At 41.9% G+C, this 57,453-nt stretch carries 46 protein-coding genes, 2 tRNA genes and 1 pseudogene; 29 read left to right on the top strand and 20 right to left on the bottom strand.

Annotation, left to right across the window (positions count from 1 at the left end):
* Both G563_RS0115590 and G563_RS0115585 read left to right on the top strand, forming a co-directional pair.
* Positions 1–488, top strand: a 488-nt coding sequence (locus G563_RS0115590) for a helix-turn-helix domain-containing protein (protein ID WP_229598514.1), incomplete at its 5' end; no start/stop codon positions are given.
* 2 nt (positions 489–490) lie between these two features.
* Positions 491–1,183 carry an IS630 family transposase gene (locus G563_RS0115585; protein WP_157585366.1) on the top strand — a complete coding sequence of 231 codons (693 nt, stop codon included), beginning with the start codon at positions 491–493 and terminating at the stop codon, positions 1,181–1,183.
* 206 nt (positions 1,184–1,389) lie between these two features.
* On the opposite strand, the gene G563_RS0115580 is transcribed toward G563_RS0115585, so the two are convergent.
* The 7 genes from G563_RS0115580 to G563_RS34875 all read right to left on the bottom strand — a co-directional run bounded on the left by G563_RS0115580 (position 1,390) and on the right by G563_RS34875 (position 7,723).
* Entirely contained in the window at positions 1,390–1,617 is a 228-nt protein-coding gene (locus tag G563_RS0115580; protein ID WP_028666136.1) for a hypothetical protein, read from the bottom strand.
* Between the two features lie 15 nt (positions 1,618–1,632).
* Positions 1,633–2,553, bottom strand: coding sequence for a type IX secretion system protein PorD (porD, locus tag G563_RS0115575; protein WP_037327068.1), 921 nt, complete (start codon positions 2,551–2,553; stop codon positions 1,633–1,635).
* A 25-nt stretch (positions 2,554–2,578) separates the two neighbouring features.
* The gene (coaBC, locus tag G563_RS0115570; protein ID WP_028666134.1) at positions 2,579–3,784 is read right to left on the bottom strand and encodes a bifunctional phosphopantothenoylcysteine decarboxylase/phosphopantothenate--cysteine ligase CoaBC; all 1,206 of its coding nucleotides are present in this window, start codon (positions 3,782–3,784) and stop codon (positions 2,579–2,581) included.
* 85 nt (positions 3,785–3,869) lie between these two features.
* Positions 3,870–4,178, bottom strand: coding sequence for a DNA-directed RNA polymerase subunit omega (locus tag G563_RS0115565; protein WP_028666133.1), 309 nt, complete (start codon positions 4,176–4,178; stop codon positions 3,870–3,872).
* 39 nt (positions 4,179–4,217) lie between these two features.
* The gene (locus G563_RS0115560) at positions 4,218–5,114 is read right to left on the bottom strand and encodes an outer membrane protein assembly factor BamD (protein WP_037327051.1); all 897 of its coding nucleotides are present in this window, start codon (positions 5,112–5,114) and stop codon (positions 4,218–4,220) included.
* Positions 5,115–5,197: 83 nt separating this feature from the next.
* Positions 5,198–5,821, bottom strand: a complete 624-nt coding sequence (locus G563_RS0115555) for a T9SS type A sorting domain-containing protein (RefSeq protein ID WP_028666131.1) — start codon at positions 5,819–5,821, stop codon at positions 5,198–5,200.
* A 159-nt stretch (positions 5,822–5,980) separates the two neighbouring features.
* Positions 5,981–7,723, bottom strand: coding sequence for an OstA-like protein (locus G563_RS34875; RefSeq protein ID WP_169579766.1), 1,743 nt, complete (start codon positions 7,721–7,723; stop codon positions 5,981–5,983).
* 148 nt (positions 7,724–7,871) lie between these two features.
* Between G563_RS34875 and tilS the strand changes: the two genes are divergently transcribed.
* From tilS to G563_RS0115535, 3 genes are all read left to right on the top strand, one after another.
* Positions 7,872–9,197 (top strand): tRNA lysidine(34) synthetase TilS, encoded by a 1,326-nt coding sequence (tilS, locus tag G563_RS0115545; protein ID WP_028666130.1) that lies wholly within the window; start codon positions 7,872–7,874, stop codon positions 9,195–9,197.
* Positions 9,198–9,336: 139 nt separating this feature from the next.
* Entirely contained in the window at positions 9,337–11,673 is a 2,337-nt protein-coding gene (locus tag G563_RS0115540) for an OmpA family protein (RefSeq protein ID WP_028666129.1), read from the top strand.
* Positions 11,674–11,861: 188 nt separating this feature from the next.
* The gene (locus G563_RS0115535; protein ID WP_028666128.1) at positions 11,862–12,356 is read left to right on the top strand and encodes a dihydrofolate reductase; all 495 of its coding nucleotides are present in this window, start codon (positions 11,862–11,864) and stop codon (positions 12,354–12,356) included.
* Between the two features lie 29 nt (positions 12,357–12,385).
* Here the strand turns inward: G563_RS0115535 and G563_RS0115530 are convergent, their stop codons facing one another.
* From G563_RS0115530 to G563_RS0115520, 3 genes are read right to left on the bottom strand one after another with little or no spacing between them, the layout of a single operon-like run.
* Positions 12,386–13,159 carry an SDR family NAD(P)-dependent oxidoreductase gene (locus tag G563_RS0115530; RefSeq protein WP_028666127.1) on the bottom strand — a complete coding sequence of 258 codons (774 nt, stop codon included), beginning with the start codon at positions 13,157–13,159 and terminating at the stop codon, positions 12,386–12,388.
* Entirely contained in the window at positions 13,156–13,629 is a 474-nt protein-coding gene (locus G563_RS0115525) for a nuclear transport factor 2 family protein (RefSeq protein ID WP_028666126.1), read from the bottom strand. The genes G563_RS0115530 and G563_RS0115525 overlap by 4 nt, the downstream gene beginning before the upstream one ends.
* A gap of 53 nt (positions 13,630–13,682) precedes the next feature.
* On the bottom strand, positions 13,683–14,441 hold the full coding sequence (locus G563_RS0115520; RefSeq protein ID WP_028666125.1) for an SDR family NAD(P)-dependent oxidoreductase: 759 nt from the start codon (positions 14,439–14,441) through the stop codon (positions 13,683–13,685).
* Between the two features lie 197 nt (positions 14,442–14,638).
* Here G563_RS0115520 and G563_RS38450 point away from each other — a divergent pair, with 197 nt between their 5' ends.
* Together G563_RS38450 and G563_RS0115510 are read left to right on the top strand one after the other, a co-directional pair.
* Positions 14,639–14,779, top strand: a complete 141-nt coding sequence (locus G563_RS38450; protein WP_169579765.1) for a hypothetical protein — start codon at positions 14,639–14,641, stop codon at positions 14,777–14,779.
* A 42-nt stretch (positions 14,780–14,821) separates the two neighbouring features.
* Positions 14,822–16,519 carry a sodium:solute symporter family protein gene (locus G563_RS0115510; protein ID WP_028666124.1) on the top strand — a complete coding sequence of 566 codons (1,698 nt, stop codon included), beginning with the start codon at positions 14,822–14,824 and terminating at the stop codon, positions 16,517–16,519.
* Between the two features lie 86 nt (positions 16,520–16,605).
* On the opposite strand, the gene G563_RS0115505 is transcribed toward G563_RS0115510, so the two are convergent.
* Together G563_RS0115505 and G563_RS0115500 are read right to left on the bottom strand one after the other, a co-directional pair.
* Entirely contained in the window at positions 16,606–17,337 is a 732-nt protein-coding gene (locus G563_RS0115505) for a zinc ribbon domain-containing protein (RefSeq protein WP_028666123.1), read from the bottom strand.
* Between the two features lie 49 nt (positions 17,338–17,386).
* Positions 17,387–18,487 (bottom strand): Nif3-like dinuclear metal center hexameric protein, encoded by a 1,101-nt coding sequence (locus G563_RS0115500; RefSeq protein ID WP_028666122.1) that lies wholly within the window; start codon positions 18,485–18,487, stop codon positions 17,387–17,389.
* A gap of 326 nt (positions 18,488–18,813) precedes the next feature.
* On the opposite strand from G563_RS0115500, the gene G563_RS0115490 reads away from it, so the two are divergent.
* Positions 18,814–18,887 (top strand) — tRNA-Asp (locus G563_RS0115490).
* A 117-nt stretch (positions 18,888–19,004) separates the two neighbouring features.
* Positions 19,005–19,078 (top strand) — tRNA-Asp (locus tag G563_RS0115485).
* A 238-nt stretch (positions 19,079–19,316) separates the two neighbouring features.
* Here G563_RS0115485 and G563_RS0115480 read toward each other — a convergent pair.
* Positions 19,317–20,192: a hypothetical protein gene (locus tag G563_RS0115480; protein WP_028666121.1), complete on the bottom strand. Its 876-nt coding sequence runs from the start codon at positions 20,190–20,192 to the stop codon at positions 19,317–19,319.
* Positions 20,189–20,608, bottom strand: coding sequence for a hypothetical protein (locus G563_RS0115475; protein WP_037327046.1), 420 nt, complete (start codon positions 20,606–20,608; stop codon positions 20,189–20,191). The genes G563_RS0115480 and G563_RS0115475 overlap by 4 nt, the downstream gene beginning before the upstream one ends.
* Before the next feature lie 263 nt (positions 20,609–20,871).
* Between G563_RS0115475 and G563_RS0115470 the strand changes: the two genes are divergently transcribed.
* The 6 genes from G563_RS0115470 (at position 20,872) to G563_RS0115445 (ending at position 32,011) form a co-directional block, all read left to right on the top strand.
* Positions 20,872–21,069: a helix-turn-helix transcriptional regulator gene (locus G563_RS0115470; protein WP_028666119.1), complete on the top strand. Its 198-nt coding sequence runs from the start codon at positions 20,872–20,874 to the stop codon at positions 21,067–21,069.
* 3 nt (positions 21,070–21,072) lie between these two features.
* Positions 21,073–23,130 (top strand): site-specific DNA-methyltransferase, encoded by a 2,058-nt coding sequence (locus G563_RS0115465; RefSeq protein WP_028666118.1) that lies wholly within the window; start codon positions 21,073–21,075, stop codon positions 23,128–23,130.
* A gap of 65 nt (positions 23,131–23,195) precedes the next feature.
* Positions 23,196–24,152, top strand: coding sequence for a type IV toxin-antitoxin system AbiEi family antitoxin (locus G563_RS0115460; RefSeq protein WP_028666117.1), 957 nt, complete (start codon positions 23,196–23,198; stop codon positions 24,150–24,152).
* Complete coding sequence (locus G563_RS0115455) at positions 24,127–28,125, top strand: restriction endonuclease (protein WP_157585364.1); 3,999 nt, start codon at positions 24,127–24,129, stop codon at positions 28,123–28,125. The genes G563_RS0115460 and G563_RS0115455 overlap by 26 nt, the downstream gene beginning before the upstream one ends.
* A gap of 4 nt (positions 28,126–28,129) precedes the next feature.
* A complete protein-coding gene (locus G563_RS0115450) occupies positions 28,130–31,357 on the top strand; it encodes a helicase-related protein (protein ID WP_028666115.1) in 3,228 nt (1,075 codons plus the stop codon).
* Complete coding sequence (locus G563_RS0115445) at positions 31,358–32,011, top strand: DUF4391 domain-containing protein (RefSeq protein ID WP_028666114.1); 654 nt, start codon at positions 31,358–31,360, stop codon at positions 32,009–32,011.
* A gap of 443 nt (positions 32,012–32,454) precedes the next feature.
* Here G563_RS0115445 and G563_RS0115440 read toward each other — a convergent pair whose 3' ends face one another.
* Positions 32,455–35,007 carry a M14 family metallopeptidase gene (locus G563_RS0115440; protein ID WP_028666113.1) on the bottom strand — a complete coding sequence of 851 codons (2,553 nt, stop codon included), beginning with the start codon at positions 35,005–35,007 and terminating at the stop codon, positions 32,455–32,457.
* A 178-nt stretch (positions 35,008–35,185) separates the two neighbouring features.
* On the opposite strand from G563_RS0115440, the gene G563_RS0115435 reads away from it, so the two are divergent.
* Complete coding sequence (locus G563_RS0115435; RefSeq protein ID WP_028666112.1) at positions 35,186–36,862, top strand: amidohydrolase; 1,677 nt, start codon at positions 35,186–35,188, stop codon at positions 36,860–36,862.
* 156 nt (positions 36,863–37,018) lie between these two features.
* Here G563_RS0115435 and G563_RS0115430 read toward each other — a convergent pair whose 3' ends face one another.
* Together G563_RS0115430 and G563_RS0115425 are read right to left on the bottom strand one after the other, a co-directional pair.
* Entirely contained in the window at positions 37,019–37,828 is an 810-nt protein-coding gene (locus G563_RS0115430; RefSeq protein WP_028666111.1) for a mechanosensitive ion channel family protein, read from the bottom strand.
* Positions 37,829–37,913: 85 nt separating this feature from the next.
* Positions 37,914–38,405 carry a RidA family protein gene (locus G563_RS0115425; protein ID WP_028666110.1) on the bottom strand — a complete coding sequence of 164 codons (492 nt, stop codon included), beginning with the start codon at positions 38,403–38,405 and terminating at the stop codon, positions 37,914–37,916.
* Positions 38,406–38,573: 168 nt separating this feature from the next.
* Between G563_RS0115425 and G563_RS0115420 the strand changes: the two genes are divergently transcribed.
* Complete coding sequence (locus tag G563_RS0115420; RefSeq protein ID WP_028666109.1) at positions 38,574–39,722, top strand: FAD-dependent oxidoreductase; 1,149 nt, start codon at positions 38,574–38,576, stop codon at positions 39,720–39,722.
* A gap of 293 nt (positions 39,723–40,015) precedes the next feature.
* Here G563_RS0115420 and G563_RS0115415 read toward each other — a convergent pair whose 3' ends face one another.
* The 3 genes from G563_RS0115415 to G563_RS37040 form a co-directional block, all read right to left on the bottom strand.
* Positions 40,016–40,861 (bottom strand): CvfB family protein, encoded by an 846-nt coding sequence (locus tag G563_RS0115415; RefSeq protein WP_028666108.1) that lies wholly within the window; start codon positions 40,859–40,861, stop codon positions 40,016–40,018.
* A gap of 46 nt (positions 40,862–40,907) precedes the next feature.
* Complete coding sequence (locus G563_RS0115410; RefSeq protein WP_084650873.1) at positions 40,908–41,588, bottom strand: peptidoglycan DD-metalloendopeptidase family protein; 681 nt, start codon at positions 41,586–41,588, stop codon at positions 40,908–40,910.
* Positions 41,589–41,787: 199 nt separating this feature from the next.
* A complete protein-coding gene (locus G563_RS37040) occupies positions 41,788–43,338 on the bottom strand; it encodes a serine/threonine-protein kinase (RefSeq protein ID WP_157585362.1) in 1,551 nt (516 codons plus the stop codon).
* 324 nt (positions 43,339–43,662) lie between these two features.
* Between G563_RS37040 and G563_RS0115400 the strand changes: the two genes are divergently transcribed.
* The 12 genes and pseudogenes from G563_RS0115400 to G563_RS38665 all read left to right on the top strand — a co-directional run.
* On the top strand, positions 43,663–44,337 hold the full coding sequence (locus G563_RS0115400; protein ID WP_028666105.1) for an FHA domain-containing protein: 675 nt from the start codon (positions 43,663–43,665) through the stop codon (positions 44,335–44,337).
* A 21-nt stretch (positions 44,338–44,358) separates the two neighbouring features.
* Positions 44,359–45,528, top strand: a complete 1,170-nt coding sequence (locus G563_RS0115395; protein ID WP_028666104.1) for a hypothetical protein — start codon at positions 44,359–44,361, stop codon at positions 45,526–45,528.
* 18 nt (positions 45,529–45,546) lie between these two features.
* Complete coding sequence (locus G563_RS0115390; protein ID WP_028666103.1) at positions 45,547–46,221, top strand: hypothetical protein; 675 nt, start codon at positions 45,547–45,549, stop codon at positions 46,219–46,221.
* Between the two features lie 132 nt (positions 46,222–46,353).
* Positions 46,354–47,094, top strand: coding sequence for an FHA domain-containing protein (locus tag G563_RS37035; RefSeq protein WP_051211001.1), 741 nt, complete (start codon positions 46,354–46,356; stop codon positions 47,092–47,094).
* An 18-nt stretch (positions 47,095–47,112) separates the two neighbouring features.
* Positions 47,113–48,030 carry a PP2C family protein-serine/threonine phosphatase gene (locus G563_RS34860; RefSeq protein ID WP_051211000.1) on the top strand — a complete coding sequence of 306 codons (918 nt, stop codon included), beginning with the start codon at positions 47,113–47,115 and terminating at the stop codon, positions 48,028–48,030.
* Between the two features lie 238 nt (positions 48,031–48,268).
* A complete protein-coding gene (locus G563_RS39075) occupies positions 48,269–48,403 on the top strand; it encodes a hypothetical protein (RefSeq protein WP_262506118.1) in 135 nt (44 codons plus the stop codon).
* A 531-nt stretch (positions 48,404–48,934) separates the two neighbouring features.
* Positions 48,935–52,087, top strand: a complete 3,153-nt coding sequence (locus G563_RS0115375) for a T9SS type A sorting domain-containing protein (protein WP_157585360.1) — start codon at positions 48,935–48,937, stop codon at positions 52,085–52,087.
* A 2-nt stretch (positions 52,088–52,089) separates the two neighbouring features.
* Positions 52,090–52,560, top strand: a complete 471-nt coding sequence (locus G563_RS37030; protein WP_157585358.1) for a hypothetical protein — start codon at positions 52,090–52,092, stop codon at positions 52,558–52,560.
* A 28-nt stretch (positions 52,561–52,588) separates the two neighbouring features.
* Positions 52,589–53,914, top strand: coding sequence for a BamG-related protein (locus G563_RS0115365; RefSeq protein WP_028666101.1), 1,326 nt, complete (start codon positions 52,589–52,591; stop codon positions 53,912–53,914).
* Positions 53,915–53,928: 14 nt separating this feature from the next.
* Positions 53,929–56,349: a tetratricopeptide repeat protein gene (locus G563_RS0115360; RefSeq protein WP_028666100.1), complete on the top strand. Its 2,421-nt coding sequence runs from the start codon at positions 53,929–53,931 to the stop codon at positions 56,347–56,349.
* A gap of 31 nt (positions 56,350–56,380) precedes the next feature.
* Positions 56,381–57,013, top strand: coding sequence for a hypothetical protein (locus G563_RS0115355; protein ID WP_028666099.1), 633 nt, complete (start codon positions 56,381–56,383; stop codon positions 57,011–57,013).
* A 165-nt stretch (positions 57,014–57,178) separates the two neighbouring features.
* A pseudogene (locus G563_RS38665) lies at positions 57,179–57,453 on the top strand (hypothetical protein); the annotation flags it as partial.

The following is a 57,453-nucleotide window of genomic DNA, read 5'->3' as shown; positions in this document are numbered from 1 at the left end:
TACAGTGTAATTTAAATAAGTTAAAATTTTGTATATTGCTTCAAAAAAGACAAATGCAGAAGCAACATATCAAACTTAGCGATTCAGATAAGCAACTTTTGGCGGAACTTTTATCAAAAGGTAGCTTAAAAGCAAAACAATATAAACGAGCCATAGCCTTGCAATTATTAGATTCTGGTAAAACGTTTGTCGAAGTCATGCAAATAGTGGATTGCAGTAACCCCACTTTGTTATCATGGCGAGATAAATATAATGCTAACGGATTAAACTTCTTAGAAGACCAACCCCGTAGTGGTCGTCCCATAGAAATAGATGGTTTACAGCGAGCTAAAATAACAGCCTTAGCTTGTAGTGAAAGCCCAGAGGGTCATGCCGAATGGTCTTTACGCCTTTTAGCAGAAAAAGTTGTTGAATTAGGGTATTGTGAGCATATTTCTCATAATCAAGTGGGAGTTATACTAAAAAAAATGAAGTCAAACCCCACCTAAAAATCTATTGGTGTATCGGAAAAATAGATGCTTTATTCCTTGCTAGAATGGAAGACATTTTGGGTTTATACGTATTACCTTATGATCCATTGTACCCTGTGGTCTGCTTTGATGAACGTCCCTGTTTCTTAATTGGTGATACGGTTGCACCCATTCCAACACAAGAGGGTAAGGTAGCCAAACAACATTATGCTTATAAAAAAAATGGTTCCTGTTGCCTCTTGGGGGCTATTGAACCATTAAAAGGTCATAGATTTACCAAAGTTTATCCACAAAGAACTAAGAAAGAGTACGCCGAATTTATGCAGGAATTGGTTAAATTATATCCTCAGGCTATCAAAATCAGGCTGGTTCAAGATAATTTAAACACGCATAATTTCAGTTCCTTTTATGAGACTTTACCCGCTGATGAAGCCTATGAATTAGCCCAAAGGTTTGAAATCCATTATACTCCTAAATCCGCCAGTTGGCTGAATATGATAGAAATCGAATTTTCAGCCTTATCAAAGCAGTGCCTTAATCGTAGAATTCCAACGCAAGATAAACTTGAATCCGAAATTGAGGCTATTGTCAAAGAACGTAATGATAAACAAATTAAAATAAAATGGCAGTTTACTATTAAAAATGCCCGAAGTGCCATGAATTCAAAGTATCAATCTGTCAATCAGAGCAACTTAAAATATAAAATTACTTAAATTACAATGCACTAAATATCCTCAAACGGGGTATTCCTGACAAAAAAAATACCCTTTAAGCATTATTCAAGAAAAAGCGGAGTGTATTCGGAGGTAAGCAATTTAAACAAAAAAGTGACCTTCTCAAATAGGAATCCCATTTTGTAAATCAAAACAAAAACGAGATATGCTAAGTTGAAGAGAATAGGTACGCCTTGAGTTTTTGGTCAATAATGGCTTGACTGGTCATATATAACTGCTTCGATTTGGGTAAAAGCAAGGCTATGAGGATGATTTCGAAAATCTTTAATAAACAACATCTGATTTTCTACTTTTAAGCATCTTCCCAAAAACGTCTGATTGCTTTTCAAGACTATATTAATATCCTTTCCCACTAAAGAAGAAGCTTCTTTTGCCAAATCGGCTTGAAATAATTTGTGAAGGCGTTTACCCATAAAAAAGCAAAAAAATTATTGGAGTAGTTTGCGGTACATTTCGGTTTTGGCAGGGTCAATTTGAGAGAGAACTGTGAACGTTTTTTGTTTTTCGTCTTTACTGGCTTCGTTCATGATTTTGTAAATCTCTTCTCCTTTGGCATCCAAAAACGAATTGATAAGAACCGACGTAGGCATCAATTTGCTGACTTGTTGAATAGAATTAAGTACATTCATGATTTGTTGGCGGGCAGCAATGGGATTTTCGACAAAAGTATCCAATCCAAGTCGGTGGTAGGTATAGATTGCTTCACGGAAAGGCAGAATTTGCTGATTCATGAGGTTGTCTATCAACCAAAAACGGCTCCTGAGGTCACTGCTTGAGCGCCATGTAGAAGATGATGCCGAATTGTTTTGGGCAATATTTACTAACTGAAATGCTCTCTGAACATATGGATTACCACCTAATTTACTGAAAGAATCATAATCCAAGGCCAAAACAATGTAAGAATAAAAAGCGAGCATGTGCGTAAGTTCATCACTGTATGTATTTTCGGTAAAATACATTGGATTGCTTGGAAGATAACTAAAATTAAAGAACCTATCGACATAGTTGAGAACAACGGTCTCGTAGTTGGTTCCGTATACGGGCCGAGTGACGATAAGCTGAGCGGTACCTTCATAATCGCCTTGTTTAGGCGAGCGAATGAGGTTTATGTTGAGTTTAAAGTTGATTCTTTCTTCTGGGCTAAAATTGTCATTGGTCCAGCGGCGGGCATTGATAAAATCACTAATGACGTTTTTTAGTTGATTGAGGTTGGCATTGTCAGTGTTTTGTTGAGAAAACAACTGATTATAATTGAGCGTAACCGTACAGTTCAATTCTTGCGCCAAAGCCGTGGTCACCAATGCCAACAGTAATGAAGCAGTAAGTATATAAGTTTGGATGGACTTCATAAACACACAAGTTTTGACATTTTCACTACAATTTTCCTGCCACAAGTTCTAAAATATCTTGGGCAACTTGGGCTTTTGGTTTAAGGTCAAAATGATGAACACTACCTGATGCTTCAATAACGGTAATTTTGTTGGTATCGTGTGCAAATCCCGCACCTTTGTCATTGAGAGAATTGAGTACAATAAAATCGAGGTTTTTGGATTTAAGTTTTCCAAGTGCATTCTCAAACTCATTATTGGTTTCTAATGCAAAGCCCACCATGATTTGCCCTGTTTTCTTTTGAGAGCCCACGGTAGCCGCAATATCGACAGTTTTGTTGAGTTCGATTGTGAAATGAGCTTCTTTTTTCTTGATTTTGTGATCAGCAGGATGAGTAGGAGTATAATCAGCAACCGCAGCCGACAAAATAATAATCTCAGCTTGGGCAAATCTATTTTGGGTAGCCTCATACATTTGCTGGGCGGATTGTACTTTAATGACCTCCACCGAAGCATCAGGAATAGGCTGAGAAGTAGGACCACTTACCAAGGTAACCTGTGCTCCTGCAAACGCAAATGCTTGGGCGATTGCATAGCCCATTTTGCCCGTCGAATGGTTACTAATATATCTTACGGGGTCGATGGGTTCTTGGGTGGGACCCGCCGTAATGAGTACTTTCTTACCCTTCAGTACTTGTCGACTTGAAAAGTGTTTGGCCAATGCGATGACTATCTCTTCGGGTTCGGCCATTCTGCCTGAGCCTACTAGGCCGCTGGCCAATTCTCCATAGGCAGCATCCAAAATATGATTTCCGTAGCTTTTGAGGCTTTCTAAATTTTTGAGAGTTGAGCCATGTTGGTACATATCCAAATCCATCGCTGGTGCAAAAAAAACGGGACAACGAGCCGAAAGGTAGACCGCAGTGAGCAGATTGTCGCAGATTCCGTTGGCACACTTGCTGAGGGTATTGGCCGAAGCTGGTGCAATCACCATGGCATCTGCCCAAAGCCCAAGCTCGACGTGATTGTTCCATTGACCAGTTGCATCTTTTACAAAAGCAGATAAAGCAGGTTTTTTGGATAAAGTAGCCAAGGTCAATGGCGTAATAAACTCTTTGGCCATGTCTGTCATGACTACCTGCACTTCTGCACCCGCTTTGACAAGCTGACGGATGAGAAGGGCTGATTTATAGGCCGCGATACTACCGCTTACGCCAAGTAAAATCTTTTTGTTTTGAAGGGATGATAACATGTGCCCGTTTCAAATTATTTAATTAAGGGAGTTGTGAAACCAAAAAAGCCGCTGTACGCGGCTTAATTTGGTGGTATCAGTGATACTAAGCTTCTTCTTCGTTGGAGCGCCAAAACAATTTGTCTTCCATGAATTCTTCAATGGCAATTCCAGTTGGTTTGGGCTGACGCTCATAAAACTTAGAAATCTCAATTTGTTCGCGGTTTTCAAATACCTCTTCGAGGTTGTCGATACCCGAAGCAAACTCGGCTAGTTTGTTATTGAGTTCTTCTTTGGTTTTTGAGGCGATTTGGCGTGCACGACGTGAAATAATCGCTACCGATTCGTAAAGGTTACCGGTTTTAGCCGCCAATTTATCCGTATCGCGAGTTATGATGGATGGATTTACTGCCATATCTATTATTTAGTTTATTTCTTAAGTTTTGACCGATTCTTAGTTTTGACTGGAAGATGGAGTTGACAATTTACCCGTGTTAGATTTGGCTTCATTGGCCACTTTTTCGGCTTGCAATACTACTTCTAGTTCTTTTTGGGTATTTTCATAAAACCGCTCCGCTTGACGCAGATATTTGCTTTGGGGATACTTGTCAATAAAAGCGAGATAATATTTGTTTACATCTTGAAAACGCTCCTTTTGTTTGTCAATAAAACTCAAACGAGCGAGGTTGTACTGAGCATCTACTCTCAAAAAAGCTAGTTCTTCGTTGTATTTTGAATCAGGAAAGTCTTTTTGAAAGTTGTTGATTGCCACTACGGCCGAGCGGAAATTGGCAATGTTGGCTTCGCTTGTTTTATAGTATAGCTTCGCTTTGTCATATGCCTTACGCTCCAATTTATCGCGAAGCTCCAAAATCAATTGCGTGGATTCTTCACGAAATGCACTCTCTGGATAGGTATTGATAAAATCTTGGAGTGCACTGATTGCCGTTAAGGTATTTGTTTGATCCAAGTTTGAGTTTGGAGAATCCTTATACAAAGAATACGCGTGCATATACAAGGCTTCTTGGGCGTACTCACTTCGCTGAAAAGTCTCGTAGAAATTTTTGAACAAAAACTGAGCCATGTTATAATTGGCCTGCTTAAAATTACAGTAGGCATTATAAAACTGGGCTAATTCGGCCTGACGAGCATCTTTCCCATTGAGTAGGGGGGTGATTTCTTCAAACAACAAGCCTGCATGGTAGTAGTCGGCTTTTTTATAATACTGAAGAGCTGCCTCGTATTTTTGTTCGAGGGTTCCTTCTTTTTGTAGCTTCGAGAACTTGCTACATGCTCCAAGCGTTACCACGCTCAAAAACACTAGGAAATATCCAAATAGGGAGTTACGCATATCGGGCGCAAAAATACAAATGTTGCTTCATATTTCATAACGAAATTGAAGCATAAATAGTATATAGATGAAGGTTCGTAAAATCAGTGACGAATGAGGAGTTTTTTGGTAGCGACTTTTTTACCGTCCAGAAGTAGCTGATAGAAATATACTCCGTTGGGCATCTCACGGGTTTGGATACGAAGTGAGCGGTCATATTTGTCAAGCTCGTATTCTGCTACATTAGCTCCAAGTACGTTATACAATGAGATTTTGGCACTGCTAGTGTGACCTAAAAACTGATAATCAATTTCTGCATAGTCGTTAGCAGGATTGGGGAAGGCATTAAGTACTTTTAATTTCTCACTTGAAAAAAGTAAATCATCTGATTTTCCAATTTCTTCAATATTAGGGCGAGTATCGGGAGTATTAACAGCCAAAGTTTCGCCATTGGCACGGTTTTTGACAGATGCGTTGGAGGTATTTGAAGCAGCCGGATTCAAAAGCACTGACCGATAATAAGCGTTGATAGCAGAGCTAGGGCGTAAACTGATGCTACGATCAAGTTTATTTGGCACCTTAGAAAGAGTAGCCGCCGCAGGAGTTGATTTCTTACCTATGTGAAGGCGGCTTTTGTTTTGGCTTGCTGATGACTGCGCAAATCCCTCAGTCAGAGTTAGTAAGCTGAAACAGATAAGAAAAATATATATGAGTACAGGTTGTTTCATAGCTGGATGTTTCTGAGAAAATCATATTTCTTCGTTTGTATACTGCAAAAATATAAGCTTATTTTTATAAAATCAAAAATCGTGCCTTAAAATGATGTTAAAAATTATTATGCGGTACACAATATTTACGGAAAATTGACGTAAAAAGTTTCTTTTGGATTAAAGTTTCTTTTTTTTGGGTTTTAGCTTTGTTTTTAAAACCTCTTTTGAGAGTGTTTTGTTTGCAGGAGGTTTATTTTTTTCTGATTCTTTGACAACTGGCAAAGGCATTGGTTTAAAGTTGGCTTTGGTAAATATTTCTTCTTTGGAGGGCTTTTCTTTGATGCGCCAACTAAACCCTTCAAGTTCCTTGTCTATGGGTTTGATGCCTTGGGGAGGAATAAACTTCCCGTCTGGCTGACCCACAAACTGTATACGATGCACTTGATTGTTTTTGAAATTAAGCGTCATTTTGGCGCATTCTACTCGGTTCATCCCCATGGGTTTGTTTTGTTCATTGGCGGCGAAGTATATACTTTGCCCGTTGCCTTCCACAAAAACTCTCTGTAAGCGGGTACTATCATCGAAAGAAGCGGTGATACGGCGGCCTTTTACTTGATTAAAATTAATAAGGGTATCTTGTGCAATCACAAAAGACTTAGCTCGCAAGTACATTGTTCGCAGTTTTTGTTGTACAAGCTGTGCTAAAATAGTATCTGCCTCCAATTGATACTTTCCTGTCCAGATGATAGGCTTCTTAAAAAACGTGATATTGGAGTCAAGGGAATGATAGACGAGCGAGTCACATTTGCTCTGTAAATCTCTTTTGTAAACCAAAACATTCTTATAACCTATGAGCTGCTTGGGCCTGTTGGTGGTGTCGGAGGGTGTTTGTGATTTGTTAGAGGTAGTCAGACCAAGTGCCTGTTGCTTTGAGCCGTTGGAGGCGATTGCTTTTGAGGTGGAATCCTTGGAAAGAGAATCTTTGGGGATTTCAATCGAATACAAAGTATCGGCAGTCATGTAAAGTGTATCTTTTGATACTACAGTGCGCATCAGTGGATGACCCCAGACTTTGGAGAAACCTTTTTTGCCGTTGTATATTCCAAAGTCTCCGTTGAGAATGGTATCATCTTTTTTGGAAACCAGCACCACCTTTCCTTTGGCATAGCCTTTCTTGGAGAGATTATCGAAGGTAATAGAATCGCCCGTAAGAGTATAATCGGGATTGTCGATAGTGGTTCGGGTACGAAACAGAGATTCGCCAGTTTCGGTATTATAAGACCCGTTTTTGGCTACGAGTGTTCCGTCTTTGCTAATAACTTTGGTAGGACTTTTAAAATCCGCAATTTTGGTAATGGAATTATAAACAAGGGTATCAGTAGTAAGCGTATATTTGGGGTTAACGAGCTTTACGTCTTTGTAATAGGTTGATATTTTGGTACGGGTGTCGTAGTAGCCGACTTGACTAGTGAGGGTATTTTCTGCATCTAAGATTTTACCTTTGTTGGGATAATAAGCTATGCCGCTAGCCATATCATATTCGATGCGGGTAGATGTAACGGAGCGTTTACGATCTCTTAAGGTGACCACTTTGCCCATTACTTTTGCTAAGCGAGTATTTCCAAAGTAAAATAGTGTGTCACCCGTTACAGTGACGGTATCTCCCTGCACAATTTTTACATTCCCGTAGGCTTCCAAAGCATTAGAAGACACTTTATGAATAGCCAAGTCGCAGTACATCAATGCTCCTTTGTGCCGAAAAACAACTTTGCTTACTACTCTTCTCACTTCACTGCCGTCGGGGAGTTTGTTGATACTCATACTATCAGCTCCCAACAAAAACACCTTCTCGTCACTCGCCATAGGGAGCGTGCTAGAGGGGCGTTGAGCGCGGGATGATATGGACGTTAGGAGGAGCATCAGAATTGTAAGCGTGTTTATACCTATTACGCAAAAAAGCGTCGAAGGGTTGCAACGAAAATGTTTGTTTTTTTGAAAAATCATCGGAAATTTTTGTTGACCTCTGCGTTGTGTCACCATATTTACGCACAAAATTAGCTAAAAACGGATGCTAGACTCATTCTTAACATACATTAACGAAAAACAACTGTTTACGGTATCAGATCGGCTCTTGATCGCAGTCAGCGGCGGAATAGATTCGGTGGCCTTGGTCAACTTATGTTATGAGGCTGGTTTTCAATTTGGGATAGCTCATTGTAACTTTCAATTGAGAGGAGAAGAGTCGGACTATGACGAACGCTTTGTGCGTGAGCTAGCCTATCACTATAAAGCCGATTTTTTTGTTCGACATTTTGATACAAAAATGTACGCCAAACAAAACGGTGTTTCTACCCAAATGGCCGCACGGGATTTGCGCTATCAATGGTTTGAGGAAGTTTTGATTGAAAATAAATATGACTATTTGCTAACGGCTCATCATCAAGATGATCTACTAGAAACAATTTTACTGAATTTGACTCGTGGTACTGGCTTGGCAGGCTTGCACGGGATTTTGCCCAAGAATGGTAAGCTCGTAAGACCTTTATTGGGGGTGACGCGGGGCGAATTACTAGGTTACATTCAAGAAAAAGGCTTGAAATGGAGAGAAGATAGCTCTAATGCCTCGGTCGATTATGGGCGAAATCGCTTGAGGCATGAAGTGGTTCCTATTTTAAAAGCCATGAATCCTCAAATAACCGCCGCTGCCGCTGAACTAGCAGAGCGAGTCAAAGCTACCGAAGATATACTACATGAAGCGTTGGAAAGGCAAAGGCCATTGGTGATTCAAAATGAGAAAGGTAATGTCTGGGTGGCGATAGAGGAGCTAGAAAAACAAACGGCCTCTTTGGAAAAATTGGCTTTATGGCTCAATGATTATGGGTTTGATTATAAACGTGTAAAAGAAATATGGAAAAATCGAAAAGGACAGGTGGGAAAACAATATTTCTCCACGACTCATGTATTGACTTTTGACCGTCAAAAATGGCTTATTACTCCCCAAACCCATACTATGCATGGAGTACTGACGTATGAGATAGTTGATAATGTGGGAGAAATGGCTTTTGAAGGTAAAATACTAAAGTGGGATCTGTTGTCTGAGGTCGCTTATGGGGTGTCTCAAAGTGTTGTTTTTCTTGACTATTCCAAACTTACGTTTCCTCTTCGGATGAGACCTTGGCAAAAGGGGGATTGGTTTTGTCCATTGGGAATGAATGGTAAACGAAAAAAAATAAGCGATTTTTTGGTAGATATCAAGTGGCCAAGAAGTCTCAAAAACCAAGTTTATGTTTTGGAGTCTGAGGGGCAAATTGCTTGGGTTGTAGGTCTAAGAGCCGATGAACGCTTCAAAGTTGAAGGAATTAGAAAAAAAATATCAAAATTTGAAATTTTATAAAATATTGATATTCAGATATTTGTTGTTTTGTTGCTCGCTTTTTTATTAGCGATTTTATGAGTTTTTTGAGTTTGGCATAGTATTTGGTAGTGACTAAGAAGAGAATCCTATTTTCCTGCTACTGTAACACTTTTGCAACATGAGAACCGTAGGTAAAATCGCGTTGGGACTTGCTCTAACCCTATTGACACTCAACGCCTTCGCCCAAACTGCACGACTTAGGTCAGCCAATCGGGCATTTGATGATTATAGCTACTCTGACGCCGTGAGGGGTTATGAGGAGTTTTTGAGAACCGACAAGAAGAGCGATCCTGTAGAACGCAAAGAAGCACTAGAAAAACTAGCGTACAGTTATCGCCGTCTTCAAGACACTCGCAATGCCGAACGTATTTATAGTGAGCTAGTTGCTAACTATAATGACGCCGACAGCCGAAACTACCTTTACTATGCGCAAGCCTTGGCAAGTAATGGTAAGTACCGAGAGTCCCAAAAAATGTACAGTAAATACGCCGAATTGCAGTCGGCTGATTTACGGGGTCGTAAGTTTACGGTGACTTACATGGACATGAATCGTTTCTATAAAGACTCGGCCATGTATCGTGTAGAGTACTTGCCGATTAACTCACGCCAAGCTGATTTTAGTCCGATGTATTATAAAGGCGGGCTGGTGTTTGTGTCGTCGAGAGCTGAGAGTGGTGTTATCAAAAGGGTGTTTAACTGGAATCAAACTCCTTTTCTTGATTTATATTTTACGCCTGATACTTCAGCATTGAAAGGGGTACGTGAAGTATATCGTACCAACACCGCCTCCCTGAGTGGAGGCTCTGCCAACGGCGGTAGTTCAGGGGCTTTGAGCAATGATGCGATGGCTGGTGCAAGCGAAGATTTACCTTTGCCCAAAACAAAAGCAGAGAAGTTTAGCCGTACCCTCAATACCAAATACCACGAAGGACCTGCCTCTTTCTTTAAAGATTTTTCAAAAGTAGTTTTTACAAGAAACAATTATAATAGTGGTAAAGCCCGCAAGAGCAACGACGGAGTAAACAAGTTGAAGCTTTTTATCGCTGACCAAAAAGGAAAAGATTGGGGAAATGTGAAAGAATTGCCATTCAATAACAATGATTTTTCTTGTGGACACCCAGCTCTTTCGCCCGATGATTCGAAGCTCTATTTTGTATCAGATATGCCTGGTGGCTATGGTGGTACTGACGTGTATGTTGTTGAATATAACAATGGACAATGGGGAACGCCAGTCAACTTGGGCAAAGAAGTAAATACCGAAGGCAATGAGATGTTTCCTTTCATTGATAGCAGTGGAAACCTTTATTTTGCTTCTGACGGACATGAGGGACTTGGTGGACTAGATATTTTCTTTGCCGAACTTAAAGACGGTATTGCTTACAAAGGAGTACAAAATTTGGGCGCACCTATCAATTCAGAAAAAGATGATTTTGGGCTCATTACCGACCACGATAGAGGCACAGGCTACTTTAGCTCAAACCGCGTAAAAGGTGTGTCAGACGATAATATCTACAGTTTCAAACGTACTTGTCGCCCGCTCGAAATTTTGGTCTTGGATGCCAAGACAGGCTCACCCATCGAGGGAGCGGATGTCAGGATTGTTAAAAACGGTTCGAACCAAGATATTCAACAAACCGGAATCGACGGAGCTACTAAGATATGTTTAGAAGCGCAGACCGAATATGACTTTAAAGCCATAAAAGAAGGCTATGCTACAAACAACGTGCTTTTTTCCACGCTTACGCAGTCAAGTAAACCTCAAATGAGTGTATCGATTTACCTAAACAAAAGCGAAGCTACTATCTTGAGAGGGACTGTTAAGCGGGAGGTAAACCAAGCACCTCAAGAAGGCGTAAAAGTAACGCTGAGAGATCAGAAAACTGGCCAAGAAAAAACAGTAGTGACGGGTTCGGATGGTGGTTACGAGTTTGAAGTAGATCCTAACCGTAACTACGACTTACGAGCTGAAGGGCAGGATTTGGCTACCAATGAGCAGACTATTGGTAAAAACAAAAAGAACAAACGTAAAGTGGTAGAAAGCGATTTGAGCATGTATGGCACTGGCGATGTGTTTACGCTGGATAATATCTACTACGATTTGGATAAGTTCTTTATCCGCCCAGAAGCAGCTAGAGAATTAGACAAAGTGGTGGCTTTGATGAAAAAGTATCCACAAATGAAAATCGAGTTGCGTTCATTTACTGATAGCCGCGCTAGCGATACCTATAACCTCCGTCTGTCGGAGCGCCGTGCTAGAGCTGCGTTTGACTATCTCGTAAGAAAAGGAATCACGCCGGCTCGTCTGGAAGCCCGTGGATATGGTGAAAGCGAACTCGTAAATGACTGTATAGACGGAGCCCAATGCGATGAGGCTGACCACCGCCTCAACCGCCGTACTGAGTTCAAGATTTTATCAGTCAGACCCGAAGGTGGACAGGAACTGTCAAGTAACTAATCCTTGTCCATTTGATGAAGAGCAAAAGTAGCTGAATTATAAATAGGGAACAGACAGCGGGGCAACATTTGCCTCGCTGTTTTGTTTTATACCTAAGTAGCGTTTAGTTTTAGGTTGTATGTAGCTGCCTAAAATTACTTTGTCTTTAAAGCCAACATTTTATGGCACATTCAAAACCTCTATATGTCATGCGAATTTCACTGATTGCGGCGATGTCCGAAAATAGAGTTATCGGGAATCAGGGCCGATTGCCTTGGCCTCATTTACCCAATGATTGGGATAATTTTTTTAAGGTCACTCAAGGTTGTAGAATGATAATGGGGCGTAAGAGTTATGATACTCCCGATAGATTGGCCTCTGAGAGTGGGAATTTTGTGATTACACGTCAAACAGACTTTCCGCTGGAGGAAGGCTTCGAACGGGCGGGAAGTTTGCAGGAAGCATTGCAGAAATGCAAAGACGATAAAGAAGTGTTTGTGATAGGAGGGGAGGAGATTTTTAGACAAGCTTTACCACTAGCCGATTGTATTCACCTGACAGTCGTGCATGGAGTGTTTGAGGGAGATGCGCATTTTCCCGAATTCTCTGATAAAGATTTTAGGGTAATTTCTTCGCACGATTTTCCGGTGGATGCGCAGCATGCATATGCTTATTCGTTTTTGGTATATGAGCGTAGGGGTTAGTTCCAAAAAAACAACCCCTACTGCATGGGTTATATGGTAGTTCCGCCGTCTACCGTAAATACAGCTCCTGTGGTATAAGCTGAAGCTTCTGATGCCAAGTACAGTACCAAGGCGGCTACTTCGTCGACGGTGCCCATGCGCGAAATGGGTAATCGCTTCGTAAAATGCGCCAATGTTTTGGGATCTTCCCAGAGCGCTTTGCTGAATTTGGTTTTGATAAGCCCCGGACACACAGCGTTGACCCTAATATCATCTTGTCCCCATTCTTTGGCAAAAACTTTGGTGAGCATATTGAGTGCGGCTTTACTCACACTATATATTCCCAGGCCGGGGTCTGGAGTAAGTGCCGCAATACTACTGATATTGATAATACTCCCCCCACCTCTCAGTTTCATGATAGGGTGTACCATTTTGCATAGCTGAAAAGGTGCTTTGACGTTAATATCCATGATTTTTTCATAGGCGCTATCTGGACAATCTACTGTAGGACCATAGTAAGGATTGGCAGCGGCGTTGTTGACCAATATATCAATACCACCGTAGATGTCGATAGTTTTGTCAAAAAGATGTTTGGTTTGAATTTCGTCGCCCATACGTGCTTCGATTGCAGTCACTTCTCCACCCTCCTGACGGATGTCATTTGCTAGCTGGTCAAGGTCAGCTTGGCGGCGACTACTGATGACGACCTTGGCGCCCACTTGGGCAAAAAAACGAGCACATTGCTCACCTATGCCTTTGCTTGCGCCTGTAATGAGGGCTACTTTGCCCGTTAGGTTAAAAAGTTCTAATGCTTGTGTATTCATGGATTGGTTTGTTGGATAAATTTTTGAAGGCCTTCCGCTGCTTTGGTTTGTATTTTTTCTTCCAAATAACGACTCCATCCCAATAGTTTTCCAGTAAAACCTAATGCTTGAGATGCCCATTCATAAAAACTAAAGTGGTCGTCGTGCCGTGAGATGAGTCCATCTTTAAACAAAAATTCTGCGTGTACGACATTTTTTACCAATCGTCCGGTGGAAGTAAAAGTGTAAGTAGCTACCCAATCGCAGCTGCCTTTTTGAGCATTGGCTTCAACATTGCTAAAAGTCATTTGAAAATCTTGACTACGACTTAGAAGCATTTGCCACATGAGTCCTGCTTCTGCGCCTTTTAACTTAGGAAATACAGGGTCTGAAAACCGAACATCTGGATGGTAGCATTGCTGCATAGTGAGATAATCCTTTTGTTGGAAGGCTGTATAAAAGCGCTCGATAAGTGCTTGATGAGGATGCATGATAGGAGACTTTATCGGTTCGAAAACAAATATCTAAAAGATGAGAATCTGTATTAAGTGGTTGTCAGCCCCCCATCCAAAACCAGCGTATGGCCTGTCATGAAAGAAGCAGCAGGAGATGCTACGTATAAAATGGCATCGGCGATTTCTTCGGGTTGGGCAAAACGCTTCATCGGAATGGCATTTTGCAAGGCGTCGAGGTAATTTGTATCGTCGTTGAGCATAGCTGCTTCTAGCATAGGCGTAAGCGTAAAAGCCGGACATACGGCATTGATACGAATGCCATGCTTGGCGTATTCGAGGGCAGCCGTGCGGGTGATACCTACTACGGCGTGTTTGCTGGCACTATAACCTACATGTCCTGCAAAACCATTGAGCCCTGCCACAGAAGCGATATTGACAATGTTGCCCTTTTTTTTAGCCAAAAAATGAGGAAGTACCGCTTGCATACAATTAAACAATCCTACTACATTGACTTCTAGTACTTGTCTGAAATCATGGAGGGCATAGCGCTCGGTACGTGTACGGGGTCCTAAGATACCAGCACTGTTGACCAGAATGTGAATGTCGCCAAACCGCCTCGTGCAGTCTTCAATCATGCGTTGAACATCTTCTACATCTCTGACGTCGATACGGGCGAAGGCCGCTTCTGTACCCAATTGAGTCAAGGTTTCTACTAGTTCGTCGCCTTCCTTTTCAGAAAGGTCTGCAACAAAAACTTTGGCTCCTTGCTGGGCAAATTTCAACGCAGCGGCTCGACCCAGTCCTGAGCAGCCGCCCGTGATGATGACTACTTGATTTTGGAAAATCATGCAATAAGTAGATAGAGTGAAAGGGTTTATTTTACAAGAGAAATGTTGTTGAATCAGTTTTTTGTACGATTTAGGCGTCTTTTTTGACTTTCTATAAGTACATATTATCATACTTCTGGATTAGAAGTATTTTTACGGCACGCATTTTGGTTATTTTTTTATTGTAAAACAAATTTTGGTTTAAAACCTAACACCCTATGGAGCAAAATTCACCCGAAAATAGCCGAGATGGTCTTCCACCTTTTATTAAAAATTGGCCTCAGATGTATGCTGTAGTAATTGGTACATTGTTTGTACTTATTGTGCTATTTTATCTGATGATGCGTTACTTTTCGTAATCCTCACCTTACTATTATTTTTCATCCCTAACCTTTTTACAAATGAGTTTTATCGATTGGCTTGTACTGATAGGAACCCTCAGTTTTATTGTCATTTATGGCATGTATCGTAGCCGTGGAAAACAAAACATTGAGGATTATCTTATCGCTAATCAATCTCTTCCTTGGTATCATGTGTGTTTTTCGGTAATGGCCACCCAAGCGAGTGCCATTACTTTTTTGTCTGCACCCGGACAAGGTTTTGCTGATGGTATGCGCTTTGTTCAGTTTTATTTTGGGCTTCCTTTAGCAATGGTGGTGCTGAGTATCACCTTTGTTCCGATATTTCATAGACTCAAAGTCTTTACTGCCTACGAATTCCTCGAAACTCGTTTTGACGGTCGGGTAAGGATATTTACAGTAATTCTTTTTTTGCTTTCGCGTGGCTTGTCTACGGGGCTTTCTATTTATGCACCTTCTATCATCCTTGCTACTATATTGGGGTGGGATTTGACTTGGACCAATATCTTAATGGGTACCGTCGTATTGGTATACACAGTTTCGGGTGGGACCAAAGCCATTTCTCATACGCATTTGCAACAGATGATCATCGTAACAGTGGCCATGTTTGTGGCAGGGTATATGGTGGTGCATTTATTGCCGGCTGAAGTAGGCTTTGTAGATGCTCTCAAAATCGCGGGAAAGGCCGGGCGTATCAATACCATCGATTTTCATTTTGACCCCAATAGCCGTTACAATCTTTGGTCGGGTTTGATTGGTGGCTTTTTTCTTCAATTGTCTTACTTTGGCACGGATCAGTCACAAGTCGGACGCTATTTGACAGGGCAGTCTATTGGGCAGAGCCGTTTGGGTTTGATGATGAATGGTCTACTCAAAATCCCGATGCAGTTTTTGATTTTGCTGGTAGGAATATTGGTTTTTGTGTATTATCAATACAATCCCGCCCCCTTGTTTTTTAATCAAGTCGAAATCGATAAACTAAAAAGTAGTCAATATGCGGCTGATTATGAGAGTCTTGAAACAAAGCATCAACGTTTGGTAAGTAATCAACGGGAGGCGGTTGATAATTTGGCTCAGGCCCTTGAAAAAGATCAATCGTCGGAAGTAGAGCGTTGGCAAAATACCATCAATGAAGCCGATAAAGCCAAAAAAGAGCTAAAAAGTGAAGCCGTGGCATTGATTAAAAAAAACAACCCCACGGCAGATACGAGCGATGTCAATTATGTCTTTTTGAGATTTGTACTGGATAGATTGCCTATTGGATTGATTGGACTCTTGATAGCGGTCATCTTTAGTGCATCTATGGGGTCGATTGCGGCGGCTTACAACTCACTTGCCTCTACGACGGTGATTGATATTTACAAGCGATTTTATCGTAAAGAAGGCTCAGAAAATCATTTTTTAAATGCTTCGCGTTTAGCCACGATTGGCTGGGGGATTTTCTGTGTGATAGTAGCTCAATATGCCAGTAAGCTAGGAAGTATGATTGAGGCCGTCAATATTTTAGGGTCGCTTTTTTATGGCGTTATTCTGGGGATATTTTTGGTCGCTTTTTATTTCAAAAAACTGGGAGGAAGGGCTACTTTCTGGGGGGCTGTACTCGCCGAAATCGCCGTGGTATTGTGTTGGTGGTTTGACCTAACGGCCTTTTTGTGGCTCAATGTTATCGGCTGCTTGTTGGTGATAGGTTTTGCCTGGGGATATCAACAAATAATGGGCAAAGAAAACAAAGTGGGTTGAGATCAAAGAATATAAGAAGTAATTTCTATAAACAGAAAATCCCGCGCCTAGGCGCGGGATTTTCTGTTTATAGAAGGCAAACTTAGCTATTTGTATTCAGTATCTACATCGGCCAAGATACGACCACAGTGTTCACACACAATGATTTTTTTCTTTTCCCGGATATCAGCTTGACGTTGAGGAGGAACCACGTTGAAACATCCACCACAAGCACCTCTTTTGACGGTTACGACACCCAAGCCATTGCCAGAGTTTGTACGGATTTTCATGTAAGACTTATAAAGACGGTCTTCTACTTTAGTAGCTTGAAGATCGCGTTTTTCTAACAATTTCTTTTCGTCTTCGTGGCTTTCAGAAGTGATGACGTCGAGCTCTTGTTTTTTAGCTTTAAGGTCTTCGCGGCGCTCTTTCAAAAGAGAATCAGTGGCTGAAATCTCTTCTTTCTTTGCTTTTATTTTAAAATCAGCTTCGCGTATTTTTTTCTCAGCCAATTCAATTTCGAGCGTTTGAAGTTCCATCTCTTTGGTGATGGCATCGTATTCACGGTTGTTGCGAACATTCATTTGTTGCTCCTTATAGCGAGCAATCAACTTCTCCGCATCTTTTTTGGCAGCTTTATGACGGCTTATTTCCTCATCAAGTGCACTGATTTCACTGTTAAACTTCCCGATGCGGGTCTCAAATCCCGCAATGTCATCTTCTAAATCTCTTACTTCTTCGGGCAAGTCCCCCCTAATTTTTTTGATGTCATCCAATTGAGAGTCAATTTCCTGCAATTTAAGCAGTAGGTCTAATTTCTGCGCAACGGTCAGTTCCATTCAGTATGTGCGTATTTACGATTTACAATTTGCGATTTATGAAATCTTATCAGATATGATAAAAAACTGGATTCGTGATTGTTTCTGACAAAATTGTCGCAAAATTAGTGAATTTTTTGGACAAATATCGATATAACAATTCTTTTGTAAAAACTTCGCTTTCATAGTGGCCAATATCACAAATAAGAATACGGCTGTCGGCATCGAAAAATTCGTGATATTTGTAATCAGAAGTAATAAAAACGTCGGCACCTGCTTGGATAGCATCCCGAAGCAAAAAACCTCCCGCGCCCCCGCAGACCGCTACTTTTTGAATGGTGTTTTTAATAAGAGCGGTATGTCGGATGATTTTTAACTGCATTTTTTGTTTGAGATATACTAAGAAATCTTCGCTTGAGAGAGCTTCAGATAAAGTGCCCACAGCTCCCGCACCCACTTCTTGGTTTTGATTTTGAAGTAACGTAAGATAGTGGGCTACTTCTTCATAAGGATGGGCTTGTTTTAGAGTAGCGATTACTTTGCTTTCAAGATAACTAGGAAAAATAACCTCAAGGCGGTGTTCAGTGACGGTTTCGTCTTGCCCCCTGTGACCAATATGAGGATTGGCGAGTTCGTTGGGGCGAAAAGTGCCCGTACCTTCTACCCTAAAACTACAATGGTCGTAGTTGCCGATTTGGCCTACACCCGCCTCATAAAGTGCATCGGCTACTTGCTGGGTAGCATCGATAGGTACAAAACACACTAACTTCATAAGTAGGTTGTTTTTGGGTGCCAAGATGCTGGGGTTTTGAAGGCCGAGGCGCTCCGCAATCATAAAATTGACACCTCCTACTACGTGATCGAGATTGGTATGAGTAGCATAAATAGCTACATCGTTTTTGATAGCTTTAATGACCGTACGTTCGACATAGTTGTTGCCGTTGAATTTTTTAAGGCCTTTAAAGACGATAGGGTGGTGGGCAACGATAAGATTACAGCCTTTGGCTAGAGCTTCTTCCACGACGGCTTCGGTGGCATCGAGTGTCACGAGTACACCCGTGACCTCCTGAGCGGGGTTTCCGACAATGAGGCCGGCATTGTCGTAGCTTTCTTGATAGGGAAGAGGGGCGATAGTTTCGAGAAAGGATGTAATTTCTTTAATTTTCGACATTTTTAATGATTTTGTAACTATTTAATAATCAGAATTATGATGGCGATTTAAGAATTTTTTTAGAAAAAAGCGTAATTTTCTTGCTAGAAAGTATTGCACTGAACGTTTAAAATACTACTTTTGCACCACTTTCAGCGAAACCAAAACGCAAAAAGTAAAAAAGTCCGGTAGTTCACAAAGCGTTTGGCGGTTGTTTTAGAATACATGCCTGTCACGCAAAGTTTGCAAAAGACAAAAAATAATTGGTCCGGTAGTTCACAAAGCGTTTGGCGGTTGTTTAGCATACATGCCTGTCACGTAAAGTTTACAAAAGACGAAAAATAATTGGTCCGGTAGTTCAGTTGGTTAGAATACATGCCTGTCACGCATGGGGTCGCGGGTTCGAGTCCCGTCCGGACCGCTAAAAACTTAAAAATACATGCTTGTCACGCATGGAGTTGCGGCGGTGCGACGTTTCGCTTCGAGTCCCGTCCGGACCGCCAACAAGGTTTTGAGTAACGTTCTTTTATTACATTTTGGTCCGGTAGTTCAGTTGGTTAGAATACATGCCTGTCACGCATGGGGTCGCGGGTTCGAGTCCCGTCCGGACCGCTAGGAAGCTCAGAGAAATCTGGGCTTTTTTTGTTTATATGGTGCTTTTGAGATAAGCTTGTCACGCATGGAGTTGGGGCGGTGCGACGACGCATTTACCGCTTTTGGGCTGATTATTTACACAATTATCTATTCTTTTTCCCTCAAAATCCACGTTACAGGCCTGTAACGTGGGTTTTGAGTTTTATATAGTATACATACAAATATGATAACTGGAGATAGAAATAGATAGGTGCTACTATATTTTAATTTTAAACGTAAGCGTAGTTACCTGCTGATTATCAAAACCTTTTGTAGGGTCGACACCCTTTACAAAATCCAGACCTACCTTTAAATCGCCAATATTGTTATTTTTCTTCTCTGCAAGTTTCAAGTTAAAGGATATTTTAAAAAACTCACTCTGGTTTTTTTCAGCATCGGTAGTCTGGTACAATAAACGACGATTTATATAGTCAGGAATAATCTCAACCCTATCCCATAACGTTAAATTTGCCGTGAGCCTGTAAGCCAAACGCCATACATCTCCGTTTGATGGAATATCTAAGGTATTTCTGTCTTCATATTCTACACCTGCATATATATCATAATAAAAACGTACAGTACTAGAGTCATTTTGAACCATTACTCCCGGCATTAGAAAAAATCTACATAAATTTCTATTAAATTCAGGCGAGAAATACAAACTCCCCTGTGTTCCTTCTGTCTTTTTTACGTTATCTTTTTTGTAATTTACTTTCGCCGAAAGGTAAGGCGTCCAGATACGATGTGCGTGCTTGTTTGAGGTGTCTAAAACATCCCAAAAAAATATTTGGAAATCTAATCCGCTAAATATAACATCCTGTTTATCTTTAAGAAGGGTATTTTTTTGCCATTCAAAAAAAGGTCGAAGCCGTGTATATTTTAAGTCCTTACTAAGAATGTTAACGCCTATTGCAAAACTATGGTTTATACTACTGGTATCATCTTTTGGAAAAACCAAGTTTACATAAGCTGCTTCTTCTTTCGCCAATTGGTTCTGAAAAGTTTGAACTACTGAAAAGCGTTCAAAAAACTTGTTTTGTGCTTCAGCTCCAAAAACAACCCAAAACAATACAAGTGTTATTCCTTTTTTCATGGCTTCAACTTGGTTAAAGTGAGCGCGTGCAATTCGCCGACAGTGTTAATTTTGTCCATATCGGTAGCCGTGATAAATTTCTTACTCCCCTTTTTATTAATAAATTGATTGATATGAATCCTCAGGTGCTCTATCTTATTAGAGGTCATACCGAGAGTGACAAGCCTATTTTCGGGTTTAATACTTCCCTGTGGCCTTCCCGTCAGGATAGAAATAGCGCGGGTAATCAGTGCCCACACCTCTGCGGCGAGTGAATCCTCAGTAAGGGATGCTTTCACTTCCGGGGCTACGCTCGTAAAAAACTTTTCGGTAAGTATATCCATTAATGCCTCCGACTTCTCAGTTGAAGTGTGCAGGTCGCCAATGAGTTGCTCAAGCTCCTGAGCCGTTAGTTCGATTCTGAGTTTATTTTCCATGAGTTGTTGAGTTATTAGTAAACTGATTTTCTTTATCAAATCTAATCACCTGCCTCCCAAGCTTTCAAGCATATTGCCCAAAAGATGCCGTTTTAGTTATCAAGTGGTAAAATAGCCGAAATCAGGCATAAAACTGGGCCGATTCTTTACGGGTCAAAGGGTCTGAAAAATGCCCTGAACAATGAAAAAATACACTTTTCTTATCTCAAAAAACAAGATATAGAAGCCGTTTTTACTATTTTGCGGTTTCATACTTCAATCAAATGAACAGAATTAAGGAAGTACTTGAAGAAAAGGGAATTAAGCAAACGTGGCTGGCGGAGCAGTTGGGCAAAAGCTACAACATGGTCAATGCCTACGTGCAAAACCGACAGCAACCACGGCTGGAAATTCTTTATGCGATTGCAAACCTATTGGACATTGATGTAAAAGACCTCATTATCTCTAACAAAGAAAATTGATACATGGAAGATAGAATGGATATGCGTTCACCCGATTTGGTGAATGAAAATTTTGAGAAATTGGCCGCCCTTTTTCCCCATTGCGTGACCGAAAGTGCCGAAGGAAAAGCCATTGATTTTGACTTATTGAAGCAAGAACTCAACCACGCCGTGGTAGAAGGCACCAAAGAACGCTACCGCCTGGAGTGGCCCGGTAAGCGCGAAGCTATCGTAACGGCCAACTTGCCCACCACCAAAACCCTGCGCCCCGTACGCGAAGACTCCGTAAACTTTGACACCACCGAAAACCTCTACATAGAAGGCGACAACCTCGAAGTGCTCAAACTCTTGCAGGAAAGCTACCTGAACAAAATAAAAATGATCTACATCGACCCGCCTTACAATACAGGCAAAGACTTTGTTTATCAAGACAATTTTACAGGAGATAAAGTAAAAGAACTTTTTGAAAGCGGCCAAAAAGACGAATATAACCAACGCTTAATAGCCAATCCAGAAACCGCTGGCCGTTACCATTCCGATTGGTTATCAATGATGTACACACGATTAAAGTTGGCAAGAAACCTTCTCACCAATGATGGTGTGATATTTATATCAATTGATGATCATGAGATTCATAATTTAAGGAAGATTTGTGATGAAATTTTAGGGGAAGATAATTGGTTAGGTACTATCATTTGGAATAATGCAACAGATAATAATCCAACTCAGATAGCTATTGAGCATGAATATATCTTAGTTTTTGCCAAAAATAAAAATTTGCTTGCTCCTGTTTGGAAAAGTAAAATTTCGGACGTAAAAAATTTGTTAATTAAAATCGGGAAAGAGTTAAATTCTACATACGAAAACCATGATGATTTGCAGCAGGCTTATACTAAGTGGTTTAGAGAACATAAACATGAATTATGGCCGTTAGATAGATATAAATATATTGATAAAGATGGGATTTATACAGGCAGCCAAAGTGTCCACAATCCAGGTAGGGAAGGTTATCGTTATGACATTATTCACCCTGTAACTCAAAAACCATGTCAACAGCCTCTAATGGGTTATAGATTTCCTCCTTCAACTATTGAAGATTTATTAGCTAAAGGTAAAATATTATTTGGTGATGATGAATCTAAAATAATTGAACTAAAGCTCTATGCTTCTGAATATTCAGAAAAATTGAGCAGTATTGTTGAGTTTGATGGGCGAATCGGCTCTTATGATTTAAAAAACGTTTTTACTGGTTCAAAAAGGATTTTTACAAATCCTAAACCAGTAAAATTCTTGTCTCAATTTTTTGATTTTATTTTAAAAGATAAAGATTTACTTCTTGATTTTTTTGCAGGCTCATCCTCTTCTGCCCATGCATTATTACAGTTAAATACTGAAGATAAAGGTAAGAGGAAATTTATTTTGGTTCAAGTTCCTGAAGAAACAGACGAAAAAAGTGAAGCTTACAAATCAGGCTATAAAAATATTTGTGAGATAGGAAAAGAACGTATTCGTAGAGCTGCGAAGCAAATAGTAAATGAAAAAGTGTCACTTCTTACTGCCAAAAAAAACGAATTGGACAAGGCGCTGAATGGGCAATTATCTTTAATGGAAGACCCTAAAATAGAAGAATTAAAAGAAGAAATCGCCGATTTGCAATCAAGCATTGACAACTTAGACACGGGCTTCCGAGTATATCGCCTTGCCGATAGCAACATGCAGGATGTGTACTACAAACCGCAGGAATATTCGCAGCGTACTTTAGATATGTTTGCCGATAACGTAAAGCCCGACCGTACAGCCGATGATTTACTGGCTCAAGTGATGCTGGATTGGGGCCTGCCGCTGAGCCTCAAAATAGAGCAAACGACCGTTTTTGGTAAGCGGGTATTTAAAGTAGCCGAAAATTCTCTCTATGCCTGCTTTGATAGAGGCATTGATGAAGCCTTTGCCAAAGAGATAGCCAAGGATCGTCCGTTGCGTATTGTATTCCGCGATAGTGGCTTTAAAGACGATACCGCCAAAGTGAACGTAAAGCAATTGTTGAAACAGCTCAGTCCTGATACTGAAATGAAAGTGCTCTGATGTTCACAAATTTGGTTTGTTCATTTATTTTGAACATTGTATATTTGTGAACAAACATACCTATCATGGAAGAGACGCTATCTGAAAACATCCCGGAAGCTTTTAAAGCAAACACCGGGTTTGACTGCCAATGGATTGATAAAAGGGGTCAAACGGGTCCATTTTTAGAGTTGACCATCAACGGGAAATCGCTTCGGTTCAGAGCAGACGTAAAGAAAAGAGTACAGCACGTGCCCATTGGACGCGCCGAAGGCTTCTTTCCTTTGATACTGTTGGCTCAACAAATACCCCCTGCCATTCGCCAGGGCTTACGAGAAAACCGTATCGCCTACATCGAAGAAAGCGGGAATGCCTACATCAACCACAACGGGGTGTTTGTCTGGATAGAAGGAATGAAAGCCCTTACCGTCAAAAAAGAGACCGGAAACCGAGCTTTTACCAAAACAGGGCTAAAAGTGCTGTTTCAATTGTGGCAGAATCCTGAGTTGGTCAACGAGCCGCAACGCATCATTGCCGAAAAAACCGGTGTGGCTTTAGGAAACATCCCACAGGTGATAGAGGGGCTGACCAAGCTTAAATTTTTGCTCCCTTATACCAAAGGAAAATACATATGGGACAATCGTAAAGGGCTGCTGGATAAATTTATCGAAAACTATGAGTTAGTCCTAAAACCCAAACTTGCCTTAGGCCGATATACCTGTAAATCAGACTGGAGAACACTGCCACTAAAGGCCACAACCGTATGGGGAGGAGAGCCGGCAGGGGAGCTGTTGACAAACTATCTGCGAGCGGAGAAACTGACGCTTTATACCAAGGAAAGCCGAAATGAATTGATCAGAAACTACCGAATAGTTCCGGATGCCAAAGGTGAAATATACGTGTATGAGGCTTTCTGGGAGGTAGAACAATTCAAAACCGCTCCTCCACTCATTGTCTATGCCGATTTAGTATTGGAAGGCGGCAAGCGAAATACGGAAACCGCGCAAATGATCTATCATGAATTTATCGAACCAAACCTATAAAGAACTGGCCATCCCCTACTTCAGGGAGGTGTTCGATCAGATTGATGAAGTCATGTCGGAACTTCAGGTACCATTCTATTTGATTGGAGCCAATGCCATTGCCCTTCAACTGTTGAAGCAAGGCATCTTACCCGGGCGTTCTACCAAAGACATTGATTTTGCCGTCATGGTCTCCGATATGCCGCAGTATGAGCAAATTGTAGCCGAGCTGGAAAAAAGAAAATTTGAAAAAATATCAGCGCCTTGGACCTTCTATTACGCTGACAAAAACGCTGTGATAGATATTTTGCCTTTTGGAGAAATTGCGCAAAACGATACAGTCCGGTTTGCAAAAATGTACTCGTACTTACATGTTTTGGGATTTACAGAAGTGCTTCAGAATGCCGAACAGGTACATATAGAGGAAAAAGTAATAGGTATTCCGACGTTGCCGGGAATGGTATTGTTGAAGCTGGTGGCTTGGAGCGACCGCCCGGAAGAGCGTGAAAATGATATAGCCGACATCCTGAAAATCATAGACCATTATTATGATTTGAATGAAGAGGAGATACTGGACCATTACCACGACACATTTTTAGAATCGGAGGAGTTTGACCGACTGAAAATTGCCGCTGAAGTTTTGGGAAGAAAAGCCGTATTCTTCATTAGGCAAAATGAAGCACTCTTTGGCAGAATATCCGGTCTTATTGAAACGCAGCTAAGGACGCCGGAGACTTCACCTATCGCTCAAAGGTGGGCACAAATAAAGGGTTGGGAAATAAGTTACAGCGTAGAAGTACTGAGCGCTTTTCAAAAAGGCCTGAAATACACGAATAAAAAATCGTTTGATACACTGACAGGTAAAATGAAGTTACAATTTAAAGAGCAGGACTTTCAGGTTCAGGCGGTAAAAGCCATTGTTGATTGCTTTGCGGGACAGCCCCTCAAAACCAACCGATTTACGTTGGAAAGAGCAAAAGATTTATTGAGAAAAGCTAAAATAGCCGCCGCCGGAGGGGCTCCACAGGCAGAAGTTGTGGTATTGGAAGAAATAGGCTACCGCAACAGCCCCATTCAACTTTCCGACTCACAAATACTCAAAAACATTCAGGCAGTACAGCAGCAAAACGACCTGCACGAAAGTCAACAGATAGAGCGCCCCAAGGGAGTACATTTAGGCTACAACTTCACCATTGAAATGGAAACGGGTACGGGAAAAACCTATACCTACATCCGCACCATGTATGATCTTCACAAACAATACGGCTGGAGTAAGTACATTGTCATAGTGCCGAGTATTGCCATTCGGGAAGGAGTTTTAAAGTCGTTTGAAGTCACCCAAGACCACTTTCAGGAGCTGTACGGGCACAAAATCAGCCCCTTTATTTATAATTCAGGCCGCCCTCAGGACATAGAAAATTTTGCGTCCGACAGTCGCATCAGCGTCATGATTATCAATACGCAGGCCTTCAATGCAAACGGCGCCGATGCCCGAAGAATTTATCAGGAACTGGACCAATTTGGTACCCGCAAACCGATTGATATTATTGCCCAAACCAATCCTATCCTGATCATTGACGAGCCGCAATCTGTGGATGGAGACAAAACCCTCAGAAGTATGCAAGACTTCAATCCGTTGTTTACGCTGCGCTATTCAGCCACCCACAAAGTAGAATACAACAAAGTGTTTCGATTGGATGCCCTGGATGCCTACAACAAACGCCTCGTGAAGAAAATACAGGTAAAGGGCATCAGTCTGAAAGGTTCTACCGGTACCACCGGCTACCTGTATTTGGAGCAAATCAGCCTTAGTACCACCAAACCGCCCTTTGCCGTGGTGGAATTTGAAAAAAGAGCAGGCGAAGGAATCAAAAAAGTGCGGCAGAAATTAAGTGAAGGAGCCAACCTTTATGAACTTTCGGGCAATATTCCCGCGTACAAAAACCAGACAATCACCGAAATAAACGGTTATCTCAACAAAGTAGTCGTTGGTGGCGAGGACATTTACCCCGGCGATATTCATAATGATAAAGATGAAAGTACTTTTCGCAGAGTGCAGATACGGGAATGTATCAAGTCACACCTGCAAAAGGAGAAACAACTCTTTGAAAGTGGTGTTAAAGTGCTTTCCCTTTTCTTCATTGATTCAGTTGAAAAATACCGGGTATATGATGACGCAGGTGAGCAGGCGTTGGGAGAATACGCCAAAATCTTTGAAGAGGAGTACAATCTCGTCCGCAGTGATTTCTTAGACCTTTTTCAGCAGGAATACAACGAGTACCTTCATGCTACCGATCCAAGTCAAGTGCATAGAGGCTATATGCCAAGCAGTTATGAAGAATACCTGAAGCGAGATGAAGCGCACAGGATACACGAAGGGTATTTTTCCATTGATAAAAAGGGCAAATCCATTGACCCAACCTTAAAGAAAGGAAGTGAAGAATCGGATGATATTTCAGCTTACGATCTCATTATGAAGGATAAAGAGCGCCTGATGAGTTTTGAGGAACCCGTACGGTTTATCTTCTCTCACTCTGCTCTGAAAGAAGGCTGGGACAATCCTAACGTATTTCAGATATGCGCCTTGAAAAATGCTGACAGTGGAAGCCAAACCCGAAGAAGACAGGAGGTGGGACGGGGGATGCGCTTGTGTGTCAACGCCAACGGGAATCGCTTAGACTTTGAAGCCGTAGGCGACCAAGTACACGAAATAAACAAACTTACGGTCATTGCTTCAGAAAGTTATGAAGCATTTGCCAGAGGCTTACAGCAGGAGATTGCGGCCACCCTCAAAGACCGCCCGCAAAAAGCGGAAGTAAAGTATTTTGTGGGAAAGGTGGTACGCAATGAAAAAGAAGAAGAATACCGACTTACCGAAGACGATGCCAAAAAGTTGAATAAACTGCTCTATAAGCACGATATAATCGACGACGATGATAAAATTACGCCTGAGGGCAGAGAGTTGATAGAGCAAAATAAAGTCCCCCTACCCGAAAAACTAGAGCACTTTAGAGATTCTGTCGTTAAGTTGCTTAGGTCAGTCTATACGGGAGAAGCATTTAAGGCAGTAGATGAAAGGCAGACCATTGTACTCAACACCAATCAAAACTTCAAAAAGAAAGAATTTCAGGCACTTTGGGAAAAAATCAACCTAAAAAGTATCTATGAAGTACAGTTTGATTCTGAAAAGCTGATACACGACAGCAAAGTCAGAATCAACGCCCAGCTGCATATTGGTGACCGAGCTTATGAGGTTAAAACGGGGGAGTTACAGGATGGTACCAAAGAGCAAATGCAGGAAGGCTCTTTGATTAAAGAATCAGAACGGCAAAGTCTTAAACTTAAAAACGACCTGTACACCAACGCAGTGTACGACATTGTGGGTGAAATAGAAGTTCGTACTCATTTAACCAGAGCCACTATTGTGGCAATCCTGAAAGCAATCAAAGAGGAAAAGTTTCTACTGCTGCGCAAGAACCCCGAAGAATTCATTGCCAAGTGCAGCCGGCTCATCAACGATGTAAAGGCGAGCCTGATTATCAACAACATTGTTTATCATAAAATTGAAGAAAGGCATGACGCCAAAACCGTATTTGCCAACGATAAATCGGTACTTCGGAATGCCGAATTATTGAAAAAGCACATATATGATTACCTCAATTCCGATTCTGCCATTGAATCAGATTTTGCAAAAGCACTGGAAAACAGCACAGAGGTGGTAGTCTACGCCAAACTGCCCAAAAGCTTTTATATTTCTACACCGGTGGCCAATTACAGTCCCGACTGGGCGATTGTTTTTGATAAAGAAAAAGTACGCCACATTTATTTTGTGACCGAAACCAAAGGTACAGACTCTGACATGGAACTGCGAGAAATAGAAAAGCTTAAAATTCATTGTGCTACCGAGCACTTTAAAGAAATAAGTGCCGGAGAAGTTAAATTTGAGAAAATAAGCAGTTATGGAAAGCTGATGGACATTGTACAATTGAAGTAGTCGTATGAAACTGATTGACAACGTAAACAGTCGTTTAGGCGATGACTTAAAGGGAAGCATTAAGAAAGGCAGTAAGCTGAGCATTGCAGCTTCTTCTTTTTCAATTTACGCGTATGAAGCATTAAAAAAAGAACTGGACAAAATAGATGAATTACGGTTCGTATTTAGCTCTCCGGCCTTTATTGAAGAAAACTTCACGAAGCAAAGTCGCTTATTTTACATTCCCCATATCTACAAGGAAACGGAATTGTGTGGCGGAGAATTTGAATTGCGATTAAAAAACCAGCTGAACCAAAGGGCCATTGCACGGGAGTGTTCTAAATGGGTGAAAGAAAAGGTTGTTTTTAAATCCAATAAGCACTACAATCTTCCTATCAACGGCATGATTCATGTCCAAAACCCGAATACGGAAGAATTCGCCTATTCAAATGTGAGCAGTTTTACCACTTCTGATTTGGGAATTACCCACAAAAAAGGCTTCCCGACGCTCATTCAGAAGTCAGATTACCCCGACAGCCAAGCGTATCTGGAGTGGTTTAATCAAATTTGGGAGAATGAGGAAGATTTAAAAGATGTAACCCAAAAAGTGCAGAACTACTTTGAAAGTGCTTATAAAGAAAATAGCCCGGAGTTGATTTACTTCATTACTCTGTACAATATTTTCAACGACTTTCTGCAAGATATGTCCCTGGATACTTTGCCCAATGACCAAATAGGTTTTAAAGACACCATTATTTGGAGTAAACTCTATAACTTCCAAAGAGATGCCGTCATTGGGGCTATCAACAAACTTGAGAAATATAATGGGTGTATTTTGGCCGATAGTGTTGGATTAGGTAAAACCTTTTCGGCCCTCGGGATTATAAAATATTACGAGATGCGTAATAAAGATGTTTTGGTCCTTTGCCCCAAAAAACTGGAAGCCAACTGGAACATGTATCGCCATAATGATAAAAACAATTTTTTATCTGGAGATCGCCTTCGATACGATGTACTTTTCCACACGGACCTCGGTCGGGAAAAAGGGATGAGTAATGGTCGTAACCTTGAATCCGTCAACTGGGGCAATTATGGGCTTGTTGTCATTGATGAATCCCACAACTTCAGGAATAACAATACGGTGATTAGTAAGGAAAACAGGTACCAAAAATTAGTCCGAAAAATCATCCAGGAAGGCATCGAAACAAAAGTACTTATGCTTTCCGCTACCCCCGTTAATAACCGTTTTAATGACCTTAAAAATCAGTTGGCGTTGGCCTATGAAGGAAATGCCGCCAACATTGACCGTAAATTGAATACAGAAAAAGGGATTGAGGTAGTATTCCGAAGGGCACAGGTAGCTTTCAATAGTTGGAGCAAGTACGATACTGCTCAGCGCACCACCGAAAAACTCTTGGATATTCTTGATTTTGATTTTTTTGAGATTCTTGACTCTCTAACCATTGCCCGGTCTAGAAAGCACATCACCACTTATTATGATACAACGGCAATAGGCAAATTCCCTGAAAGAAATAAGCCTGTATCTATTCAAAGCCCTTTAACGGAACATGATGAAGCCACCTACGTGGATATTGCAGAAAAACTCACTTTACTGAATCTTTCCATTTATTCGCCACTTAATTATATTTTACCAAGCAAGATTACATTTTACGCAGATTTATACGACAAAACGGTAAAATCAGGGAAATTAACCCAAATTGACCGGGAAAAAAGCCTCCAAATTCTGATGCGTATCAATTTGATGAAGCGTCTGGAAAGCTCGGTAGATTCATTCAGAATTACCCTGGAAGGGATTATTACGCAAATTGAATATGCTCTAAAAACCATAGAGCGGGGAGCGAAAGGGGAGTATGAAGGAATTCAGGCAAAGTTAAATGATGAAGAGTTTGACTGGGAAGCTGATTGGGGTGACGAAGAAAATGTAATAGGCAGAAAAATAAAGGTCCATGTTTCTGATATGGATACCCGAAAATGGAAGGAAGATTTAAATGAAGACCTTATCATACTTAACCAATTGTGGGACAGTATTGTAGATATTTGGGGTAAGAAAGATTATAAGCTCCAGCAACTCATCGCTCTTTTGGATAACAAAATAGTAGAACCTTTCAATCCAGGAAATAAGAAAGCTATTATTTTTACCGCCTTTGCCGATACGGCAAATTATCTGTATGAAAACATTCAAAGTTATCTAAAAGAGAAGTATGGCATCAATACCGCGTTAATAACCGGTTCAAGAAAAATAAGCAATGCTAAAACCATATCTTCTGACTTAAATGCCTTACTTACCTGTTTTTCACCCTTATCAAAAGATAAAGCCCAGTTGTATCCCCGACTGAATGAATCCATTGATTTATTGATTGCCACTGATTGTATTTCAGAGGGTCAGAACTTACAGGATTGTGATTATCTGATTAATTATGATATTCACTGGAACCCCGTAAGAATCATTCAACGCTTTGGCCGAATAGATAGAATAGGATCGAAAAATGAGAGCATTACCATGGTCAATTTCTGGCCTGATGTTACCCTTGATGCCTACATTAACCTGAAACAGCGTGTAGAAAGCCGAATGCTGATAAGCAATATGGCAAGCACGGGAGATGATAATATTCTCAATACAGATGAAAAAGATTTAGAATACCGTAAAATACAGCTTCAAAAGTTACAGGATGAAGTGATTGACTTGGAAGAGTTAAGAGAAGGAGTAAGTATTACTGATCTTGGGCTAAATGATTTCCGGGTTGACCTTACCAATTACATCAAGACCTATGGAGAATTAAACCATGTACCTGAGGGACTTCATGCGGTAGTAGAATCGACAGAACTTTTACAATCGGGGGTTATCTTTGTGTTGAAAAATGTGAACTCAGGAGTTAATATAAAGAAGCTCAATCGCCTGCATCCTTATTATTTGGTCTACATTAAAAACTCCGGTGAGCTTTATCTTAATCATGTAGAATCAAAAAAAATTCTGGATGCCATGCGTATGTTGTGTAAAGGCAAAAGTGAACCTCTGACAGAACTTTGTGAAGCGTTGAGTGTTCAAACGGATGAATACCATAATATGGAAGCCTATTCTTCGCTTTTAAAACAGAGTATTGGTACCATACTTCGAACAGAAGAAGAAAAAGAAATTTTCAGTTTATTCAAAGCAGGAGGTACCACAGCTCTTAAAGATAAGTTCAAAGGTATTGAAGATTTTAACCTTATTTCATTTCTAATCGTGCGATAAATGGAGATATTCAATCTGCCTCCAACTGCCAAAGTAAATAAAGTAATTCCTAAAAATGCTTTTGATGCTTATACTAACGTAAAGCAGAAGAAGTTATTTACAGACCTCATTTCCCGTATGAGTTGGGTCTATAAGCTTTCGTCTGATACCATTAATTTGGAACCAGGTCAAGTTCAGGAAATTCAGGTTTTTAAGGTAGAGTTAAAAGTAAAGGAAGATATTCAGCCTCTACTTGACATTATAGACAAAGCCATTCCTTACAGCATTGTTTTCGTGGTAGAATTTGAGGACAGTATCTACCTGTCTACTTCAACCAAACACCCTCATCCAGTTAACGAAGATAATTCAGTAATAGATTGGACTTTCAGGACAACATGGTTCGTTCCCTCAGAAAACAAGTATTCTTTTCGATTGAAAAAGAGTCTGGAGGCTGTTTATAAAGATTTTTGCATACAGTTATCTGAACAATCGGAAGTGCAACCTAAAACTTTGCAGGATTTGGTAGAATTTAAACGGCAGATACAGGCCATTGAAAAAGATATAGCAAAGCTTAAAGCAAATATCGCATCCTGTAAACAATTTAATCGAAAAGTGGAGTTGAATTTAAAATTGAAAGCTAAAGAGAAGGAGTTGGATGAGCTGCAAATGTCTTGATTTTTATAACCTTAATTACCTGATTTTATACAAAAATTAGAGTTTATTTAATTCACTAATACATTGTTAAGTAAATAGTTTTGTTTTTTACCCGCAGAAGTGCGCTGAATAATGCAAGCGCAGATTTTCGCCGAAAAAAGGGGGGCATATAGCCAATAAGTAATTATGCAAAATTAAACTGAATTTTTGAAGCGATTTAATTGTTTGATTGTCAGGATTTTATTTTCAAATTAACTCATTTTCAAATTCGCACATTTACTTAATCTGCGTTTTTTGCGACTTTCAATCTGCGCCAATCGGCGGGTAAAATTTAAAGAAACTTAGCTAACACTGTACTAACTTATAATCAGATGTACTTCCCAGCCTCGTCCAGAACCCAAAAAAGCCCAGATTTTTCTGAGCTTTTTTGGTTAGTGACTATCTCCCCTAATTTATGGAAGATATTACTCTTCTTTGGCCCCCAAGGGAGTAGGGGTCGAAATATTTGCCCCAAAGAAAATAGCGTTTAAAAACATCTTTTCGGTACCATACCACACGCCTCTGAAATTAGGATTGTCGGCAAAGAGAATGGTACGGCCGCTGCCTTCGGGTGAGACGAGCACACCCGCCGAGCCACTGATTTTTTTGAGGGTTTGAGGGTGAACATATCCCGTCAGCCAAGGTTTGTCAGAATACTGTACTACGGTGCTGTAGGGATTTTTGGAAGGTTCTAGTAGCGTGTTGCCATTTCGGTAAAGGGTTATTTTTCGGTTTTTGTACCCAAATCCAATCGGATGTGTGATGTCAATGTCAGCTTCAAACATAGTACCTCCCGTATTTTGAGCGCCTTCGTTGGCGGCCGCATCTTCGTAATTGACGCGAATATTTTTGCTCGAATCAGATATATTACGGATACGGAGGGTTTCGTGGGCAATGTCGTTTTTGAGTGCCCATTCAGTGGCCGTTTTGAGGGTAATGAGCGTGCCGCCATTCGCTACCCACTGTTTGATTTTGGGCGCTAAGGAGCGATCATATTGACCCGATACCATCACGATGACGTTGTAGCGACTGAGGTTGAGGCGGGGCAAGGTCGCTATGTCAACTTTCGTGATGGGCATTCCTACGTGGGTATCAAGCCAATACCACACTTCGCCCGCTTCATAGCTTGCTACTCCTTGGCCCGTTACGATGAGGGCTTCGGGTTTGGTTACTTTCTGGAAATTGTTGCTTCCCAAATCAATTCCGCTTTGACTAAAACCGCTAGGAATTCCTACAAAATTAACTTGTGCTTCTTGCCCGATTGTTTTTATTGTTTCAAAAAGCGTAGTAGCGTTGAGGCGTTGCCCTTGTACGGGTATCATCAATGAGCCATGCCCGTAGTTTTTGTCCCCAATTTTGAAAGTACGCATCGCTACTTTGGTGGTGATGTTGTGTTCTAATAATTTATACAGGGCTTTGGTCGCCATAAAATCAGAAAAATCTAACAAATAAGCATATTCAGACTTAACAGGGGCAACCGTGGGAGTTTTTAGGAAATCTTCGGTAAGGCGGGTGTTTTTGGCAGGGAGGGTTTTGAGTTCGGCATGTGTAAGACCAAATGCCAGGGGCATATTCCAAGCGGAGGCGTCATAAAACAAGCTATCGGCAAATTTGGTGGGCTTCTCAAAAATACTCTGCACCATTCGATATTGGGGTTGCGCCGTCGGAACAAACAAGGCTTTACCTTTTTCAAAGGTCTTTCCGTCCGTGTTTAAGTTGTCAGAAAGTTGATAGCTTTCGATTTGATGGTACAATAAAAATTGGGCAAATTTTTTGAGCTTGTTCGCATCCTGATTGTCGCCTACGATGTATCCTTTGATGGGTTGCTTGTTGGCATCACTGACCGCACTAGCAAAAAAATCGCGTTGAAATTTAAGCAGATTTTGACGTTCGTCTACGGCTGCTTGACAGGTAGCTAAAGCACATACCAATTGGTTGCGAATGGTAAAAGCGAAGGTCACAGGGCCATGCTGACTATCTTGAATGTACCCACGCGAACTAGCTTGTTCAAACAATAGCCCCAATCCTCCCTGAATATCGGGATAGCTTGACCCATAGCCAGGATAAAGGTTGTCGAAGGATTCTTTGGTATAATACAGCGACCCAATCGCATTGAGGGCATTTTCGTAGTATTTGGCAAATTTGGTATTGAGGGTTTTGTAAACATAAGCCGGTATCAGTGGGTTTTCGGCATTTTCTTTGGAAGGTTCGAAGAAAAAAGTGGCGTTGGTTCCCATTTCGTGATGATCCGTGACAACATTGGGAAGCCATTGATGATAAAATTTAAGGCGGTTTTGGCTTTCTACGTGTACGGCAAGGTACCAATCGCGGTTGAGGTCAAACCAGTAGTGATTGGTACGTCCACCAGGCCATACTTCATTGTGTTCGCGGTCGTTGGGGTCAGCTACAAGGGGAGTGCCTTTGTTTTGGTTGACCCAGCTCACAAAGCGATCTCGACCGTCGGGATTGAGTACGGGTTCGATGAAGACTACGGCATGGTCGAGCCACTTTTTTACTTCTTCCTCTTCGGAAGCCGCCAGATAGTAAGCCGCCAAAATCATGGCTTCGCCGCCGGAGGTTTCGTTGCCGTGTACATTGGCCCCCAATTGTACCAAGACCGGCATCTTGGAAATGTCGGGCATGGGTGCGGAAGGATTGACGAGTTTGGTTCGCTCTTGCTGTATTTGAGGTAGTTGTGAAATATTGGAAGGTGACGAAAACATCACTACCAGATGAGGACGCTTCTCGTAGGTTTCGCCGATGACACTCACACTGACGCGGTCGGAGAGGCGGTCGAGCTCGTACATATAAGCCACTAGCTTGTCGTAGCGGGTTTGGTGATCGCCGATAGCGTAGCCCAAATACTGCTGAGGAGAAGGAATAGCAGGATTCAATTTTTTGCCGCCAAAAAAGTAGTCATTTTGACTATACACGGTAAATGTGTAAAAAAAGAACGCAAAAAGTAAAGGTTTAAACATATTGTTGAGATTGATGATGAATAGGATATTCCAAAGATAGGGGTTTGTGGATGGCCTTTGTTCTATTGAAAGAAAATTTTGTTACTCCATTATATTATCACCTAAGTTTTAGCCACTATAGTTTGTTTTTTTGTATTTTTGAGTTGTTACGATTTTTTTACACTTGTCAACCTAAACTATGAAAAAAACGCTCTACACCTTACTAGTGTTGGTAGGAATGTGTTCAATCAGCGGAGCTCAGTCCAAAAAATCTCCCAAACTTACACCTGAACAAGCCCGCCTCGAAAAACTCAAACAAGAAGCGGCGGCGGGAGTTGAAAAACGCGCCCAATTGGGACAACAAATCAACGACATGCTCTTTAGCTTTTCTGAACTCGGTTTTCAGGAAGTAGAAAGCTATCGCTATCTGACCGAGTTACTCGAAAAAAACGGCTTTACCGTTGAGCGTGGCATTGCCAATATGCCTACGGCATGGCTGGCAAAGTGGGGAAGCGGCAAACCCGTAATAGCGATTGGCTCGGACGTGGATTGTATTCCTAAGGCATCCCAAAAACCGGGGGTAGCCTACCAAGACCCGATTGTGGTGGGTGCGCCGGGTCATGGGGAGGGGCATAATTCGGGGCAGGCGTTGAATATTATTTCGGCTTTGGCCGTGAAAGAAATCATGGAGCGCGAAAAAATCCCTGGAACCTTGGTCTTATGGCCGGGAGTCGCCGAGGAATTGGTGGGAGCTAAAGCATTTTATGTGCGTGATGGCTACTTCAAAGATGTAGATGCTTGTATCTTTACGCACGTTGGCAACAACCTAGGCGTTTCGTATGGTGATGCTGGCAACAATGGTTTGGTGTCGGTGCGGTTCAATTTTGAAGGAGCCGCTGCCCACGCGGCAGGAGCGCCTTGGCGCGGACGTAGCGCGTTGGATGCGGTTGAATTGATGAATATTGGTTGGAATTTTCGCCGTGAGCACTTAGAAGTTACTCAACGCTCTCACTATGTGATTCCCGACGGTGGCGACCAGCCCAATGTAGTTCCTTCCAAAGCTGCCGTTTGGTATTATTTTCGTGAACGTTCTTATCCCAAAATCAAGAAACTGTTTGATATTGGGGTCAAAATTGCGGAAGGAGCTGCTTTGATGACAGATACCAAGTTTACTTACGAAATCTTGGGCTCGGCTTGGCCGGGGCATTTCAATAAGCCTATTGCTGAAGCCATGTATCAAAACATCAAAAAAGTAGGTTTGCCCACTTGGTCAGAAGAAGATCAAATGCTAGCAATGGCTTCCCAAAAAGAACTACAAGCTCCCAAAATTTCAGGGCTAGCAACAAAAGTGGATACAATCGGCCTCCCTGCTGACTCTCCTACCCGTATGATGGGCGGGCAGGCGATGTCGATAGGTGGTGGCTCTGATGATATTGCCGATATTTCTTGGTCATTGCCGACTATTGTACTTCGCTATCCTTCAAACATTCCCGGATTGCCGGGGCACCACTGGTCCAATGCCATTTCTATGGCGACGCCCATTGCGCACAAAGGAGTCGTGTATGGTGCCAAAGCTGAAGCGATGACTTTGATTGATATGTTGCTCAAACCTGAGATTATCAAGGATGCGTGGGATTATTATAAAAATGAGCAGACCAAAGAAATGCAATACACGCCTTTGATTTCGCCCAAAGAAATGCCCGCTGTATATCTCAATCGTGAGATAATGAACAAATTCAAGCCCGAACTTTCGAAGTATTATTATGACCCTACCAAGTATAAGACTTATTTGGAGCAGCTAGGTATCAAGTATCCCACTTTGAGAGACGACCAAAAAGAAGATTTGAAAAAAATAAAACTAGAGAGTGGGAAGTAAGTGCTAAAGATGCCCAGAGACTTTCTAAGTTTAAGTTTTGAAGTGATTTGGATTCAATAGGCTAAAAACTTAGAAAGTCAAGCCTAGAATTTGAAAATGAATGAGTTTTTTTAAAAGAGAAAAAGCGCCGCAATTACAGTTTGCGGCGCTTTTTTTTTATCCTTGGTGTATCGTGTACCTAAACAAAGGGGGCTCTACTTTATCATTAGCAAATTGCTTACTAATATGCTCATGTACATAATAATACGTTTCCCAGAATGTCTCCGCTTTGGTCCACACTCTCACGTCAAAATGAATGGCGTTTTCGGTGAGTTTGGTGACCAATACATCATGCTTGGTTTTGGTGGCATAAGGGCAAGCGGCGATTACTTTCTCGATACTTGCGCGGATTTTGTCGACACCATTCTGACTTCCTGCCGCAAACACCATGTCTACTCTAATATCGCCTTTGGCCGAAATATTAGTGATAGGGCCTGTTGAAAGAGGGCCATTTGGGAGCGTGATGGTTTTGTTGTCAACCGTAACCAACACCGTATCGAAGATGCGAATAGCTTCTACCGTGCCAGTAAATCCTTGTGCGTTGATGAGGTCGCCTACTCTGAAAGGTTTAAATACCAACAGTAAGACCCCGCCCGCAAAGTTGGCAAGGCTGCCTTGTAAAGCAAGCCCAACGGCCAAGCCTGCCGCTCCCAAAATCGCGACAAAGGACGTAGTTTGAATCCCCAAAATACCAGCACAACTCAACAAAAGCATGATATTGAGCCCTACGGTAATCAATGACTTTACGAAAGGCTGTACGTCTCTATCAACGTGGCTGCTAGTCATGCGGTCGCTAATGACCTTGTTGATACGACTAATAATCATCCGCCCAATCATAAATACCACAATGGCAAGCAAAATCTTGCCGCCATATTGAGTAATAGCAAGTACGATTTGGTCTTTGATAGAAATAAGGTTTTGTTCCATAGGGTAAAATAGTTTAGTTTCATGCTATGACTACTTTCCCTTGGCTTTGGTCACTTCATTTACTATAAAATTTTGAAAATCAGTACTAGTACACCGCCACAAGTTCTATTTCAATAAACTTGTCGGGTTGTACGAGGGCGGCCACTCCAATGGTAGAGCGACAGGGTTTGGTGGGGTTTTCTTTGGTGCCAAAGTACTGTGCATAAGCATCAAACCATCCTTGATAATCGATTTTATTGTTCTGAAACATATCAGGAGCTACATATACGCGCAGGTAAAGCACATCTTTGAAGGTGAGTTTTTGAAGTGCCAAAGCCTGATTCATTTTTTTTAAAATACTCAGAGCTTGGGTTTTGGTATTGCCAAAACGCGCATAACTGCCTACTTGAGCCGTACTATCTGCTACATCTGCGACGATACCACTCGTCCAGTACATTTTTTTGCCCTCTGGCACAATTGCTCCCGACGAAATGGCCGAAGAAGGGTTTCCAAAAAAAGTAACCGCTTGGGCTTCGACTTCTTGAAATGTAAAGCACAGGCAGATACATCCCCAAAACGATAAAAGTAATTTTTGCATAATTTTTAGTTTTTGTGTTGTGAAATGTTGGATTTTGAAATATAATTTTTGAGAATGTAAAATAACTAAAATTATATTTTGTTGTACATTGATTTAAGAGTAGATTTGATAAAATCCTCCGAAGGCCGCACGGAGACAATAATTCAATCAACAATCTAACCTTCTCATATGAATCGTCGTGGATTTATCCAACAAGCCGCAATAGCGGGTAGTTGGGCGGCCGTAGGTGGTACTGTTGCTTCTTGTGCAAGTGCAGCCAAAGGCTATGCTGACAAGCACTTTCAAATCAACATGGGATACTACCGCATCCCCAAATTACGCCTTTCGATGGACCGAATTGTCCGCGAAACAGTGGGCTTGCGTCCCTTTCGTTCGTTGGGGCCTCGGCTAGAATCTGAGCAGCTTGGGTCTAAAACTATTGTGCACAATTATGGTCATGGCGGCAGTGGCTGGTCTCTATCGTGGGGAACAGGCATGATGGCGCGTGAAGAAGTTTTGAAAACGGGTATCAAGCAAGTGGGTGTTATTGGGGCAGGTACGATTGGTCTCACAACCGCCCGTTTGCTTCAAGAACGCGGGATTGAAGTCACGATTTATGCCAAAGAATTGGCACCAAACATCACGAGTAGTTTGGCTACTGGGACTTGGTCGCCGTCGTCGCGGGTATGCGACCCTCAAAAAATAAAACCCGAATTTAAAGAATGGTGGGAAAAAGCTACTCGTTTGTCTTTCAGGGCATTTCAGTTTCAATTGGGGCTCAACGATATTATCTCTTGGGTAGATGAGTACAATGTTTTTGATGAGCCTCCTGCCGAACGCCCCAACTCCGAAATTTTTGCTGATTTGGCAGGATTGGTTCCTGAACGTGTTCCGCTCACCAAAAAACAACATCCTTTCAAGGCAGATTATGTATCAAGGCGTTCAAATGTGATGATCAATATCCCTACCTATCTCCACAAGCACATGACTGATTTTTTGTTGTTTGGCGGAAAAGTGAAGATTCACGAAATCAAACGTTTGGAAGATATTGATGCTTTGCCCGAAAAATGCATCGTCAACTGTATGGGTTTGGGGGCAAAAGCTATTTTTAATGACGAACACCTAACTCCCGTTTCGGGGCAGCTTTCGTGTTTGATTCCGCAGCCCGAAGTGACTTACAAGCTCAATACCAAAGGGGCAAGTATCATCTCACGCAAAGACGGTATCTATTTAGGAGGCAATGGTATCGTCGGAAATTGGGATACCACCCCTAGTCGTGAGCAGACCGAAAAGGTAGTGGGAGTGTTACAAAAACTCATGGAAGATATGCGTAGTTAAAAAAAAATGGAGAAGCATTCCAACCTTTTATTCCCCAATGACGTCTAGTGATATATAGGACTGCCTATTAACTGCTGACATTTCATCTCGAAATATAGACATCTATTGGGGTAAACAATAGACATTCGTGTGAAAAAGCGTGACCGTTGGTCGCGCTTTTTTTGTTTTAAGACCTACCAAGTTTCCAAAACTTGATAAGCCTTAAAAGTGGAGAGCTGGAGACTTCCTAAGTTTCCAAAACTTAGGAAGTCTATCATTTCACAACTTGGAAAATCGAGAAATGATAAGAAGGACTAAGAGACAACTTGATGGATACCGTCTTCTTTGAGCAAAATTTTGCCTTCTTTCAGTAAGCCACCAATGGCTTTTTTAAAGTCTTTTTTAGACATACCAAAAGTACGGTAAATAAGCGTAGGCTCCGACTTGTCGGTAAAAGGAAGGAAACCCTGAGCGGCTTGTAGTTTTTCAAATACCTCATTTTTACTACCTTCGATACGATTGTAGGATTGCTCTACCAAGGCTAAATCCACTTTCTGATCTTCCCTGATTTTCTTGATAAATCCCGCTGTAGGTTTCCCTAATTCGATATTTTTAAATACTTGGTCGCGATAAATTACCCCCAAATTTCGCTGATTGATAAGCGCTTTGATGCCCATATCGGTGTATTCAAAAGGCAAAAGCTCGACTTCCATTCCTTCGGAGAGTTCGGAAGTGTCTTCGTCCAAAAAATGTTCGATTTTGGCGGAGGCCACGATACGGTCTGTTTTGGTATCTAAATGAATGAAAACGAGATACGATTTGCCTACTATCATGTTGTCACGTTGCTGTTTGAACGGAACCAGCAAATCTTTGGGCAAGCCCCAATTCATGAATACTCCCATAGAATTGGTGGCGGTTACTTCCAAGTACGCAAACTCCCCCACGGTACCATAAGGCTCAAGCGTAGTAGCAATGGCACGGTCTTCAGAATCGCGATAGATAAAAACATCCACAAAATCCCCGATTTCGACATCGGCAGGTACGTATTGGGTAGGCATCAAAATTTCATCATCATAACCGTCCAAATAAACACCAAAATCTAGGCGTTTGATGATTTTGAGGCGGTTGTATTGGCCCATACGTAAGTGGCGATTTCCCATGTTGATTGTGTGCTAAAAGATGAATAACAAAGTCTTTACTGAGTTTTCAGAGTTTTGGTATCTGAAGAATCAGGTTCGGATTGGGACAAAGTTGCAAAAAATTTTGGCGTTCACGCAAAGTACACACGCCCGGGAAGTCACCTTTCATACCTAGCATATCGGTTATGAGCTGAAAATGAAGGTGAGGGGGCCAGTCGCCATTGATAGGAAAATGGCCAATTTCGGCGATTTTTTGTCCCTTTTCGATACGTTTTCCTTCAAACAAGTCGGATAGTGACTCTAAGCTAAGGTGGCCATAAAGACTGAAAAAAGTTTGTTCCCCTAGCTGATGTTCCAAAATGATAGTAGGCCCATAATCGCCAAAGTTGGCATTATTGGCAAAGCTATGCACCTTTGCCGCTAGAGGTGCATAAATAGAGGCTCCTGCTTTGGCCCAAATATCAATCCCAAGATGAATACAACGAGGCTCGGTCGTTTGTTGAAAATGCGCACTACGGCGGTAGATGATACGATGTTCATCATAGCCACCTACTCCCACTGAGGCATTGGCTTGTTGGAGTTTGCCAAAAACGTAGTCCGTAAAAGTCTGGCTATTTTGTAGGTCAACGCTCTCCAACTCGGAGTTTTGAGCCGAAAAATCTAGGACCACATAAGGGTCTTTGTGCCAGTCAAAAGCTATGATAGAAGCAAAATGAGGCGCGTATTGCGTTAATAAATCGATGTGCAAGCGTGTCAATTTGATAATTTGAAAACGTGATAATTTGAAAACGTGAGAATTTGAAAATGTGGTAATTTGAAAATATGACAATTTGAGAACGTGACAATTGTGCCCCGTAGGGGCTATATATCGGTAGATAATTTGAAAATGGATGAATTTTGCCCCGTAGGGGCTGTATATCGGTAAATATGACAATCAAAAATATCTCTTATTTTAGCTTTTCTTCTAATTCTTTTCCTTTAGCATCAGTTGGATCTAGGAGAAGAATTGCATTTTTGAAGGCTTCCAAAAAACTATGCACTTCTGGGTCTTTGATACTATACTGCTCCCAAGAAGCCGCTTTTTTCTTTAGTTTAACGAGGGCAGCCGCTTTGCTGTGAGTACCTTGTATGGACGGAACAGCCTCATTGATTTGTAAAATAATACGAGCGTATTCTTCGTATTTGGGTTCTACAAAAAGAGAATCTGCCTGCCGTGCCAGTGAGGTGGTGTCAATTGTGATTTCTTTGGTGGTGGCGACTGCCGCCTCAGATGAATCAGGGACTGTCACTAATTTCTCTGTTGAATCTGATTCTTTAAACAACACCACAAAAGTAATGATTGCTAAAAGGGCGACCCCTCCGATAGCAGCAAAAACACCATAGTTTTTTTTAGGCGAAGCTAGCTCATCATTATTTTTGGGGTCCTCTTTTTGCGTTTTTATATCACTGATATTGGTAGCGTCGGGAAGGGGTGTTTCTGTTTTTTTGTTGAAAGATTCAAAAGGAGGGTTTTCCCAAATTTCTGTGTTGTCTTTGGGCATGGGTGGTTTTACTGACTCTACAGGAACTGAGGGCTTTATCGCGGGGGGAGTAGTAGGGATGCTTGGCTCAGTGAAAGGAGTTGAAACAGCTGCCGCAGTCGGGGTGATACTTTTAAAATCTTTTAATACTTCTTCCGCAGTCCGATAACGTTGGTTAGGGTTGACTACCAAGCATTTCTTTATAATGGTAGCAAAAGGCTCTTTCACTTTTTTGAAAGTTTCGGGCAGAGACTGCTGATTCATACGCGCATACACGTGCCTCAATGTACTTTCGGAGCTATCATCGATTTTATAAGGGACCTCGCCCGTTAGGATTTCATGAAGAATCACCCCAAATGACCACAAATCTGTATTTTTTCTAATCTGTTCACCTTTGATTTGTTCGGGAGAGGCGTAGTTGAGCGTACCGCCTTTGAAACTTTGTGAGATCACACTATTTGATACTGAATCGGAAAACTTACTAAGCCCAAAGTCAGTGATTTTGGGAACTAGTTTGCCGCGCCATTTCTGAATCAAGACATTGCGTGGTTTGAGGTCGCGGTGTACTACTCCTTGAGCACCCGTATTGTGGAGATGCCGAAGCCCTTCCAAAATGCCAATACCTAAGTCAACCTTTTCGGTATCGGTCAAAGTTTGGCTTTTGATGAGTTTATCTAAGCTTCCTAAGGGATAATATTCCAGAATGGCAAAATCGTGGAGGCCAGCCCACTCCACCGAAAAACGGTAACACTCGTCGTACAAAGCGATGTTAAGATGTGGCTCTACTTTGCCTACTGTCTCAAACTCATGTTTTAAGGAATGGCTTTCGTTGGAGGTGTTGACAGGCGCTACTTTGATAGCTACCGTAGAGCCGGTTTCGGTATCTATCGCCCTAAATACTTTTCCAAAAGCCCCTTCTCCTAATAAGTCATTGGCGGGGTCGTAACGATATCGTTGTTTGAATTGATCGTAAGTCATTTGCTTTGGTGAATTTGCCCATTGAGGCCAATGGGTAGCTAAAATACAAGAGTTTTTGTGGAAAACCTTACGGGGGAAATGCTTTTTTATCAAACGGTTAGCTTATTCAAAAAACATAGAAATAAGGGACGTATTGCAGAATATTAGGTTTTTGTGGGTGCCTTAAGCTACAAAAAAAAGAAACTCTTCTTCAAGTCTCCTAATGAAGATACGTGTTTCTCTAACCGTTCGATAAAAAAGTGTATGGCTACTTCTATTATTTCGTAAATTAGCTCAAGGTTTTAGATAAAGTATTGTAAACGAATCAATAATGACACAAAATCTATGCAAGTAGTGCTTATCGGTCGGGGCAATAAGCCAGTTACGGGGCAAGTCGTTCTTGATTCGCGAGGTGTATCGGGGCAACACGCAAGGGCAATGATTGACCCTAACAAAAATGTTGTGATTTTGGAAGACTTAGGGTCTACCAATGGCACTTTTGTCAATGGCTTTAGAATCAAACGCAAAAGTATTAGCCACAATGACATCATTATGATGGCAGACCAGCGTCTAAGCCTTCAACAAATATTTGAGGCCGCTCGCGCTACCCGCGACGACCCCAACGATTTTTCGGTAGAGTTTGGCAAACTGCAAAATGTATGGGATAACTATCAGCTATTGCTCAAACAAGCCCGTAGCAACAATGGTATGGATACCTTCTTGACCGTATGCTTGTTGGTAGCGCCTGCTTTGCTTTTGGGACCCGTAGCGGGAGCCGTAGTGGCTGGCGGGGCTATGGGTGGTACTGCCGTTGGAAGTGCCTTGGGTTTAGCGGCGAGAGAGTTGTTCTCAAAAAATAAAACCGCCAAAACGCAAAATGTAGTTACCGAAATCGAAAACGATTTTAAAATACAGTATGTATGTCCAAAATGCGCCCGGTCGCTTTATGGATTTCCTTATGAATATTATAAAAAACAGCGGCAGTGCATTCAATGTAAGGCCGTTTGGGTAAAATCATAACCTTTTAACTTAACAGCTACCATGAGTCTCAACGAACACACTCAATTTTTTGGTGCTCCGGGCGAACCCACACCCCCCAAAATGCCCTTATCTTCTACGCCTTCTTTATCCTCTAATATAGGTATTCCAGTAGAGCCTTCTATCGAGCCTGACCCCATGCCTGAGCCACCCTCGACTCCTCCTAGAGACAATAAAAAACTAATAGGTGCTTTGGCCATTGGAGCGGTGGCCGTAGGAAGTGTCGGGTTTATTTCATGGACTGCTTTTGAGGGAGATGAGGAGGTGACACCTCCGGTGGCTGCACCAGATTCGGTTATTCAGAAAGTAGTCCCAGAGTTGGTTTTAGAACCTGAACCCGAAATGAAAGCTCCTGAGCCAGTAGTAGAAGAAGTAAAGCCTTCGCCACCTCCCGCTCTCAAACCTGTAGTGGCGCGTGCCCCTAAGCCCAAACCAGAGCCAGAACCGATGGCCTCGCCGGTGTTGCCCGACGATATCAAAATAGCCAACGTGAGTGATGATACAGAGTTTAAAGAGGCTTTCTTGGAAGCGCGCGACCAAGTAGGCCCTGGTGGTTTGTTTGAATATAAAGGTCATTGGTACAGTACATTTTCGATTGAAGAATGGAATAAGATGCCCGCCGATATGCGTGATGAATTCAATACTCGTATTGAGCCTATCGTCAATCCCATTGAAACGGCAGAGGCGGAACCAGTGACAGAAGCATCCTTAGAACCTCTGGTATTAAAATTGGATACTGATAATGACGGGGTTGACGATGTATTTATGTCTGACAAAAACCGCGATGGCAAAGCCGATCTTCTTATCAAAGATGAAGCAGGTGAGGGAACTTCGGGTATTATGTATGTCGATAAAGACAATGATGGTAAGCTAGAAACCGCCATTCCAGTTTCGGATGAGGGGAAGGTATTGGAAGACCAATCTTATAAGCTAGATACTCCTTTGGAAATGCCGATGGGTGGAGAAAATACGGCTACGGCTAGTTTGGGAGGAGGGGAGATTTCGGAGGTAATTGAGGTAGAATCAGAGTCAATAGAGATGGCAGTACCTGTACATCAAGACCTTGCTCATTTCGATCCCATTCAGCATACGGAATTGCCGATTACGCTTGACCCCAATTTCGGTACAGATGCCGAAATTGATGCCGCAACCGATGATTTGTTCAACGTTTAATCTCCAACCATAAAAAGTATGTTAGACGAAACAGGCTTATTAGGCGCTACCCCAAAAGAAGCCCCTAAAATGGAAATTCCTCCTGCCAAACCTGAAATTGAAAAAGAAGAGCCTCAGTCTTTTAGACCGGATAAAATGACGCGTACAGAGATGATTGGGGCGGGGGCTATTATGCTAGGTAATATCGCTTTTGTATCATGGTGGTCTATGAACGAAAGCAATCCAGAAGTGGCTGAAATCGTGAGTGCTACTTCTACCGCTACGACTCCGCCGCCTGTGGTAGTACCACCTACTTTGGTATCAAACGAATCCCAAAGTACGGATATGTCAATCCTAGAAGTAGCAGAGGTCAAACAGGAAGTATCTTTTAAGGAGGCTTTTGATGCTGCACGTGCGCAAGTAGGCCCTGGGGGCATATTTGAGTGGAGAGGACAATGGTACAATACCTACACCGCTGAAGAATGGCAAGGAATGACCCCTTCGGTAAAAGAAGATTATGCAGAATTGGTAAAACCCTACGTAGAACCTAGTGGTGACATGCCTGTAGTAGATACACCTCAAAGTTTGATAGGACCCGAAGGAGGAGATGAGATTGCTCATGCTGATACGGATGTGCCGTTGTTTGGGTTGCATTCTCCTTTGCAGGATACTTCTCATCTTGATACCATGGATGACTTGTTTACCACTTCCTAAACCAAAACATAAAGAAGTAATATTTCCTTAATGTTTTTGGAGTAAGGTATTAGGGCGGCTCCATTGTACTTTATCATTTAAAAAAGGCATGACCTTTCTTACATAATTAGTAGCTTTTTAGATTATTTCAGGATGTTTGAATACGTTTTTCGATGTAAGGAATGCCAGCATTCCAAAAAAGGACAATCGCCCGTTAAATTGCTGCCAGGGAGTCCTGCGAAGCTCAATTGTGTACAGCAACGTCCCGAGAAGTGTATTTATATAGTGATTCAAGAAGCAGGAGCGGGGGTTCAAGCTACTCAAGAGCAGGCGGCTGCTAAGGTGCCACCTCCTTTGCCGCCTCCCGTCGATTATCACCGTACGGTATCTCCAGAGCGAGGAGGTCCAGTGATTGCTCCCTTGTCTGGACAAGAAGTCCAGCTTCAAAATGAAATATTTCAGCAAACAGGGGCGGTAGGGTTTATTGTGGTGCATGACGAGAATGCGGCATCGCAAACGCATCCGCTTCGTATTGGTCCTAATGTGATTGGTCGTAAAAGTTCGGTACCTACCGCCGATATTTTGATTGATACCGTCGATGGAATGATGAGTCGACGGCATGTGATATTGGAAGTAACACGAGATAAGTACGGACAATTTCAATACTTGATTGCGGAAGCGGGCAGTAAAAACGGGACTTTTGTAATAGGTGCTAAAGACCCTATGCGTAAATTAAAGCTCGAACCCGAAGACTTAATTTATCTGGAAGACGGTGACACCATTCAAATGGGACGAACAAAAGTAGTTTTACAAACCACAAGAAGCGCCTCAAACGCCCGAGATGCTGCGCGAAATGTGCAAAATACCGATTACTCTAAAACAATCATCTGGTAAGCAACTCCCTCTTTATTTATGGCGATTACAATTTGTCAGCCTTTAGGTTTTACTTTTCAGGGACAACGCGAAAATAACGAAGACGCTATCTTTCCGCCCTCTGGTCAAGCTACGTCATCTCAACGTTTTTTTGTAGTATGCGACGGGGTCGGAGGTGCCCAAAAAGGCGAACTGGCGAGCATGACTGCAAGTACGGGTTTTGCCGAATACTTCAATCAGCACCCCGCGCCTCAGTTTTCGATTACTTATATCCAAGAGGCTTTTGAGTATGTACAACAAAAGTTCGACCAAATACTGTCGATGCAGTATCTTCTCAAAGGCATGGCTACTACCCTTACGCTGGTAGCTATTGGCGAAAATGACATTACTGTGGCTCATATTGGTGACAGTCGCATTTATCAAATAAGAAATGGGACGGTCGTGTTTAAAAGTGAAGACCATTCGAAGGTAAATTATTTGCTCAGGGCAGGGATGATTACGCCGGAGCAAGCACTCGTTCATCCCGAACGAAACGTAATTACGAGGGCGATTCAAGGTTCGCACCGCCAAACCGAAATCGAAATCAATCTATTGACTGACATTATGGCGGGAGATTATTTTTTTCAATGTACTGACGGTGTACTCGAAAATGTGAACGATGAAGCTCTTTGTCAGATACTTGATAGTGAACAAGCGGAGGCCGATAAACTGCAACTTATCCTTAATCTTTGCGAAGGAAATACCAGAGATAATTATTCGGGCTATTTAGTGAAAATCGAATCAATAAACCAGCAAGACCACAATGTTTGGGTAGACAATGCCAAATTGATGAGTGCCGAATCACTTGACCAAACCGTTGATTTTGGCGGCGCTAAATCCACCAAAAAGCCAGTAGCAGATCCTCCTTCCCATTCGATTGATTTAGGAAATGGACTTTGGTATTTAGGCAATTCTTGAAGGTGAATCATCACCGCGATTCGCAAATTTTAGCTTCTACCTACATCGCCAATGAAAATATGGCCTATTTTGAGAACTGCCCATTCTGCGAAAATAGCCCCTAAAGTTTTTCTACCGTTAGATAACTAAAATCTTTGGAGTAGTTCAAATAAAGTAACTTTCCATGGGTATTTTGCAAAAGCAAACTCCGCAATCGTATATCCTTACGAAATAATTTTCTTGAAAATTCTTAACGAAAATGAAAAAGTCAGTACTTCTGAAGGGGCTTTTTGTGGTTTTATGGGGTGGTCATCTCTCTAGTTTAGCACAATGGAACAATGTCACCCTTGATAAAAATTCACGTATTTCGAGTAGTACCATTAGGGTTGATTGAAAAAGTGGCAATAACTTTTAAGTAAGAGTTCGTCTTACGGGCAATGGCCCCTTTACGCTTACTTTTAGTGGAGGTCGTACAGTGCGGGTACAAAATGCGTGAGATACTACTTTGAGTTTTCGGATAGAGACGGCGGGGCCATTTAGTATACAGAGTGTAAATGGGGCTTAGGGCCTAAAGTGTTTTGCTAAGCAGTTACAAAAATTGAAGTTACAGGGCAGTTTTTGAGGACAAGTTTCAAGCTTTGTAGCCCAAAAGGAGGAGGTTTTTTTAGGATACGCTTGATTATCAGGGAAATAAAGCGTATTTTTATTGTCTTTCGATACTACAAAGCTCAATCGGGTGTATAAGTAGAATGTCATTTTTTATACCGTTTGATAAAAACATATACTTGGTGAGATATTAAACTTTTTGTTTTAAGTAACTTGCCATTAATGCCTTTGTCGAAATACCAAAAGTGCTGGTTTGGAGAGAATTGAGCTTATAACAAAGAGGGAAAAGGTTCTCAATGTTAAAAAAACTAAAAAAGAAATGAAGCGGAAAGCAATTTTACTGTTTTTGTGGGGCATGAGTTTTTGCAGCTGGGGACAGTGGAGTGGTGACCTAAGTCAAAATGATCGTGTCAGTGGTGGTGGAATGAATTCTTTTGGTTTTAGTGCTGTGACTGGGGATGACGGCAGTGTGATGGTAATATGGTCTGAAAGAGAAGGAAATGCCGCTATCATGTATGCCAAAAAATACCGCGCAGACGGTACAGTGTCTTTGGCTAAAAAAGAAATATTCAGATATACTTCAAGTGAGTCGTGTTCCAGAGCCACTTTTACGGGAGTAAGCGCCCAAAGGGCGTCAGGTTCGGATGATGTTTTTGTGATTTATACTTTAGGTACTCAAATCAGTATCCTATCAAGTGCCGAAACTTGGTACCTACAGTATCAGATTATATCCTTCAATGATGCCTCCCCCAAAATTCCTGTCATAGACGGCAATGAAAGTCGAGGTATCAATTTAGGGTACAATTATGGGAGCGGAGCCGATGTTTTTGTTTTTTTAGAAGCGATGTTTATCAAAGGGGGCGGTGGCCGCCTAGCAGTGGCGTGGCAACAAAAAAACAACCCCGCAGATACCAAAAGAGGTGGTGGTGGAAATCTAGCCAATGGCACTGATATTAGGTTGGCGATTTTGGATCCTAGCAACCGCAATGCACCTACTGCCTACTTGCATGAAGAAGCAAGTGGAGAGCAAACACTCCCTAAAATGTATGCTACTGGCAATCGAATTTTTGTTTCTTATGTAAAAGACGGAAATCGTCTAGCGGTGAGGCGCTACAACTGGAATGGAACTGTCCTCACCAAAGATTGGGGTGGTAGCGAACGGTTGCTAGGAAATGTGACGGATTTATACGCTAATGTCGGTATGCAAGCTTCAGATACTGATACTGGAGATATGTATGCTCTTGCGAGTCTCTCTTCGTCAGACAACACCGTCAAAAAAATCCAAGCTCATCGCTTTGATATAGCCACAGGTGCTTTTCGTGAAGCGACAGATTTGGTGGGGGCACAGCAAGTAGGGCCACCCCGCATGGCGGGTGGAAATAGATTTCGCCCTGCTTTTATTTATACAAGCAATGGGCGTCAAAAAATCCAACGTTTCGAAGGGCGAAATCGTAAAAGTGCAGAAACGGATATTACGTTTCGAAACCATTCTGGCGACCCTACATTTGGAGGCACGCTCATTAGTGAAAGCCCTGATAGATACCTTTTGGCGGGCGAAAACCGTGATAACGGCGAAATATATGCCCAAATAATCAGATTTGACAATGATACTGGCGAGGGAGTTAGGGAGTGGGGCAATGATGGTAAAATTATTAGCAATGCTTCTGGAAGTAGAAACGGCCCCCAAAATTATATGCTCAATAGTAATGCTTACCTGTTTTTGTGGCGAGATCTGCGTAATCGTACCAATGACTGTACGGGAGATGCTTACTTACAGGTGGTTGATAAAGACGGGAATCCTTTCAAAGTTTCGATTTCCAAACCAGTTTTGAATCGAACAACACTGTGTACGAAAGACACGTTGGTAGTGAGCTTTACGACGACGGGTACCTTCAACAGTGGGAATGTTTTTACGGCTGAGCTGATCGCAGAAGGCAGTACTACTGCTTATACGAGTCTGAGTTCTCGCAATACAACGATAGTAGGCAATACGATTCGATTTCGGATAGATGAGTACTTGTCGAGTGGTATTACGGATTCACAAAAGCGATTCAAGGTACGGGTTCGCAGCAGCAATCCCGCCGCTGTAAGTGTGGAAGATAGCGAGGTGTTTACGATAGTGAGCAATCCCAGTGTGGTAGCCCAGGCCAATTCCCAGAAGAATTTGCAGCTATGCGAAGGGCGAGTCTTGGTATTGTCGGGGACGAGTGGTTTTACGAGTTATATCTGGACGGGTCCGGGTAATTTTCGACTGACGTCAACGGTTGCGAATTTGACACCCTTTTCGGCGCGGTCTAGTAGCAGTGGAATGTATCACGTTCGAGCAGTGGGGAGTTGTGGGGAGTCACGCGATAGTGTACGTGTGACTGTGAGTACGGTAGCAAAGCCCAATGCGGTGAGTGAGAAGAGTACGTATTATGTAGGCGAGACGATAGGGTTGAAAGTAGAGAATGATTTTAGCAGCTGCCCACCAGCTTGTGACTACACGATAGGTTGGACGGGTCCGGGGGGCTTCATCGGTAGTGGATTGAGTGTAAGTAGGGCCAATGCGTCGGTGAGCATGAGTGGTAGTTATATTGTGACGGTACGCAGTGGTTTAGGATGTGAAAACAAAGACACGGTTGAAGTGACAGTATCGACCAAGCCAGTGACAGGGATTACGAATGTGAGCGTAAATACAAATTCGGTCTGTCCGGGGTCGCCGGTAAGTGTGAGTTTTGGGATAGAGCCATCGGATGGAGTGGGGAATTTTAGTGTGTTTTTGGTAGATGGTAGTGGTCAGAAAGTCGGGGGAAGTTTAGGTTCGGGGACTCAAAGCCCAATACAAGCGACGCTACCCAGCAGTGTGGGGGCAGGTAGTAACTATCAATTGTTGGTAGAGAGTGGTACGGTAAGAGGCACGAGTCGTGCGATTGCGATTTTGGCTTCTGCCACGGCTCAAATGCTCCAACCTAGCCGAGATACCTCGATTATTTATCGCAAGACGGGTAATAACTTTCAAGTAAGGGTAAGACTCACGGGCACTGGTCCCTTTACGGTTACTTTCAGTGGAGGTCGTACGGTGCGGGTACAAAATGCGGGAGATACCACTTTGAGTTTTCGGATAGAGACGGCGGGTGCTTTTAGTATACAGAGTGTAAGTGGGGCTTGTGGAGGGAGTTTGCGAGGCGTACAGACGGTTCAGTTGGGACTCAAGCAGGTCGTCGCTATTGAGGAGCCAATGCCTACAGATTGGGTCGAAATTTCGCCTAATCCCGTTTCGGATAAACTCACCCTAAAACTCAAAAATTCACTCATTATGCCTGTTTCACTACAGCTACGACTGATAGATATGCGAGGCAATCTTATCACTACCCAACAATTCTCAAATCAGAGTCATGAGCTTGATTGTAAGCATCTTCCGACAGGCAGCTATGTGTTAGAAGTAAGCCAAGGAAAACATAAAGAATCATTTAAGATTATAAAATATTGAAGATGAAAACGATAATGGTGTCTTTCGTGCTTTTAATGGGCCTGCTGGGTTGTAAAAACAAAGATATAACTGCCCAACTAGGCCGTGTATGGATTGTAAAACAAGCGATTCATATTGATAAAAATGGGGGACGGAATGTAGTGTATGATAAGACCAACGGCATAAATTTGTTTAACTACGAACCTTTCTTGCTAGACTTGACCAATGCAGATGCTCTGAAATTTACGGATGTGGCAGTGGGAGGCGATAGATACGATTTTGTGGGCAAATGGCGCGTGGATGAGAAAGTAAGACTAGTGTTGTATGATTTGAGTCCCGAGCCTACTTGTATCGACGACCGCTCCGATTGTATGAAAGACGGAATTCAGTTTTTTATTAATTCTTCTTCTGATAATGAATTGAAAATCAATAGATTGTATAGTAGTGATAAAACAGGAGATACTCTCAATGAGTATACCCTTCAACCTAAATAGGAGTGATAAAAATTGGTAATAACCACAAATGAAGCTGATTCCTATCAATATAAAGCCTTATCACTACCTTACTTTGATAGGGTTGTTTTCGTACAGCGCTTACAGTCAGAGCTTAAATCTGAATGTGTCGGGGGCGGGAAGTAGGTCAACGGCAATGGGAGGGGCTTTTATTGGAGTGGCCGATGATGTCACGGCTGTCTATTGGAACCCCGCAGGCACCGCTACTATCGACTACACCTACGAAATGCTCGAAGACGGGCAAGGTATGCATGCGCTTGTCTCCGGGCGTAATCAGTCGCTACAAGTGACATCCGAGACTACCCCCGTCACTTATACTCCTCGTTTTTCGCCTAGTTTTGTGGGGGTGATGATACCTTATAAAAAAGCTACCCTGACAGGCAAACCCGTAAGCTTAGGGCGATTTGATCCAAGCATTGTTTTTTCGGCAGCTTATCACAATGTAATGGATGGAAACAATTACCAAATTCAGCAAACTCTCCCTTCATCGTCGACTAGTATCAAAAGCAATCTCAATATTAGTACTGCTTCATTGTCAGCTGCTTATCAATTTTCTCCTTACATGTCGGTAGGTCTTACCGCCAATTATTGGTTTGGTTTAGGTGGAAAACTTAGCTATACTGCTACGCAACAGTCTGATAATTTGACCCGCACGGGCACTGGACAATATCGTATCAGTGGGGTTAATTTTATTGGAGGGCTGATGTTTGATTTTTATGACAACAATCTCCCTTTGCGTTTAGGAGTGAGGGTTTCTACGCCTTTTGCTTTGCGCAATAAATACACCCTTAACGGAACTATAGAGAGAGGGAGTTTAGATTTGCAAGAAAGTAGTCTTTACAATCAAAAGTATAAAATGCCTTTTACCATGGGTGTGGGAGTGGCTTATCGCCCTTTTTGGAGATTGTTGCTTACGGGCGATGTAGAGGTTTTGCCTTATAAAGGTCAATCTGTTTCCCAAACTTTTTTTGAATATAACCAATACAATAGCCTCTTTTCTAGTAGTTCACTCCCTTTGGTGGTCGACAACCCCGTCAGGCCTGTATTGGCTACCCAAAATCTTTATCAGTTGAGAGGAGGCGGAGAAGTGTTTTTGTTGGATAGTCGTTTGTTTGAAATGCGAATCTTAGGAGGCTATCGCCAACAATCATACCTCAACAACGACGGTAGTAGTAGCATTGCCAGGGGCTTTAGTGCGGGCGTATCGGTGTTTTTTGACCGTTTTAAGATTCACGGAGCCTACGAGCAGCTCAAATACCAACAAGGAGTAACTAGTATCAACCACCTAACCCGTACCAACCTCACGCTAGATTTGGTAGTACTTCTTCAAAACTAAGGCAAATCAATTGTATGACAAGTCGCCCTTGGCTCATCGCATTTTTATTGATTGGGTTATCAGTACAGATAACCTTAGGACAGCAATTTGTCAATTTTTATAAACTAGGTGCCAAACTCAATCAGGAAGAAAAATGGAGCGAATCGGTCAAGTATTTTGAAGAAGCTCTCAAAACCAATGCGCATGATACGAAAGCGATTGCTTCGCGTACGGGGCGTCCTTCGGAATATTATCCAAACCGCGAGTTGGGTATTGCACTTTTGATGTTGGGCAAAAAAGACGAAGCCAAAAAGTATTTGGAAAAATCATACGCCGCCGACCCTACTGAGCGGACAGTGGGCTATCTCAAAAAAATTGACCCTAATTGGCAAGACCCGCGATTTATTGCCGAAGCTCCCAAATTGGCCAAACCAAGTTTTGAAAAAGAAAAGATTGAAAAAAGCACCGAAACGTTGGAAGGCGGCCAAACCCTGACCTTAAAAATTCCCGTCAAAAATGAGGGAGAAGGGCGTTTTGAGAAGGGATTTATCCAAACCTCTGCCTCCAATGCCGTAAAGGGTTTGGAGTTTGAATCCACGGTGGCAGTGGGAGATGTAAGGGCTGGTGCCAACCGCGTTGCTCAAGTGACGCTCAAAGGCTCATCACTGCTCCTAGATGGCAAAGCCTCGGTCACTTTGAAGTTGGAAGGCGAAGGGGGGCAGCTTTGGGATGAGGTCGAGGTTCATTTCAAAACCCTAAGTCCTGCGGCTCCTCTGTTGAAACTCGGAAGTGTATTGGCAGCCAATAACAGTAAACTTATTTTAGAAAGAAGCAGGCGTTCCAAAGGTGTAAAGTTTTCAATCAAAAACGAGGGACGAGGATTGCTTTCTAAGCCAAAGGTTATGGCTACTTTTAATGGCAATCCGGTGATGTTTACACCTGTTACGGTGGCTACTATTTTGCCCAACGAATCTGTCACTTACGCTTGTGATCTCTTTGTTCCTTCGAGTATGGTAGCCGCTACCATACCCCTAAAAATAACGGTACAAGACCCTAATGGAACTTACCAATTTAGTGACGAGTGGGCAATACCTGTACAAGAGCCTCAAACGCCCTTGGTACATTTTGAATCTCCTTTGGTGAAGTGGGAAGGTACTCGGGAGGGCTATATTACGCCCCTTTCAAGACCCGTCATCAAATTTAGCATCGTCAATGAAGCCGATGAAGAATCAAAACCACTGATGGTGAAGGCTTCTTTGCAAGGAAATACTGCGAGTGGCATTGCCATTCAAGCTTCCTCGCAAGCCATAAAAGTAGATGCAAACGGTAAAAAAACGGCAGAAATAGCCTTGTCTATCAATCCAAAGCAGCTCAAAGGAGAGCAAACGCGCCTGCTATTGCGTATTGAAGATGCGCAGCAAAAATTAATTGATAAAATCGAAATTGAAGGTAAGGTATTGTCATCTTCTAAAATTGAGCGTCAAAATTATACCTATAGTGACATACTGAGTCTGGTCGAAACCAACATCTTTGGAATGATTGACGAATACCAAAGTTATTTCAACTTATTGGGGCGGCCTCGTCAGTCGGCCAATGTAATCGCGAGTTACAAACGACAGTTGGTGCAAGAGTGCTTTATGGCCAAGAACAACGAGAAGGTCTATTTCTCACCAAAAATTATTTTACCCGATTCATTGATTTTTGCCAAGCGACTCACCGCTGATTTAGAACTAGATACTTATCTCAACAATATCGCTTCGGTGTGGTTTGATAGTTGTCAAACAACCTTAGATATAGAAGCCGCTCGATTCTCCCAAATTCAATTAGGTTCCAAGAAAGAACCTTATTTAGATGTATTTCTGCCTAAAAAAATTCATGGTCGTCTCAATGCCCTTTACGGGAAGATGAACCTAGACAAGGAGACAATGACGCGGTTTAGGTTTTATTTCAAACCAGTAGAGCTTCCCGACGGAAACCTAGCTTTTGAGGATATTTATATCAAAAGTGTCAGAGAAGCTACTTCCAAAGATACGATAGGGACATTGACCAACGAAGAACTTAAAAATGAAGCTACCAAAGAAGCAAAAATGGGCATGGCGATGTCGTTGCAGTTGAGTGTGCTGGTAAGTGATTTAAAAAAACAATTGCCTTCAGTTCCAAAACAACAGATTTATCTGGAGCCACTTATATATGATGGTGTTGGGGGATTGGCCAACTACGTACCCGAGGTGAGCAAGCAGATGATTAGACAACTCGAAAAAATGCAGCCACGCCTGAAAGTGATAAACTCAGATGAATGCGTACTGACACAAATGGTACCCAAACGCGATTTTATCGTATCGGGTAAGTTTGAAAAATCACCCCAAGGATTGAAGGTGATATTGGCGCTACAAGACGGAAAGACTTTTGAAAAAATGTGGGAGGGCTTTTCGGTGATTACAAATTTTAATCAATAGCGAGGATTCCAAAAATTTTAAGAAAATAAGGATGAAAACTAAAGGAATATGGACGGGGCTGACTCTTGTGATGCTTATAACATTGGCGCAGGCGCAGACCAATGAAAAAGAGAGTAGTTTGCCCGATTTTCAGGGCGAGCTGCGCGAGATTAGTTTGGAGGAGTTGGAGGGACCCTACAAAAAAAGTACCGAAGAAACGATATTGGAATTGCAGCGGTGCATTCAGATTATTGGAAGCAAAGAAACCACCAAAGACAAAAAGGATTTGGCTTTCAAAAATGCGATTCAGATGTTTATCCCTGGTTCTACCATTCAAGTATCTTCTGGTAAAAAAGGAACTAAGGTAGAATCGTACACTGTAGGCGAATACTTGCGTAGGCTGAGGGCGTTGAATTACCAAGAAGTCGAAATCACTTTTGATAAAGTATACATGGGGAGTTATCGAAAAGGACCAGACGGCAAATATTATACTACGGCTACTTTTGAACAAAAATTTAAAGGAACAACCGCCGCTGGTACCGTCTATGAAGATAAAACCAAAAAAGCCGTAGACGTATCCATGGAAAACACAATGGACGATGTTGACAAAGAAGTAAAATGGATGGTGAAATTGGGAAATATCAAAGTACTTGAAACCAAAACACCCGACAAACCTATCAATTGAGTAACTAAGCAAAATTAATTCATACAATAAGTGTTATCTTCTAAGCTCAGCCTAAAGGCGGAACACCGATGCGACGGGGGGGGTAAGGAGTAACAGATTATTAATAACATCCAGCTGATTACTGGACAAAAAGAATAAAAGCGATGTGAATCTTGTTAGAAATTTGTGAAAAAACTACAAGAACTTCATTCATCGCTTTTGGACAAAAGTAAGACAAAGCTAAGCAAAAGCCAAAGAACACGAATCAAGACTTTACTTTGTGTCATGTGTGGCCTTATGGTCAAAGAAACAGTAAATTTGAACAAAATCAAGAACCAAATAGGTGTCATTACCAACAAACCACAGACATTAGCCAGTTCCCACTATCGTCGTTTAACTCGCTTTTTTAATGACGGTTATTGTTTGCGGTATTTATGGAAATATATCCTGCATTTTGTGAT

It is taken from the genome of Runella zeae DSM 19591, assembly GCF_000423565.1.
In the GTDB taxonomy this organism is placed as follows: Bacteria; Bacteroidota; Bacteroidia; order Cytophagales; family Spirosomataceae; genus Runella; species Runella zeae.
The sequence above is the reverse complement of the archived record's forward strand: the minus strand, read 5'-3'. Positions and strand labels throughout refer to the sequence as shown.

Excerpts from the sequence above, each read along its gene's own strand:
- G563_RS0115580 (WP_028666136.1), bottom strand. The coding sequence starts at position 1,617 with ATGGGTAAACGCCTTCACAAATTATTTCAAGCCGATTTGGCAAAAGAA.
- porD (WP_037327068.1), bottom strand. The coding sequence starts at position 2,553 with ATGAAGTCCATCCAAACTTATATACTTACTGCTTCATTACTGTTGGCA.
- coaBC (WP_028666134.1), bottom strand. The coding sequence starts at position 3,784 with ATGTTATCATCCCTTCAAAACAAAAAGATTTTACTTGGCGTAAGCGGT.
- G563_RS0115565 (WP_028666133.1), bottom strand. The coding sequence starts at position 4,178 with ATGGCAGTAAATCCATCCATCATAACTCGCGATACGGATAAATTGGCG.
- G563_RS0115560 (WP_037327051.1), bottom strand. The coding sequence starts at position 5,114 with ATGCGTAACTCCCTATTTGGATATTTCCTAGTGTTTTTGAGCGTGGTA.
- G563_RS0115555 (WP_028666131.1), bottom strand. The coding sequence starts at position 5,821 with ATGAAACAACCTGTACTCATATATATTTTTCTTATCTGTTTCAGCTTA.
- G563_RS34875 (WP_169579766.1), bottom strand. The coding sequence starts at position 7,723 with ATGCTCCTCCTAACGTCCATATCATCCCGCGCTCAACGCCCCTCTAGC.
- tilS (WP_028666130.1), top strand. The coding sequence starts at position 7,872 with ATGCTAGACTCATTCTTAACATACATTAACGAAAAACAACTGTTTACG.
- G563_RS0115540 (WP_028666129.1), top strand. The coding sequence starts at position 9,337 with ATGAGAACCGTAGGTAAAATCGCGTTGGGACTTGCTCTAACCCTATTG.
- G563_RS0115535 (WP_028666128.1), top strand. The coding sequence starts at position 11,862 with ATGCGAATTTCACTGATTGCGGCGATGTCCGAAAATAGAGTTATCGGG.
- G563_RS0115530 (WP_028666127.1), bottom strand. The coding sequence starts at position 13,159 with ATGAATACACAAGCATTAGAACTTTTTAACCTAACGGGCAAAGTAGCC.
- G563_RS0115525 (WP_028666126.1), bottom strand. The coding sequence starts at position 13,629 with ATGCATCCTCATCAAGCACTTATCGAGCGCTTTTATACAGCCTTCCAA.
- G563_RS0115520 (WP_028666125.1), bottom strand. The coding sequence starts at position 14,441 with ATGATTTTCCAAAATCAAGTAGTCATCATCACGGGCGGCTGCTCAGGA.
- G563_RS38450 (WP_169579765.1), top strand. The coding sequence starts at position 14,639 with ATGGAGCAAAATTCACCCGAAAATAGCCGAGATGGTCTTCCACCTTTT.
- G563_RS0115510 (WP_028666124.1), top strand. The coding sequence starts at position 14,822 with ATGAGTTTTATCGATTGGCTTGTACTGATAGGAACCCTCAGTTTTATT.
- G563_RS0115505 (WP_028666123.1), bottom strand. The coding sequence starts at position 17,337 with ATGGAACTGACCGTTGCGCAGAAATTAGACCTACTGCTTAAATTGCAG.
- G563_RS0115500 (WP_028666122.1), bottom strand. The coding sequence starts at position 18,487 with ATGTCGAAAATTAAAGAAATTACATCCTTTCTCGAAACTATCGCCCCT.
- G563_RS0115480 (WP_028666121.1), bottom strand. The coding sequence starts at position 20,192 with ATGAAAAAAGGAATAACACTTGTATTGTTTTGGGTTGTTTTTGGAGCT.
- G563_RS0115475 (WP_037327046.1), bottom strand. The coding sequence starts at position 20,608 with ATGGAAAATAAACTCAGAATCGAACTAACGGCTCAGGAGCTTGAGCAA.
- G563_RS0115470 (WP_028666119.1), top strand. The coding sequence starts at position 20,872 with ATGAACAGAATTAAGGAAGTACTTGAAGAAAAGGGAATTAAGCAAACG.
- G563_RS0115465 (WP_028666118.1), top strand. The coding sequence starts at position 21,073 with ATGGAAGATAGAATGGATATGCGTTCACCCGATTTGGTGAATGAAAAT.
- G563_RS0115460 (WP_028666117.1), top strand. The coding sequence starts at position 23,196 with ATGGAAGAGACGCTATCTGAAAACATCCCGGAAGCTTTTAAAGCAAAC.
- G563_RS0115455 (WP_157585364.1), top strand. The coding sequence starts at position 24,127 with ATGAATTTATCGAACCAAACCTATAAAGAACTGGCCATCCCCTACTTC.
- G563_RS0115450 (WP_028666115.1), top strand. The coding sequence starts at position 28,130 with ATGAAACTGATTGACAACGTAAACAGTCGTTTAGGCGATGACTTAAAG.
- G563_RS0115445 (WP_028666114.1), top strand. The coding sequence starts at position 31,358 with ATGGAGATATTCAATCTGCCTCCAACTGCCAAAGTAAATAAAGTAATT.
- G563_RS0115440 (WP_028666113.1), bottom strand. The coding sequence starts at position 35,007 with ATGTTTAAACCTTTACTTTTTGCGTTCTTTTTTTACACATTTACCGTG.
- G563_RS0115435 (WP_028666112.1), top strand. The coding sequence starts at position 35,186 with ATGAAAAAAACGCTCTACACCTTACTAGTGTTGGTAGGAATGTGTTCA.
- G563_RS0115430 (WP_028666111.1), bottom strand. The coding sequence starts at position 37,828 with ATGGAACAAAACCTTATTTCTATCAAAGACCAAATCGTACTTGCTATT.
- G563_RS0115425 (WP_028666110.1), bottom strand. The coding sequence starts at position 38,405 with ATGCAAAAATTACTTTTATCGTTTTGGGGATGTATCTGCCTGTGCTTT.
- G563_RS0115420 (WP_028666109.1), top strand. The coding sequence starts at position 38,574 with ATGAATCGTCGTGGATTTATCCAACAAGCCGCAATAGCGGGTAGTTGG.
- G563_RS0115415 (WP_028666108.1), bottom strand. The coding sequence starts at position 40,861 with ATGGGAAATCGCCACTTACGTATGGGCCAATACAACCGCCTCAAAATC.
- G563_RS37040 (WP_157585362.1), bottom strand. The coding sequence starts at position 43,338 with ATGACTTACGATCAATTCAAACAACGATATCGTTACGACCCCGCCAAT.
- G563_RS0115400 (WP_028666105.1), top strand. The coding sequence starts at position 43,663 with ATGCAAGTAGTGCTTATCGGTCGGGGCAATAAGCCAGTTACGGGGCAA.
- G563_RS0115395 (WP_028666104.1), top strand. The coding sequence starts at position 44,359 with ATGAGTCTCAACGAACACACTCAATTTTTTGGTGCTCCGGGCGAACCC.
- G563_RS0115390 (WP_028666103.1), top strand. The coding sequence starts at position 45,547 with ATGTTAGACGAAACAGGCTTATTAGGCGCTACCCCAAAAGAAGCCCCT.
- G563_RS37035 (WP_051211001.1), top strand. The coding sequence starts at position 46,354 with ATGTTTGAATACGTTTTTCGATGTAAGGAATGCCAGCATTCCAAAAAA.
- G563_RS34860 (WP_051211000.1), top strand. The coding sequence starts at position 47,113 with ATGGCGATTACAATTTGTCAGCCTTTAGGTTTTACTTTTCAGGGACAA.
- G563_RS39075 (WP_262506118.1), top strand. The coding sequence starts at position 48,269 with ATGAAAAAGTCAGTACTTCTGAAGGGGCTTTTTGTGGTTTTATGGGGT.
- G563_RS0115375 (WP_157585360.1), top strand. The coding sequence starts at position 48,935 with ATGAAGCGGAAAGCAATTTTACTGTTTTTGTGGGGCATGAGTTTTTGC.
- G563_RS37030 (WP_157585358.1), top strand. The coding sequence starts at position 52,090 with ATGAAAACGATAATGGTGTCTTTCGTGCTTTTAATGGGCCTGCTGGGT.
- G563_RS0115365 (WP_028666101.1), top strand. The coding sequence starts at position 52,589 with ATGAAGCTGATTCCTATCAATATAAAGCCTTATCACTACCTTACTTTG.
- G563_RS0115360 (WP_028666100.1), top strand. The coding sequence starts at position 53,929 with ATGACAAGTCGCCCTTGGCTCATCGCATTTTTATTGATTGGGTTATCA.
- G563_RS0115355 (WP_028666099.1), top strand. The coding sequence starts at position 56,381 with ATGAAAACTAAAGGAATATGGACGGGGCTGACTCTTGTGATGCTTATA.